This is a genomic window from Brenneria roseae subsp. roseae, assembly GCF_003115845.1.
GTDB classification, from domain to species: Bacteria; Pseudomonadota; Gammaproteobacteria; order Enterobacterales; family Enterobacteriaceae; genus Brenneria; species Brenneria roseae.
In genome coordinates, this window is the sequence record NZ_KZ819024.1 from 346,028 (window position 1) to 403,698 (window position 57,671).

Consider the following 57,671-nt stretch of genomic DNA (forward strand, 5'->3'; position numbering starts at 1 on the left):
AATATTTCTGAATCCAACCTGTATCAGATGGCGTCGGGCCGTTATGACCCGGCGCTGGCAGAACAGTTGGAGATTGGTGAAATATTCGGGGCATTGCCCCCCCTCGTCGGCTCTGCCGATATCGCCGGACGGGTAAGCGCTCCCGCGGCAGACGCCACCGGATTATTACCGGGTACGCCGGTTGTCGGCGGCCTGTTCGACGTGGTTTCCACCGCACTGTGCGCCGGATTGCAGGATGAAACCCGGCTGAATGCGGTAATGGGCACCTGGTCGGTGACCAGCGGTATTACCGATACCATTCAGGACGGCTATGCGCACCCGTTTGTCTATGGCCGACATGCCGAGGCCGGTAAATACATCATCCATGAAGCCAGCCCCACTTCTGCGGCCAACCTGGAATGGTTTTGCCGCCAGTGGGGGCTGAATGACTACGCCCAGCTTAATCAATGGGTTGCCGCGCTGCCCAAGGCCGGCAGCACCCTGCTGTTTGCTCCTTTCCTCTATGGCTCCAATGCGGGATTGGGCCTCAGCGCCAGTTTCTATGGCATGCAGGCTTTCCACCAGCGCGAGCATCTGGTTCAGGCGATTTATGAAGGGGTGGTGTTCTGCCACATGACCCATCTGTATCGCATGCTGCAACGTTTCCCGCAGGTCAACGCGCTGCGGGTGACGGGCGGCCCGGCCAAATCCGCCCCGTGGATGCAGATGTTTGCCGATATCAGCGGCTTGCCCGTCGAGCTGCCGCAAATCGAGGAAACCGGCTGTCTGGGCGCCGCCATGGCAGCGATGGTCGGCAGCGGCGTATTTCATGACTTTACCCACGCCCAGCGCGATCTGGCTCCGCGCATTGAAAGGGTTTTACCCGATGAACAGGCCCGAGCGGCTTATCACACCAAGCATCAGCATTATCAGGCACTGGTTTCGGCGCTAAACACGCTGCAAACCAGCCGGTAAGGAGACGTTATGAACATAAAACCGCGCCTGCAACTGGCGCTCGACCATACCCGGCTGGATGCCGCGCTACAGACGGTGGCACTGCTTCACCCACACGTAGATATCATCGAAGCCGGCACCATCCTGTGCATCAGCGCCGGTATTCAGGCGGTACATACGCTGCGAGAACGCTGCCCGTCACACCTGCTGGTTGCAGATCTGAAAGTGGCCGATGCCGGCGGCACGCTGGCGGAACAAGCGTTTTCTCACGGAGCCAACTGGATGACCGTTATCTGCGCCGCACCCTTGCCAACCATGGCCAGCGCACTGGAGATCGCCGAACGCTATCAGGGAGAAATCCAGATCGAGCTGTTCGGACGCTGGACGCTGGAAGATGCCAAAGCGTGGCACAATCTGGGGATCAAGCAGGCCATTTATCACCGGGGACGTGATGCGCAGGCCAGTGGACAAACCTGGGGCCAGCAGGATCTCGACACCATGAAAGCGTTGTCCGATCTCGGTATCGAACTCTCCATCACCGGCGGTATTACGCCAGCCGATTTACCGCTGTTCAAAGACATTGCCGTTACTGCTTTTATTGCCGGGCGCGCGCTGGCGGAAGCGCCCGATCCCGTAAGCGCCGCACGTCAGTTTCACACCGCCATTGCCGCGATCTGGGGAAATTAACATGCGCCAGCACCCATTAGGAATTTATGAAAAAGCCCTGCCCAAAAATCTGACCTGGCCTGAGCGGCTGGCGCTGGCAAAGGCATGCGGCTTTGACTTTGTCGAAATGTCGGTGGATGAGAGCGACGAACGTCTCGAACGCCTGCAATGGAGTAAAGCGCAACGGCTATCGTTGGTCAGCGCAATGCTGGAAACCGGTATCCGAATTCCGTCCATGTGCCTGTCCGGCCATCGGCGCTTTCCTTTCGGCAGCCATGACGAAACCTTGCGCCAGCGCGCTTTCGACATCATGGAGCAGGCAATTCAACTCGCAAAAGACGTCGGCATCCGCACCATCCAACTTGCCGGTTATGACGTTTATTACGAACCGCAGGATGAGGGAACCCTTGTCCGATTTACCGAAGGGATGCAATGGGCGGTAGAACGTGCCGCGGCCGCACAGGTGATGCTGGCGGTCGAGATCATGGATACCGCATTTATGAATTCCATCAGCAAATGGAAGTCCTGGGATGCCTGTCTGGCCTCGCCGTGGTTTACGGTTTACCCGGACGTCGGCAATCTCAGCGCCTGGGGCAATGACGTTCCGCACGAGTTGAATATTGGCATCGATCGCATCGCGGCCATCCATCTGAAAGATACCTTTCCGGTCACGGCATCTTCACCAGGCCAGTTCCGAGATGTTCCGTTCGGCGAAGGCTGCGTGGATTTCGTTTCCGTTTTCCGCACGTTAAAAAACCTGAATTACCGTGGTGCCTTTCTGATTGAGATGTGGACCGAAAAGGCTGATGAACCGGTTGCCGAAATCGTTCAGGCGCGCCGTTGGATTGAACAGAAAATGCAGCAAGGGGGAATGACATGCTAACGTTGCCACAGCTTAAACAACACGTCCTGGAGGCCAACCTCGATCTGCCGCGCCATAAACTGGTGACCTTTACCTGGGGTAATGTCAGCGCCGTGGATCGCGAGCGTGGCGTAATGGTAATCAAACCTTCGGGCGTTGAATACGACCATATGCATGCGGACGATATGGTCGTCGTGGATTTGACCTCCGGCCAAACCATCGAAGGCAGCAAGAAACCGTCATCCGATACCGCGACCCATCTGGCGCTGTATCGCGAATTCAGCGATGTCGGCGGCATCGTGCATACGCATTCACGCCACGCGACCATCTGGGCGCAAGCCGGGCTGGATCTTCCCGCCTGGGGCACCACCCATGCGGATTATTTCTACGGTTCGATCCCGTGTACCCGACTCATGACGCCAGAAGAAATCGAGCATGACTATGAACTTGAAACCGGTCATGTGATTATCGAAACTTTTCGGCAGCGCAATATCAGCTCGCAGGATATTCCCGCGGTGCTGGTCAACGCGCATGGGCCGTTCGCCTGGGGTAAAGACGCGCACAACGCGGTTCACAATGCCGTGGTGCTGGAAGAGATCGCTTATATGGGAATTTTTTCGCGCCAGCTTACGCCGAACCTTAACCATATGCAGCAGGAATTGCTGGATAAGCACTACCTTCGCAAACACGGCAAGAATGCCTACTACGGGCAATGATGAGATGATAATGAAGGGGCCCGGGCCGGCCCCTTCTATCTATGCTATTCCGGCTGTTTTGCCGCCTGCGGCACATTGTGCAGGTGTACGTCCAGCTGCGGATAAGGGATCCCGATCCGGTGTTCATCCAGTACCCGCTTAAAGCTTTCCAGCAGATCCCAGTACACCGCCTGCGCGTTGCCATTGGTCGTCCACACCCACACCACAAAGTTCAGGGAGGATGCCGCCATTTCATTCAGACGAATGGTTACGCCCTTATCGTGCTGAATACGGGTATCTGCGGCGATGATATCGCCCAGCAGCGTTTTCACCACATCAATATCCGCATCATAAGCCACGCCGACGATAATCTCAGTACGGCGATCCGGCTCACGTGAGCTGTTGATGATATTTCCGGCAATGATTTTGCCATTCGGTACGACGATGATTTTACCGTCAGCCGTACGCAGCGTGGTGGAGAAGATCTGAACCTGCGTCACCGACCCGGCCACGCCACCCAGATCCACCCACTCGCCGGTGCGGAAAGGACGAAAGATCACCAGCAACACACCGGCGGCAAAGTTGGCCAAAGAGCCTTGCAACGCCAGACCAACCGCCAAACCCGCCGCACCCAGAACGGCAATCACCGATGCCGTCTGCACGCCGACCCGGCTCAACACGGCAATTAGCGTAAAAGCGATAATGCCATAACGCACCAGCGCGCAGAGGAAATCCGCGACGGTTGAGTCAATGGAACGGCTCACCATCACTTTATTCAGCGTCCCCGACACCATACGGGCGACAACCATACCGACCACCAGGATCACTAATGCGGCAACGATATTAACGGTATACTGCAACAAGATATCCTGATGGTTAACCAGCCAGCCTGTCGCCTGCTCTACACCAACATTCAACTCTTCCATTCAACTACTCCTGTTTTTTGCTCTCAGAGAGAGCATAACTTTCACACCAAAACCGCAATCTACGGCGAAATCCAGATAAAATTAAGGCTCCCGTGGGAGCCTTAGCGATAACCCTTAAGAATCTTAGTTAAAGAACGTCAACCGCGTTCAGTTCTTTAAAGGCTTTTTCTAAACGAACCACCATAGTGGCTTGTGCCGCACGTAACCAGGCACGCGGATCGTAGTATTTTTTGTTCGGCTTATCAGCGCCTTCCGGGTTACCCAGTTGGGCTTGCAGATAGCCTTCGTTCTTCTGGTAGTAGTGCAGAATACCTTCCCAGGTCGCCCATTGGGTATCGGTATCGATATTCATTTTAACAACACCGTAGCCAACGGCTTCTGCAATTTCTTCAGCAGAAGAACCGGAACCGCCGTGGAATACGAAATCCAGGCTGTTGTGCGGCAGATTGTATTTCTCTGACACATAGTCCTGAGAGTTACGCAGGATTTTCGGCGTCAGCTGCACGTTGCCCGGCTTGTAAACGCCGTGCACATTACCGAAGGAGGCGGCGATAGTGATGCGCGGGCTGATAGCACTTAATTTTTCATAAGCGTAAGCCACGTCTTCCGGCTGAGTATACAGCGCGGAGTTGTCCAGATGGCTGTTGTCCACGCCATCTTCTTCACCACCGGTACAGCCCAGTTCGATTTCCAGCGTCATGTCCAGCTTCGCCATGCGAGCCAGATACTTGCTGCAAATTTCGATATTTTCTTCCAGTGACTCTTCAGACAGATCGATCATGTGTGAAGAAAACAGCGGCTTGCCCGTTGCTGCGAAATGTTTTTCACCGGCATCCAACAGACCGTCCAGCCACGGCAGCAGTTTTTTAGCGCAGTGGTCAGTATGCAGAATAACCGGTACGCCGTAGTGTTCTGCCATTTGATGAACGTGGTGAGCACCAGAAATCGCGCCTAAAATCGCTGCCTGCTGGCCTTCCGCTTTCAGACCTTTACCGGCGATAAATGCCGCACCGCCGTTGGAGAACTGAACGATAACCGGCGCACGCACTTTGGCGGCGGCTTCCAGAACCGCATTGACTGAGTCAGTACCGACGCAGTTTACTGCTGGCAGGGCGAATTTGTTTTCTTTTGCTACTGCGAAAACTTTCTGAACGTCATCACCAGTGATGACACCAGGTTTTACGAAATCAAAAATTTTAGACATGTTACGTGTCCTGTTTCGTTGGCCGTGGAGGGTTAAAGAAATCGATATTTAAATCGACAGGCTACTCCGGCGTGTTATGCCGGAGGGCCGAAGCGGAGTAATAGCCATTACGCTCCGCTTAAAACATTACTGCTTGGCACGTTCTTCCAGCATAACCACCGCAGGCAGTTTTTTCCCTTCAACGAACTCCAGGAAAGCACCGCCACCGGTAGAAATATAGGAGATTTGGTCAGCAATGCCGAACAGATCGATCGCCGCCAGTGTGTCACCACCGCCAGCAATAGAGAAGGCGTCGCTTTCCGCAATGGCTCTGGCAACAATCTCAGTACCTTTGCGGAAGTTCGGGAATTCGAATACGCCGACCGGACCATTCCACAGAATGGTTTTCGCGTTTTTCAGAATTTCAGCCAAACGTTCTGCGGAAACATCGCCCAGATCCAGAATCTGCTCTTCATCTTTGATTGCCGTGACAGACTTCAGCGTCGCGGGAGCAGTTTCAGAGAATTCAGACGCAACGCGAACATCGCTCGGAACCGGAATATCACAGGTTTCCAGCAGTTTCTTCGCTTCAGGGATCAGATCTGCCTCATACAGCGATTTACCCACGTTGTGGCCTTGAGCAGCAACGAAGGTATTGGCAATACCGCCGCCAACGATCAGTTGGTCAGCGATTTTAGACAGGGAATCCAATACGGTCAGTTTGGTTGAAACTTTGGATCCACCGACGATAGCAACCATCGGACGAGCAGGGTTGCCCAGCGCTTTGCCCAAGGCTTCCAGCTCATCAGACAACAGCGGACCCGCACAAGCGATAGGAGCAAACTTGCCTACGCCGTGGGTAGACGCCTGAGCGCGGTGAGCCGTGCCAAATGCATCCATGACATACACATCACACAGCGCGGCATATTTTTTGGATAGCGCTTCGTCGTCTTTCTTCTCGCCTTTGTTAAAGCGAACATTTTCCAGGACGACAAGTTCACCTTCCGCGACATCGACGCCGTCCAGGTAATCCTTGGCCAGACGTACCGGAGAAGAGAGTTTTTCTTTCAGATAGTTAACTACTGGCAGCAGAGAAAATTCTTCGTTGTATTCTCCTTCGGTCGGACGTCCCAGGTGGGAAGTCACCATCACACGCGCCCCTTGTTTGAGGGCCAGTTCGATGGTCGGCAGAGAAGCGCGGATACGCGCATCAGACGTCACTTTACCTTCTTTTACCGGCACGTTCAGATCCGAACGGATCAATACGCGTTTGCCAGCCAGATCCAGATCGGTCATCTTAATTACAGACATGGTGAATCCTCTTGTTGATTCTCTTTTAAAGTTGCTTGAGCGAGGCATTGATCCCTGACCAATACCGTCGTACTAGAAACCGCAGGCCGCCATTGCCCGTGTTGTATCCAACATCCGGTTGGCAAAGCCCCATTCGTTATCGCACCAAACCAGTGTTTTAATCAGATGCTGACCACTGACCCGAGTCTGCGTGCCATCAACAATAGCACTGTGTGGATCATGGTTAAAATCCGCCGAAACTAACGGCAATTCGGTATAGTCAACTATACCACGAAATGCCTCATGCGCTGATTTTTGCAATAGTGCGTTAATTTCATTCACATTTACTGCTTTTTTCACGCTGACGCTTAAATCGATCGCCGTTACGTTAATCGTGGGAACTCGCACCGATATCGCTTCGAAACGATCGAGAAATTGCGGAAAAATTCGGGTTATCCCTGCCGACAGTTTAGTATCCACCGGAATGATGGACTGACTGGCCGCACGGGTACGTCGCAGATCGTGATGGTACGCATCGATCACCGGCTGATCGTTCATTGATGAATGGATCGTCGTTACCGTTCCATTTTCAATGCCGAATGCATCATCCAGCAGCTTAATTATAGGAATAATGCAATTCGTTGTGCAGGAAGCATTGGAAACAATGCGATGTTCGGCTTTTAATTGTTGATGATTGACGCCAAACACAATCGTCGCATCCAACTCCGCGGTTCCCGGATGCGAAAACAACACTTTCTTCGCCCCCGCCGCCAAATGCGCTTCACCGTCGGCACGACTGCCGTATACGCCGCTGCAATCCAGTACGATATCGACACCCAGCTCACGCCAGGGTAACTGTTCGATTCCGGCCTGATGCAACAGACGGATGCAATCATCGCCGACATATAGCTGATCGCACTCCTGACGAATATCCCAGGGGAAACGGCCATGGCTTGAATCGTATTTGAGCAGGTGGGCAATACCTTCCGCACTCGCCAGTTCATTAATGGCTACCACACTAATTTCCGCCCGGCGGCCCGATTCATACAGCGCACGTAAAACACTGCGACCAATACGGCCAAAGCCGTTTATCGCAATACGGATTGTCATGGAGTTCCCTGTGTCGTGGTGATCATGTCATCCTCATAGAATATACCCTTCTTACATGAAGTTGCAGCGTTGTTGCCAGCCGCCCCCATTCCCCGGGTATAGTCAGCGCGTTGCAAGGAGCAAACCATTTCTCAAATGCCCGCTCAAAAAAACGCAATATCAGAGTAAACCAAACACATTCCCTTTAAAATCAAAGCGAAATCGAGCCACGACTGAGCTTGCCAGCTCGGCTTTTCCACCGTTCTTTCCAATGAAAATAATGACAGAAATCCTGGATGAAAATGTAATCGGCATCACAACTGAAACGCTTCAGCTAGCATAAACGAATTAAGGTATAAAAGAAATATTCTCGCCCGGCACGCGTCAGAAGAGTGACCTGCGTCATAAAAAAAATGCCGGAAACGACAGAACGAACCAATAAAAAAACCGCCAGGGAATGCTGGCGGTTTCAGGACGTGATGCTGTAAAGCGGCGAAACACCGTTACTTCAGTAACGCCTGCGCTTTTGCAACCACGTTATCCACGGTGAAGCCGAATTCCTCAAACAGCAGCTCCGCCGGCGCCGACTCGCCGAAGCTCGTCATCCCGACAATCGCGCCGTTCAGGCCCACGTACTTGTACCAGTAATCCGCGATACCCGCCTCAATCGCCACGCGGGCGCTCACGGCTTTCGGCAGCACCGCTTCACGATAGGCCGCATCCTGTTTGTCGAACGCATCGGTGGACGGCATCGAAACGACGCGAACCTGATGCCCTGCCGCCGTCAGTTTGTCATACGCCCCGACCGCCAGTTCGACTTCCGAACCGGTCGCAATCAGGATGACATCCGGCTGGCCGCCGCTGTCTTTCAGCACATACGCGCCTTTCGCCACGTCCGCCAACTGCTGAGCCGTGCGCGCCTGCTGCGCCAGATTCTGACGGGACAGGATTAGCGCCGTCGGGCCGTCCTGACGTTCAATGGCATATTTCCACGCCACCGCCGTCTCGACCTGGTCCGCCGGACGCCAGGCGCTCATGTTCGGCGTCACCCGCAGGCTGGCCAACTGCTCGACCGGCTGGTGCGTCGGGCCGTCTTCGCCCAGACCGATGGAGTCATGGGTATAGACGTAAATGCTGCGGATTTTCATCAGCGCCGCCATGCGCACAGCGTTACGGGCGTATTCCACAAACATCAGGAAGGTCGCGGTGTACGGCAGGAAACCGCCGTGCAGGGCAATCCCGTTGGCGATGGCGGTCATGCCGAATTCGCGTACGCCGTAGTGGATGTAATTCCCCCCTGCGTCCTTATCCAGCGACGTCGAGCCGGACCAGATGGTCAGGTTGCTGGGGGCCAGATCCGCCGAGCCGCCCAGGAATTCCGGCAGCAGTTTGCCATAGGCTTCCAGCGCATTCTGCGAGGCTTTGCGGCTGGCAATTTTCGCCGGATTGGCCTGCAACTGTTCAATGAATTTCTGTGCTTCCGCCTGCCAGTTGGCCGGCAGGTCGCCCGCGGTACGGCGTTTGAACTCGGCAGCCAGTTCCGGATAGGCGCTGGAGTAGGCGGCAAACGCCTCATCCCAGGCAGATTCTTTACGCTGACCCGCCGCTTTGGCATCCCAGGCGGCATAAATTTCCGCCGGAATTTCAAACGCCGGATAGGTCCAGCCCAGTTGCTCGCGGGACGCGGCCACTTCGGCGTCTCCCAGCGGCGCACCGTGAGCGTCGTGCGTGCCCGCCTTGTTCGGCGAACCAAAACCAATCACGGTTTTGCACATCAGCAGCGACGGTTTGTCCGTCACCTGCTGCGCTTCGGCGATGGCGCGACTGATGGCGTCCGCATCGTGACCGTCCACGCCGCGCACCACGTGCCAGCCGTAGGCTTCAAAACGCGCCGCGGTGTCATCGGTAAACCAGCCCTCCACATGGCCGTCAATGGAGATGCCGTTGTCATCATAAAACGCGGTCAGTTTGCCGAGCTTCATGGTGCCGGCCAGCGAGCAGACTTCGTGGGAAATCCCTTCCATCATGCAACCGTCACCCAGGAACGTGTAGGTGTGGTGATTGACAATCTCGTGGCCCGGGCGGTTGAACTGCGCCGCCAGCGTGCGCTCGGCAATCGCCATCCCGACCGCGTTGGCAATCCCCTGCCCCAGCGGTCCGGTGGTGGTTTCGACGCCGGCGGTATAGCCGTACTCCGGGTGCCCAGGGGTTTTGGAATGCAGTTGGCGGAAGTTTTTCAGTTCTTCAATCGGCAGGTCGTAACCCGTCAGGTGCAGCAGGCTGTAAATCAGCATGGAGGCGTGACCGTTGGACAGGACGAAACGGTCGCGATTGGCCCAGTTCGGGTTGGTCGGATTATGGTTGAGGTAATCGCGCCACAGCACTTCAGCGATATCCGCCATACCCATCGGTGCGCCCGGATGACCGGATTTGGCTTTTTGCACGCCATCCATGCTCAGCGCACGGATAGCATTCGCAAGTTCTTTACGAGAGGACATGCTTTACTCCAGATCGGATTGAACAGATGTCTTGCCAGACATTATGGTATATAAATCAAAAGATTAATAAAAAAACTTAACAATGAGATGAGTACAAATGTACATTAAAATCAGGGTGAATGCACATGGAACAGTGAGCAAAAAAGAGGATTTAATGATTCACCGATTCACCACGCTTTTTCAGCGCATGCCATAAGGAATCAACGCCTCGCGGACTATGCTTAACCGCAGGCATGCAAAGGGATACAAATCAGAATTTTTATCTATTTATCTTCACGATTTTCAGCTACGTTTACGCTGATTTTTTAAACGGCATATATTCCACTAATGATTAATGTTGACGTATCACCAATCATCGTAGGGAGATGATGTTATGACAATTCGCACTTCGATTATTCGTACTTCTGCACTCGCAATATGTATCACGACTTTACTGAGCGGCTGTGAGAATCTGAATACCAGCACATTGATGCAATCCGGCGCTCAGGCATTCCAGGCCGCCACGCTGAATGATGAACAGGTAAAAACGCTCAGCAATCAATCCTGTGAGCAGATGGATAAAGAAGCACAAATTGCTCCCGACAGCAGTCCCTATACCCAGCGATTGAATAAAATTGCCGATGCATTGGGTCACGACATTAACGGCACGCCGGCCAACTATAAGGTGTATCTGACAAAAGAAGTGAACGCATGGGCGATGGCGAACGGCTGTATCCGTGTCTACAGCGGTCTGATGGATATGATGACGGATAATGAAGTCGAGGGTGTGCTGGGCCATGAAATGGGCCACGTTGCGCTGGGCCATACCCGCAAAGCCATGCAGGTGGCCTATGCCGCTACCGCAGCACGCACGGCGATCTCTTCCGCCGGAGGTGTCGCGGCTTCTTTATCGCAGTCACAGCTTGCCGATCTGGGGGAAAAACTGGTCAACGCGCAATTCTCACAGACACAGGAACGCGAAGCCGATGATTATTCATTCGATCTGCTGAAAAAACGTGGCGTCGAACCTGAAGGGCTGGCAACCAGCTTCGAAAAATTGGCCAAACTGGATGAAGGACGTCAAAGCAGCATGTTTGATTCGCATCCTTCATCCGTAGAACGGGCAAATCACATCCGTGAACGAATCGCAGCGGAAAAGTAATACCGTTCGGTTTAATCAAAATTAAACCCTTAAGACTTATTACGTCATTACACCGGCACCTTGGCATTCAAATACATTCGGATGCCAAGGTGCTTCTTATCTCATAGAACCATTTTCCAGAAAAGCGATACGACAGCCGAGAACGTCGTTATTCAGGGGAGTGTTTCATTTTACCGAAATTCTTTAATTATGCTTACCAATCCACGGTAAACGCTTTTTCTTTTCCGAAAAGCATCAGGCGTTTTTCGGCAGTAAGTCTTATAAAATATAACGTTATAAAATACCGGGAAAGAATAATGTACCTGCCAAACGTTAACCACCCGGCGGTACTTATTCGTTGCGTCAGGTACACAATTTTATAACTAAATATCCCCTCACGTTCTAATGCAGGGATAATAAATGGGCTTATTGATAGCTTTAATAAATCAATCCCTTGATTTCAATAGATCCGATTGATTAAAATTGAATTTTTCAACCCGCTCTTTTCAAAGACCGAACCTATTGTATTTTAAAGATAGAAATGGTTCTACAAATCAAGCATACTATACTTAATTCGGTGGAAATTATTTTTTCAATATGATCATATGGATATAAATTAAGCATATTGTCGTTACCTGTTATCATCTCCAGATATCTATCTTATAAAAACTTATACGCTCAAGTGCCGAGTAACTCATTTTTAATGACTAGGTAACATTGAGCAACATTGACAACCATTAACGGCTTAAAAATAAACTCATATGTGTTAAAAATCATGGATGTAAGAATTTTCAGTAAATGCAACTTTACGACTGTAGGCTTACGCGAAGTGCTATCCAGCACGCCTATGCTATCCGTAAAGCCGGTTAATAGGTTTACGCTGCAACAAGGAAAGAAAAAGTGCATTTTCATCATAGACGGCAGCAGTGAAGGGTTCGAGGAATACTATGAGTCAATAAGAACCCATTTTTATAATATGGCTGCCTCATTCCTTATCATCAATAATTCCCCCTATCATCTTCCGGTATGTATTGATGAAAAAACTATTCTTATTTCTAAGTCAACGTCGATAGATTACTTTTATACATTTCTGGATGCCGTACACCAGCATGACAAACAACTATTCAGTCCTGTCAGGCTCTCTAAATCCGAGTACGCTGTTTTTCAGTACTGGTGTGCGGGTTACACCGCAGAGTCGATCGCAGAATTGATTGGATTGAATAAAAAATCAGTATTGAATAGCAAATCAAGATTACTGAATAAATATGGTGTTCAGGATAAAAATTCTTTGCTGCTTATTGCAAAGATTCTCTTCAGAGATCACATTATTGCAGAGCCAGAGCATTTCCCTGACTCAGCAAAAAATATCAATACTCAGAGCTCTTTCATCTGATGCCAACGCGTTAAAAAAGGGGATATGGCGTCATATCCCCCTTTTCACCCACCGTAACGAATTATTCGTCTTCCAGGTAAGTATAACCGTAAAGACCGGTTTCAAACTCTTGCAGGAACTGTGCCTGCAATTCCACGTCCAAATCGGTTTCTTTAACCTGATCGCGGAAGCGAGCCATCAGCACTTCAGGGTCGAGCTGAACATATTCCAACATGTCGGCAACCGTATTCCCTTCGTCAGACTCTTCAATCTCGACAGAGCCATCCTGGAACACAAAAACGTCGACGGTAGACGTGTCGCCAAACAGGTTATGCATATTCCCCAAAATTTCCTGATAGGCCCCGACCATGAAAAATCCCAACAACGGCGGATTATCCGGATCGTATGGCGGCATCGGCATGGTGGTCGCGATACCATCGCCATCAATGTAGTGATCGATGGAACCATCGGAATCACAGGTAATATCCAGCAAAACCGCGCGGCGTTCCGGCAGTTTGTCCAACCCTTCCAATGGCATGACCGGGAACAACTGATCGATCCCCCACGCATCCGGCATAGACTGGAACAATGAGAAGTTTACATACAGCTTATCCGCCATCCGCTCCTGCAATTCATCAATCACCGGGCGGTGGGCACGGTTGCTGGGATCCAACTGCTGCTGAATTTTCTGGCAGATGCTCAGATATAGCTGCTCCGCTTTCGCTCGCTGGGTTAAATCCAGCATACCGTGCGTATACTGGGTATGCACATCGTGCAAATCCATCTGGCTGTCATGCAACCACTCTCGCAGCGAACGCCGTTTCCCCGGCTGTTTGATTTCCTGCCAGGTTGACCACAGGCTTTCCAACGCACGCGGTGCATCTTCGTCAGGCTCCGTCGGATCGCTGAATTCGTTCCGTTCAACGCCGATAATGTTGGATACCAGCACGGTATGGTGAGCGGTTACCGCACGCCCCGACTCCGTAATCACGGTCGGATGCGGTAATCCGTGTTCATTACACGCATCGCCAATGCCCCAAATCACATTGTTGGCATATTCGTTCAGACCGTAATTCACGGAGCAATCCGACTGGGAACGGGTTCCTTCGTAGTCCACGCCCAAACCGCCGCCCACATCGAAACACTGAATATTGACGCCCAGCTTATGTAGCTCAACATAGAAACGGGCGGATTCACGCACGCCCGTCGCAATATCACGGATATTCGCCAGTTGAGATCCCAGATGGAAATGCAAAAGTTGCAGGCTTTCCAGTCGTCCTGCGGCACGCAGCATTTCAACCAGTTGCAGAACCTGGACCGCCGCCAGACCAAACTTGGATTTCTCACCGCCGCTGGACTGCCATTTTCCAGAGCCTTGCGAAGCCAGACGCGCACGCACGCCAAGACGCGGGATCACATTCAGACGTTCAGCTTCTTCCAGAACGATCTCTATCTCGGACATTTTTTCAATGACCAGATACACCTTATGCCCGAGTTTTTCGCCAATCAGCGCCAGACGAATATATTCACGATCTTTATAGCCGTTACAGACAATGACCGTGCGCGTCATACCGGCGTGACCCAATACGGCCATCAGTTCAGCCTTGGACCCTGCTTCCAGTCCCAGCGGCTCTCCCGAACTGACCAGAGATTCGATGACGCGGCGGTGCTGGTTCACCTTGATGGGGTAAACCAGAAAGTAACCCCCTTCATACCCAAACGACTCACGCGCCCGTTTAAATGCGGCATTAATGGAGCGCAGACGATGCTGAAGGATTTGCGGAAAGCAGAACAGCGCAGGAAGACGTTGATGATTCTCCTCCTGTAGCTCTTTGACCAATCTGGCCAGATCGACACGGGCCTCCGGAACATCCGGATCGGGACAAACGCTGATATGTCCTAACTCGTTGACATCGTAGTAATTATTACCCCACCAGGCAATATTGTAGGTACGAAGCATTTCGCTGGCATTACGGTCATTCATGGCAACCTCCTGCATGGAGCGCAAATTTTCATGTTTACCCGTCGCTGACGAGCCTTGTTGGATCATGTCGTCAGACATAACGAACCTCTTCTTTTTTTATACCGCTAATCACATCAGTACCTGCATAAGTAGCCCGCATGAGCATGCCTGCGACAGGCAGCATCGGCAGTGAGAACATGGTCAGTAAAAAACCAGCCTGAAAACAGTATGCCGCCGTTTTATTACTCTTATTAGTGTAAAACACGTTGTCAGACTCCGTGGGACGGGTCAAAGAAAACTCGTGGTGAAAACCACAGGAAAGCGCTTACCAGCATCGCGCCATGCGCATCTGGTCCAGCAAAGGATCGCGGATTAACCGGCCCTGGAATCCTGCGTCGAATTTAAAAACAGGCAACTTCGGGCAAATGAAAAGAAGGGGCGAGCAATTGACGCTATAACGTCAAAAGAAAAGCGTTGCGGGCGCAACACACTCAGTAAACAACGGATCATTAATCCTATCACCTCCACATGCGCCGCAAGGTATGCGGTCAGCTATCAATGAAACAGCCACTATGACATAACGGGTAACGAACTGCTCGCCGTTTATACAGATATGACACCGGAAAAGCAAAATGAAAATGACCTCAGGGGCCTATTACAAAAGAAAAAATTGGCGATGACGAAAAACGCTGGCGCACTAATCGTGAAAAACTGCTGGCACTGGGGCCAAAATGTGACCTAGAATAGCCATCCAGATGTTAATCCATCTATACCGATTAACAGATATACTGCTTAACGGCTTTGATTTGAAGGTAAAGAAACTCATGGCTAAACATCTTTTTACGTCTGAGTCCGTCTCTGAAGGACATCCTGACAAAATTGCTGACCAGATTTCTGATGCAGTCCTTGACGCCATTCTGGAGCAAGATCCCAAAGCTCGTGTCGCTTGCGAGACCTACGTAAAGACCGGAATGGTGTTAGTTGGTGGTGAAATTACCACCAGCGCCTGGGTCGACATTGAAGAGATCACACGTCGTACCGTGCGTGATATCGGCTATGTGAATTCCGAGATGGGCTTTGATGCCAACTCTTGCGCGGTACTGAGCGCCATCGGCAAACAGTCTCCTGATATCAATCAGGGCGTTGACCGCAGCGATCCGTTGGAACAGGGAGCGGGCGATCAGGGGCTGATGTTTGGCTATGCAACCAACGAAACCGACGTGCTGATGCCGGCGCCAATCACCTATGCGCATCGTCTGGTTCAACGCCAGTCTGAAGTGCGTAAAAATGGTACGCTGCCGTGGCTGCGCCCGGATGCGAAAAGTCAGGTCACCTTCCTGTATGATGATGGCAAAATTGTCGGTATCGATGCGGTTGTGCTGTCTACTCAGCATTCTGAAGATATCGCTCAGAAAGACCTGCACGAAGCGGTCATGGAAGAAATCATCAAACCGGTGCTGCCTGCTGAATGGTTGTCCGCCGGCACAAAATTCTTCATCAACCCAACCGGACGCTTTGTTATCGGCGGACCAATGGGTGACTGCGGCCTGACCGGGCGTAAAATCATCGTGGATACCTACGGTGGCGCGGCACGGCACGGTGGTGGCGCGTTCTCCGGTAAAGATCCGTCGAAGGTTGACCGTTCAGCCGCTTACGCCGCGCGTTATGTCGCCAAAAACATCGTTGCTGCCGGCCTGGCAGATCGTTGTGAGATCCAGGTTTCCTATGCAATCGGCGTGGCAGAGCCAACCTCGATTATGATCGAAACTTTTGGCACAGAAAAAATCGCCGCCGAGCGGCTCACTCTGCTGGTGCGTGAATTTTTCGACCTGCGCCCATACGGATTAATCCAGATGCTGGATCTGCTGCACCCGATCTATCAGGAAACGGCAGCTTACGGACACTTTGGCCGCGAACATTTCCCATGGGAAAAAACCGACAAGGTTGCGCAGTTACGCGAAGCCGCGGGTTTGTAATTCTCCGGCCCAAACAGTTAATACAAAACGGCGAATGATCATTCGCCGTTTTCGCTACCTTTCCCCTGTCTATTGCATCCCCTTGCCACTCGATTTATTCTCCTTATCAATGAACACATCACGAATTCCCATCGCTCATCATCAGGCGGTCATGCGTTGCCTGCGCAATAAACTACAGCAGGCCAATCTCGCTCTGAACACCCATTACCCGGAACCCGCGATCAGCTATCAGCAGCGCGGTACGACGGCGGGCAGCGCCTGGTTACAGCACTGGGAAATTCGTCTGAATCCCTTACTGTTGCAAGAAAACCAGCAGGCCTTCATTGATGAGGTTGTTCCCCATGAACTCGCGCATCTGCTGGTCTTTGCCCGTTTCGGCAAGGTCCCGCCGCATGGTAAAGAGTGGCGTTGGATGATGGAAGATGTATTACAGGTTCCGGCAAAGCGCACGCATCGCTTTGCGGTGAAATCCGTACAGGGTCAAACCTTCGCTTATCAGTGTGACTGTCGACAACATGAATTAACCGTGCGGCGCCATAATCGGGTACAGCGTGGCGAAACAGAATATCGCTGTCGATATTGCGGAAAAGCATTACGGTTCAACGTAATAAATTCTATTTAAACGAAAAATTTTAGTTTTAAAAACCATTTTTTGCATTTGCCTGCCGCGGTGACATCCGGTAGTCTGCCAGCTTTGTTGTCTGTGGATTATTTGGAATATGCTACGCAAAATTCTCGCTACCGCATCGATTGGAGTCGGTCTCTTTTCCGCTGCGGCCTTTGGTCAGAATATTAATAACTTCACGCAGGCGAAAGCGGTTGCGTCCGAGATCAATCGGGATGCGCCAGGAACATTTTACTGCGGCTGCGCCATTACATGGCAAGGTAAGAAAGGGACGCCCGATCTCAAATCCTGCGGCTATCAGGTCAGAAAAAGCGAGCTGCGAGCTAATCGTATTGAGTGGGAACATGTCGTCCCCGCCTGGCAGTTCGGGCATCAACGCCAGTGCTGGCAGGATGGCGGCAGAAAAAATTGCAGCAAGGACCCGGTGTACCGTGAAATGGAAACCGACCTGCATAACCTGCAACCCGCTATTGGCGAAGTCAACGGCGATCGCGGTAACGCCATGTACGGACAGTGGAACGGGGGCGGTGGCCAATACGGTCAATGCGAAATGAAGGTCGATTTCAAAAATAATCTGGCAGAACCGCCAGCCCGTGCCCGTGGCGCCATTGCCCGTACCTATTTCTACATGCGCGACCGCTACCAATTACGTTTATCCAGCCAGCAAGCCCGGTTGTTTGAAGTCTGGAATAAACAATTCCCGGTGACGCAGTGGGAATGCACGCGCGACCAGCGTATTGCGGCGAAACAAGGGAATCACAACCCTTACGTTCAACAGGCTTGCCAGTGATGGCTCACCTACCTACTATAACGGTTTGTCAGTCAAAACCACCGTCGAGATGACGGTGGTTTGCTTATCACGGACAATACGCTGTCCAACCCGAATTAATCATTCATTAAGGTCTGAACATCAGCATGCGAATACCGCGCATTTTTCATCCGGAAACACTCCCCATCGAAGGGGGTGAAGTCGAACTGAGCGAAGATGCCGCCAACCACGTTGGCCGCGTGCTGCGAATGAACGCCGGCCAGTCACTACAGCTGTTCGATGGCAGTAATCATATTTTTGACGCAGAAATCGTGCTGGCAGGAAAAAAAAGTGTGCGGGTTCGCTTCACTGCGGGTAAGTTGGAAGACAAAGAATCACCGTTGCACCTGCATCTTGGGCAAGTCATGTCGCGCGGCGAAAAAATGGAGTTCACCATTCAGAAATCCATTGAGCTTGGCGTGAATATCATTACCCCGCTGTTTTCCGAACGGTGTGGCGTAAAACTTGATACCGGGCGTCTCGAGAAGAAAGTCGGACAGTGGCAAAAAATCGCGATTGCCGCCTGTGAACAGTGTGGCCGTAACCGTTTGCCCACTATTCGTCCGGCCATAACGCTGGAAGCCTGGTGTTCGGAACAGGATGCCGCGTTAAAACTCAACCTTCACCCACGCGCGACACAGAGTATCAATACATTGCCGTTGCCGGTCAGTCAGGTTCGACTGCTGATTGGCCCCGAAGGAGGACTATCCTCCAGTGAAATTTCGATGACCTCAGAATATGGATTTACCGACATCCTTCTGGGGCCGCGCATCTTGCGTACAGAAACTACCGCACTCACCGCAATTACCGCTTTGCAGGTACGTTTCGGCGATTTGGGGTAAAGGAGAAAATAATAATGATCAAACTCGGTATTGTGATGGACCCTATCGACACCATCAATATCAAGAAAGACACCAGCTTTGCCATGTTGCTGGAAGCACAGCGTCGAGGCTGGGAACTGCATTATATGGAGATGAACGATCTCTATCTGCATGCGGGGGTTGCACGGGCAACGACCCGTCGTCTGAACGTCCAGTATGATTACGATGGCTGGTATGATTTCTCCGGCGAGCAGGATATCGCGCTGGAAGAGCTGGACGTCGTGCTGATGCGTAAAGATCCGCCTTTCGATACGGAATTCATTTACGCGACCTACATTCTGGAGCGTGCAGAAGAGAAAGGTACGCTGATCGTCAATAAGCCTCAAAGCCTGCGCGACTGTAATGAAAAGCTGTTCACTGCCTGGTTCCCGCATCTGACGCCCGATACACTGGTCACCCGCAGCGCGGACAAGCTGCGTCAATTCCACCAGAAACACGGCGACGTTATCCTGAAACCGTTGGATGGCATGGGCGGTGCATCTATTTTCCGGTTGAAACAGGATGACCCCAACGTTTCGGTTATCATTGAAACGCTGACCGAACATGCCAGCCGCTACTGCATGGCGCAAAATTACCTCCCCGCGATTAAAGACGGTGATAAACGCGTTCTGGTGATCGATGGCGAACCCGTCCCTTATTGCCTGGCGCGAATTCCCAAAAGCGGCGAAACACGCGGCAATCTGGCAGCCGGTGGACGTGGCGAGGCTCGCCCGCTCAGCGAAAGCGACTGGAAAATCGCACATGACGTGGCACCGATACTGAAGCAAAAGGGGCTGATTTTTGTTGGTCTGGATATCATTGGCGATCGACTGACAGAAATTAACGTCACCAGTCCCACCTGCGTGCGCGAAATTGAAGCCGCCTATCCGGATGTCTCCATCACGGGCATGCTGATGGACGCCATTAAAAAACGTCTGGCTGCGCGCAACAGTTAATCTATTTTCCCAAACCGGAAACCGGCTTGTGTTTTTAGCGAGCCGATCCCAATACCGACAGAGATCGATAAAACCATACAATGAATTTACAGCATCACTTTCTCATCGCTATGCCAGCACTACAGGACTCGGTATTTAAACGTTCGGTGGTCTATATCTGCGAACATAATGAAGACGGCGCCATGGGATTAATCATCAATAAACCTATGGAACAGTTTACTGTGGAAAATGTGCTGAAAAAGCTGAAAATAAACCCTACACCACGCGATCCCGCCATCCGTTTGGATAAGCCGGTTTTCGCGGGCGGGCCACTGGCGGACGATCGCGGATTTATCCTGCACACCCCGCATGCTGGCTTTGCGTCCAGCATCAGTATCTCTGAAGACACGATGATCACGACCTCAAAAGACGTGCTGGAAACGCTGGGAACCGCAAAACAACCTAAAAATACGCTGGTCGCACTGGGTTATTCTGCCTGGGACAGCGGCCAGCTCGAAAATGAACTGCTGGAAAATGCCTGGCTGACGACGCCTGCGGATAAAGACATTCTGTTCCGCGCCCCGATTGCCGAACGCTGGCGCTTAGCCGCGAAAAAGCTGGGGATAGATATCCATAACATCTCAACTGAAGCAGGACATGCCTGATGGCAAGCCGAACAATTCTTGCCTTTGATTTCGGAACCAAAAGCATTGGCGTGGCGATAGGTCAGGACATTACGCGAACCGCTCGTCCCCTCACCTCATTTAAAGCCCAGGATGGAACGCCTGACTGGCAAAAGGTGGAAAAATTGCTGGCAGAGTGGCAACCCGCCCTCGTTGTTGTCGGTCTACCGCTCAATATGGATGGAACGGAACAGCCGTTGACGGCACGGGCAAGAAAATTCGCCAATCGTCTGCACGGCCGTTTTGGCGTCCAGATAGCATTGCACGATGAACGCCTGAGTACGGTGGAAGCACGGGCCGATCTGTTTGAACGTGGCGGCTTTCGCGCACTGGATAAAGGCAGCGTCGACGCCGAATCGGCGGTCATTATTCTGGAAAGCTGGTTTGAAGCGCAAACGTCGTAGATATGAGAAAAAGCCAACAGGAAGTCCGTATGCAGTGTGCCTAACAGGACAGGCACACTGAAAGAAAAATCGGTACTACTCAGAGCTTACGCGTCCGGGAACTCACGGATAAAGCGCTCCACATCATTCACCATGGATTCCGTACCAACAAAGAAAGGTGAACGCTGGTGCAATTTCTCCGGCGTGATGTCCAGAATACGATTCTTGCCATCGCTGGCCTTGCCGCCGGCCTGCTCCGCTAAAAACGCCATCGGATTACATTCGTATAGCAAACGCAGTTTGCCTTTCGGGTAGCTTGCCGTACTGGGGTAGAGATAAATCCCGCCTTTCAGCAGGTTACGATGGAAGTCCGCCACCAGTGAGCCGATATAGCGTGACGTGTAGGGACGTTGCGTTGCTTCGTCCTGCTCCTGACAGTATTTAATGTATTTCTTCACGCCGGCAGGAAACTTGATGTAGTTCCCTTCGTTAATGGAGTACATAATCCCTTTTTCCGGGAAGCAAACTTTTTCATGCGACAGACAGAACACACCGAGAGACGGATCGTAAGTAAAGGCGTGGACACCGTGGCCTGTCGTGTAGACCAGCATGGTGGATGAGCCGTAAACAATGTAGCCCGCAGCGACCTGTCTGTTACCAGGTTGCAGGAAATCCGCTTCCGTTACCGGCTGACCTAATGGGGTAATACGACGATAAATAGAGAAGATGGTGCCGACGGAGACGTTAACATCAATGTTAGAGGAACCGTCCAGCGGATCCATCAAGACCACATACTTAGCGTTTTCAGCCTTATCACCTTCAAAGATAACAATGTCGTCTTCTTCTTCAGAAGCAATACCGGCCACTTCACCACGCGCTTTTAAAGCCGCTTTCAATTTTTCATTGGCATACAGATCGAGTTTCATCTGTACTTCGCCCTGAATATTGGAAATACCGCTGGTCCCTAAAATATCGACCAACCCCGCTTTATTAATATCGCGGTGGATAATCTTGGCACCCAGTTTAATAGCGGACAGCAGCGCGGTAAGCTCACCGGTGGCGTGAGAGAAATCGTGCTGTTTTTCGACGATAAATTCGCCTAACGTTTTCATAACACTATCCCAAATCTACGAATGAAAAGCGGTTTCATTTATGTACCGCCAACGTTTGCGCATGCAGTGTAGCCCAAAGAGAAAGCGAGTACCTAGTCAAATCCATTTCTTATGGTGGATTCATAGCGTTAGAATGTGAGGTAGATTCACTATCATAGATGGAAAATGTATGCGTATTCATATTTTAGGTATCTGTGGCACCTTTATGGGTGGCCTGGCGCTGCTGGCCCGTTCATTAGGGCATCAGGTGACAGGTTCAGATGCGAACGTTTATCCCCCCATGAGTACCTTACTGGAAGAACAGGGAATTACGCTAATTCAGGGATACGATCCTGCACAGCTCGATCCTGCTCCAGACCTGGTGATTGTGGGCAACGTAATGACACGCGGAAATCCCTGCGTTGAGGCCGTTCTGGAACAGGGGCTAACCTATGTGTCTGGTCCACAGTGGCTGCATGATTATGTTTTACGCGATCGTTGGGTGATTGCGGTTGCGGGTACTCACGGAAAAACGACCACTGCCGGCATGGTGACCTGGATTCTGGAAGATTGCGGCTATAAGCCCGGTTTTGTCATTGGCGGCGTACCCGGTAATTTTACCGTTTCTGCGCGCCTGGGCGACAGCCCGTTTATGGTTATCGAAGCGGATGAGTATGACTGTGCGTTCTTCGATAAACGTTCCAAATTCGTCCACTACAGCCCGCGAACACTGATTCTCAATAATCTCGAATTCGATCACGCCGACATCTTCGACGATCTGAAAGCCATTCAAAAACAGTTTCACCATCTGGTACGCCTGGTGCCCGGTAGCGGCAAAATTATCCTGCCAACCAATGATGCCCATCTCAAGCAAGTTATGGCAATGGGATGCTGGAGTGAGCAGGAACTGGTTGGTGAAGAAGGCGTGTGGAATGCGAAGAAAGTGGCGACCGATGCCAGCCAGTATCAGGTTTATCTGAATGGAGATCTGGTTGGTGAAGTCCACTGGGAACTGGTCGGTGAACACAATATGCATAACGGACTGATGGCTATCGCCGCCGCCCATCATGTCGGTGTACTGCCTGCTGACGCCTGTCGCGCGCTGGGTGGTTTTATCAATGCGCGCCGCCGCCTTGAATTACGTGGCACGGCCCACGGCGTTACCGTCTACGATGATTTCGCTCATCATCCTACGGCAATTCTCGCGACGCTGGCCGCATTACGTGGCAAAGTCGGCGGTACAGCCCGCATTCTGGCCGTGCTTGAACCCCGCTCGAATACCATGAAGATGGGCATGTGCAAAAATGAGCTGGCGCCATCGCTGGGCCGTGCTGATGAAGTCTTTTTATTCCAGCCAGCGCACATTCCCTGGCAGGTTGTCGAAGTCGCCGATGCCTGCGTACAGCCGGCACACTGGAGTGCAGACATCGATACGCTGGTTGATATGATCGTAAAAACCGCTCAGCCGGGCGATCACATTCTGGTGATGAGTAACGGCAGCTTCAATGACATTCACAATAAGCTGCTGGATGCATTGCAGAAAAAAGCGTTAGTCACCATTGAGGACGATGAATAACCACGGCGGATAACGCCATTTGGACAGCAAAAAGGACGGAAATTCCGTCCTTTTTCATTACACTATTTTCATTACACGGCGGCAGGTGATTTCAAAATCGCCTGTTACCCGGCAAATCAGGCGTCAAACGGATCGCGCAGGATCATCGTTTCTCTACGCTCCGGGCCGGTAGAAATAATATCAACCGGAACTCCCGTCACTTCTTCTACACGTTTAATGTAGTTCAGTGCAGCCTGCGGCAATTTGCTGTGATCTTGAACGCCAAAGGTACTTTCAGACCAGCCTGGCAACGTTTCATAGATTGGCTCAATACCTTCCCAACCTTCGGCAGCCAGCGGTGTGGTATCCACTTCTCTGCCATCAGGCATACGGTATCCCACACAGATTTTGACTTCTTTCAGGCCATCCAGCACGTCCAGTTTGGTCATGCAGAACCCCGACAGAGAGTTAATCTGTACCGCACGGCGAACCGCAACGGCATCCAGCCAGCCAGTCCGGCGGCGGCGGCCGGTGGTGGCGCCAAATTCGTTACCCTTCAAAGAAAGGTGTTCGCCAACATCATCAAACAGCTCGGTAGGAAATGGACCGGCGCCTACGCGAGTAGAATAGGCCTTCACAATACCCAGAACATAATCAACGTAACGTGGGCCCAGACCAGAACCGGTCGCCACGCCACCAGCCGTGGTATTGGAGGACGTCACGTATGGATAAGTACCGTGATCGATATCCAACAGCGTACCCTGCGCGCCTTCAAACATGACAAAATCGCCACGCAGATGCGCTTTGTACAGCAGATCGGAAACATCAACCACCATGGCTGTCAGGGTATCAGCAATCGCCAGTACCTCATCCAGCACTTTCTGATAGTCAACTGCTTCAACTTTATAGTAGTTAACCAATTGAAAGTTATGGTACTCAACGATCTCTTTCAACTTGACGGCAAACGTTTCCTTGTTGAAAAGATCGCCCACACGCAGGCCACGACGCGCGACTTTATCTTCATAAGCCGGCCCGATACCACGACCCGTCGTACCGATAGCTTTGGCCCCACGCGCTTTCTCACGAGCATTATCCAACGCAACGTGATAAGGGAGAATTAACGGACAGGCTTCAGAAAGCAGTAAACGTTCGCGTACCGGGACGCCACGCGCTTCAAGTTCCGTCATTTCTTTCATCAGCGCGTCAGGCGCCAGCACAACGCCGTTAGCGATGATGCTGACAACATTTTCACGCAGAATGCCAGAGGGAATTAAATGAAGAACGGTTTTTTCACCGTTGATAACCAGAGTATGGCCAGCATTGTGACCACCTTGGTAGCGCACAACATATTTAGCCCGTTCAGTCAGCAGGTCAACGACCTTGCCTTTACCTTCGTCACCCCATTGGGTGCCCAGTACGACGACGTTCTTACCCATCTCAAAAATCACCAGGTTGCTTAAAAAAAGATTCTAACATCTCATTTGCTCGCTTTCAGTACTTTTAGCACACGTTTGCGCACATTTTTCAGATGAATTTTAACTGCCCATGCGGCTACGCAACATGTAGTAGATCACACAACCGGCAACCACTATTCCACCGCCGAAACGTCGCAATGTGTTATCAGGCAGTTGCGCCATTGCCAGAATCATACGCCGCCAGATGCGGGGAAACAGTAAGGGACCCAGTCCTTCAATAATCAGTACCAGTCCCAGAGCCATCCAAACGGTTGCATTCATAAAAAACTCCGACCAGGGTTGATGGACAGGATAGCCCGCCATAAAAAAGCCCGTACGTAAATACGGGCTTTAACACTATTTAATTCAGGGAATGCTTAACGACGGAGCGTCGAATCCGGTGATTTCATATAACGGAAGAAGTCACTGTCCGGGCTCAGTACCATAACGTCCTGATTAGAACTGAAACTACTTTCATACGCACGCAGACTACGAATGAAAGAGTAGAAGTCAGGATCTTCGCTGAATGCGGTGGCAAACAGTTTCGCCGATTCCGCATCGCCTTCACCACGAGTAATACGTCCCTGACGCTCAGCTTCAGCCAGCGTACGGGTTACTTCATAGTCAGCCGTTGCTTTTAACTTCTCAGCTTCTTCCTGACCTTGTGAACGGTGACGACGAGCGACCGCTTCACGCTCTGCACGCATACGTTGGTAGATGGCATCAGACACTTCGGTCGGCAGGTTAATCTGCTTAATCCGCACGTCAATCACTTCGATACCCAGCGCCGCCATACTGTTCGGGTTAACATGCGGCTGGATGCCGGTCGTTTCCTGTTCAACACGGGCCGCCGCCGAAGCAATCGCGTTATCGGCTTCGGTCGTTTCCCCCGTCCCGGTGTTCAATGCATCACGCACATCGGTCATCAACTGACCACGGGAATCGGTAACGATGCCTTTCAAATCCAGGCGACCGATTTCTGAACGCAGACGGTCGCTGAATTTACGTTTGAGCAGCACCTCGGCCTGAGAGACATCCCCTCCGCCCGTAGCGAGATAGTAACGACTGAAATCGCTGATGCGCCATTTGATATAGGAATCAATGATCAGGTCTTTCTGCTCTTTAGTGATAAAGCGATCGGCCTGATTCTCCATGGTCTGGATACGGGCATCCAGCATTTTCACGGAATCAATGAACGGCACTTTAAACTGCAATCCCGGTGCATAAATCAGGGGCTTGTTTTCATCATCGCGCAACACTTTGCCAAAACGCATCACGATGCCACGCTGGCCTTCCTGCACCACAAACAGTGACGCATAGACCACCATCAGTACCAGGATCAGGATAAATAGTAAGGGCTTACGCATTGATTATTCTCTCCCTACTCGAGTGATGTCATCACGCTGCGCATTCGCTCTGCGTTGATCCATGATATTTCCATTGTTGCTGCTTCGCGTCTGGCTGGTACTCGCCCCGCTGCTGCCCGATGTTGCAGGCAAACGTAACGGATTAGCGCTGTTGCTTTGCGTATTATCGTCGCTGCCTGATCCGCGTAGCATCTGATCCAGCGGCAATACCATCAGGTTGCCGCCTTTGTCATTGACCAGAACCTTACGGGTATGACTCAGGACACGCTCCATGGTTTCGATATACAGACGCTCGCGAGTAATTTCCGGTGCCGCTTTATACTCTGGCAACACTCTGGCGAAACGGGCAACCTCACCCTGCGCTTCCAGAACGGTACGCGTTTTATAAGCTCGGGCCTCTTCCAGAATACGTTGCGCCTGACCGTTGGCACGCGGCTGAACCTCATTCGCATACGCTTCAGCTTCACGAATGTATTGCTGTTCGTTCTCACGTGCGGCAATCGCATCGTCAAACGCCGCTTTCACTTCTTCTGGCGGACGTGCCGCCTGGAAGTTGACGTCCAGCAGGGTTATCCCCATGTTGTACGGACGCACGGTTTCTTCGAGTACGCGTTGGGTATCGGTACGGACAATGGTACGACCTTCGGTCAGGATCTTGTCCATCGTGTATTTACCGATAACGCCACGCAGTGCGCTGTCGGTTGCCTGACGCAGGCTGTCATCCGCATTCGTCACGCTGAACAGATAACGTTCCGGCTCCATTACACGATACTGAACGTTCATTTCCACGCGAACGACGTTTTCGTCCGACGTCAGCATCACGCCTGCCGTAGCCAATTCACGTACCGATTCGACGTTCACCGCTCTGACCGAATCAATGAACGTGGGTTTCCAGTTCAGACCAGGCTCAACCTGATGGCTGAATTTACCAAAACGCATCACAACACCGCGTTCGGCTTCTTTAATGGTATAAAAGCCACTGGCCGCCCAGATGACAACGGCAGCAACGGCCACAATACCGACAACCCGGCCACCAAGGCCGGAACCACCGGACGTACCGCCGTTAGACCCCGAACTTCTTCCGCCTCCCAGCTCGCTGAGCTTTTTACTCAGTTTGCGGAAGATATCGTCCAGATCCGGTGGCCCTTGATCCCGACCACCTTTATTGTTATTACCGCCAGAGTTGCCGCTATTATTATTGCTGCTCCCCCACGGGTCGCGGTCCTGTCCGTTATTACCGGGCTGATTCCACGCCATGTTTTAGCTCCATTCTTTATGATAGATGTTCTTCAGGTTCAATATCCCAGAGTCCGTCAGACTATTTCGCCATTCAGACAGTTTCTGCCAGTCAGACAATATAATCCGTCATTTCCTGCTCTTGTTTACAGAGGCGACGCCAGTCGGCAATCGGCATACGAATCGCCAGACCGATTTGCCCATCCTCTTCGATCCACTCTTCTTCTATTGCCTGAAGCTGGTAAAAACGACTGCGCAAACGTCCTGCCTGCGGGGGAAGACGCAGCGTATATTGCGCGATTTCCCCGGATAGCCGCTCAGTCAACGCTTGAAATAGCAACGGAATACCTTCACCGGTCTGCGCAGAAAGCCAGACTCTGATCGGTAAATTTTCTTCGTTGCGATCGATACGCGGTGCGAAACCTTCCAGCATATCAATCTTGTTCATTACCAACAGTGCAGGTATTTCATCCGCTTCGATCTCTGCCAACACGGTATCCACCGCATCAATATTCTCGTCAAGACGAGGATCGGCGGCATCGACAACGTGCAGTAACAGAGAAGCCTGACGCGTTTCCTGTAATGTGGCTTTAAACGCAGCCACCAAATCATGTGGCAGCTGACGGATAAAACCTACGGTATCCGCCAGCACCGTATCCCCAACATCATCGACTTCAATACGGCGTAATGTCGGGTCCAGTGTGGCAAATAACTGATCGGCGGCATACACGTCCGCCGATGTAATGCGGTTAAACAACGTCGATTTACCGGCGTTGGTATATCCCACCAGCGAAACTGTCGGCACGTCCGCACGCACGCGTGCCCGGCGTCCCTGTTCACGTTGTTTTTCCACCCGCTCAAGGCGGGATAAAATCTGGCTGATGCGATTACGCAGCAACCGACGGTCCGTTTCGAGCTGAGTCTCCCCCGGGCCACGTAAACCGATACCGCCTTTTTGTCGCTCAAGGTGCGTCCAGCCACGAACCAGGCGGGTCGCAAGGTGACGCAATTGCGCCAGCTCTACCTGTAATTTGCCTTCGTGGGTACGTGCGCGCTGGGCAAAAATATCCAGAATCAATCCGGTACGGTCAATGACCCGACACTCACACACCCGTTCAAGATTACGTTCCTGAGCTGGCGTCAGCGCATGATCAAACAGTACCACAAAAGCATCTGTCTCTTTTACTGCCTGAGCAATTTCTTCGGCCTTGCCTTCGCCAACAAAATACTTGGGGTGAGGTGCTTTACGACTGCCGGTAATAACCTGCAACGACTCAATGCCAGCAGAAGACACCAGAGACTCGAACTCCAGCAGATCTTCCGTATCTTTGTCTTGCGAGAAGTAAATATGAACTAGTATGGCCCGTTCACCGGCTTCATAACGGTCAAACAAGCGAGTAACCTCTCAAACGAACAAAAAACACCAAAGCGAGGGAAACTGGCGATGCATTCAGCGCCCCCGCCATGGTGAATTGATAGCACGCTTTATTCAGCGTCATCACTTTCCTGTGGCTGTTGCTGACCAGCCGGGCTGCTACCATGATAGTTACTGGTGCCTGGATTATTGCTATGGTGAGACACCGGACGGGATGGAACAACAGTCGAAATGGCGTGCTTATACACCATCTGACTCACCGTATTCTTTAACAAAATGACAAACTGATCGAAAGACTCAATCTGACCTTGCAACTTGATACCATTCACCAAATAAATCGAAACCGGAACACGTTCGCGACGCAATGCGTTCAGGAACGGATCTTGCAAAGATTGCCCCTTAGCCATTCTATATTTTCCTTATTTTGTTGTTTGTAACAAAGAACCCTATGGCTCTAAAATAACGATGTCAAAAATTTGTGCGCTGAGACTCGCCAATTGTACACAATCACTCAACCTATGCACTAACAACCTGTATTACCTTGTCCAGTGCTTCTTTTGGCTTTTCACTGTCTAACCAGCAGACATCATCCCAACCACGCAACCAGGTCATTTGTCTTTTGGCAAGCTGCCTTGTCGCACAAACGCCCCGGTAAACCATTTCATCGTAATCAATTTCACCGGATAAATATGACCACATCTGGCGATAACCAACACAACGAATGGAAGGCAACTCCATATGCAAATCGCTTCGGGCGAAAAGCGTCCGGGCCTCCGCCTCAAAACCCGCCGCCAACATCTGGTGAAAACGCCGTTCAATACGCTGATGCAACAACTCGCGTGTCGCCGGGGCGATAGCAAACTGATGAACCTTATACGGCAACGCTTCCCCAGACATTTTTGTCAGTTCAGTTAAAGTGTTACCTGAAACGAAAAAAACTTCCAGTGCCCGCGAGAGTCTCTGTGGATCATTTGGATGAATCCGAGTCGCGGCAACCGGATCTATCTCACATAACTGTCGATGCATGGCTTCCCAGCCGATGTCTTTCGCCTGCGCTTCAATACGTTGCCGCACAGCCGCGTCGGCAGAAGGCAAGGGAGAAAGTCCTTCAAGCAAGGCTTTAAAGTAAAGCATCGTGCCCCCGACTAACAGGGGAATACGCCCGGACGCGCTGATTTGCGCCATTTCCCGCAGCGCATCACACCGAAAATCCGCCGCCGAATACGATTCCGCCGGATCGAGAATATCAATCAGGCGGTGCGGTGCCTGAGCCAGTTCCTCTGCACTCGGTTTCGCCGTTCCGATATCCATCCCTTGGTAGATGAGGGCTGAATCAACACTAATCAACTCTACGGGTAAATATTGACGCAACGCCATCGCCAGCGCTGTTTTACCGGATGCCGTCGGCCCCATAATAAAAATGGCAGGGGGAAGCGACGCCTGTTCAAAATCACTCATGCTGCAACGCCTTGATGGCGGTCTGGATATCCATCATCTGTAAAAGTTCGGGCGGCGGCGCCTTTACCAACTGAGGACAAAGCCGCTCGACATCCGTCAAGAGTTGTATGGCCTGAGAATGTCCCCAGACGTCCTGTTCGCTCTTCAACCAGGACGCCAGCCAGCCGGCCAGAACTTCCGGCGCTACCGTTTGATAACCGGCCAGATAGCCTAACAGTTCAGAGATCAAGTTTTGTAAATTTTGTTGGCGTAATGGTAAAGGTACCGCTCTTAGCGTAGCGCGCTGCGCTTCAACCAGAACATCAATGCCAAAGGTTTTCAGCAACGGCTGATGCGTTGCCAGCACCGCAAGTTCGGATTTGCCCAGCGTCAGACGTTGCGGAATTAAAAGCGGCTGCGGTCGCAACCCTTCGTCGGTCGGCGTCAACTGCACGATTTTCAGATAACGCTCTGCGGTCGGTAAAGAAAGTAAGGCTAATCCTTTGCGGTATTCCAACAAAGCATAACAAGGTGGATAAACCGTTAGCACGCGTCCAAACCCGGCAGCGTTGCTTTCGAGCGGCGGTTCAATAGAGGAACGCGTTTTTTCGGCTTGCGCAGAAGTCGTATCCGTTATCGGCGCCGTTCCGTGGACTCGCGCTTCAGCACCGTCCCCGGAGCGAGATTGCGCCGGGGAGACAACCGGCGCTGACGCAACCTGTCGCGATGAACGTTCGCCGCCATCCTCGGCTTGCAGCAGCTTCCTGTAAAGATCGCCTTGTTTCTTCTGGTACGAAGAACCCGCGGGATAATGGGGTTCACGGGCCTTACCCGCCCGGCCGTCGGATTTCTCAGCCGGCGTGGACGTCGGCTGGGCAAAATGGTTTTCGCCGGCGGCCGTGCGATTTTCCTGCCGCCATGATATCGGCTGCTCCGTTCCCGGCTCGGAGATGGCAAGCGTAGGTGCGGATGCCTGCTGTAATACCGTCATCACCGCCTGATAAATAAAATCATGCACCAGCCGGGCCTGATGAAACCGGACTTCATGCTTGGCCGGATGCACATTGACATCCACCTGATGGGGGTCAATCTCCAGATACAGAACGTAAGCGGGTTGCTGATCGTCGTTAAGTCGATCCTGATAAGCCTGTCGAATCGCATGGTTGATTAACCGATCGCGCATCATGCGCCGGTTGACATAACAATATTGCATTTCAGGTAACTGTCTGGCGCCTGCGGGGTCGGCCACCCAGCCATGGATGGTCAAATCGTCATGCTGCCATGACACGGCTAACGCATGCTGCAAAAACGCGCTGCCGCAGATACTCCCCAGCCGACGCTCATGCTGAGAGGGATCGGTTACAGCTCGATATTGCCGGATAAGTTTACCGTTATGATGTAGCGTGATGGCGACATCGAAATGAGCCAGCGCAATCCGACGAACAATCTCATCAATATGGGTGAATTCGGTTTTCTCCGTACGCATGAATTTGCGGCGGGCAGGCGTATTGTAAAACAGATCCAGCACTTCCAGCGTCGTGCCCACCGGATGCGCCGCAGGTTTGACGGTAACCGCCATGTCCCGACCTTCTGCGTAAGCCTGCCACGCTTCAGACTGCTCTGCGGTACGTGACGTCAGCGTCAAACGAGAAACCGAACTGATACTGGCCAGCGCTTCGCCGCGAAACCCCATACTGACGATGGCTTCCAAATCGTCGAGCGTGGCAATCTTGCTGGTCGCGTGACGGGCCAGCGCCAGCGTCAGTTCATCCTTTCCGATACCGGCGCCGTTGTCACGGATGCGTATCAACTTGGCGCCGCCGCGTTCGATATCAATGTCAATACGGGTCGCGCCGGCATCCAGACTGTTTTCCACCAGTTCCTTAACCACGGAAGCAGGACGCTCCACCACCTCCCCGGCAGCAATCTGATTAGCCAATTGCGGTGGCAAAACCTGAATCGGCATGGCGTTTCCCTCTTACCTGTCTGAATGAAAAATCTGCGTAAAATATGGGTTTAGTAAAACATGAATTTAATAAAACATCGGCTTATGCAGACGGAATAATCAACGTCTGCCCCAGTTGCACGGTGCCTGAGGTCATCGCATTTGCCTGCTGAATCTCTTTCATGCTGACGCCATAGCGGGCGGCAATCGCACTCAGGCTATCACCACGCACCACTTTATGCTTCACGGGCGCGGCTTTTTTCGTACTTGCCGCCGAAGTCGCCGTTTTGGCTCCTGAAGCCGGGATCGTTAAACGTTGGCCAATCCAAACGATGTCTTTATTCAGCTTATTCAACTCGCGGATCGCTGCCATACTCACGCCATAGCGAGTTGCAATGGCAGACAGCGTCTCGCCACGAACAACGGTGTGACGGATGGTGCTGGTACTCGTATTGCCGCTGCTTTTTTCCACCGGCGTCGTGACAGCCCCAGACGTTTTATTTGCCGCCGACTGAACCGGACGGCTTTCCTGCTTTGGGGCAGATTGCAGCGGATGCGTCTGGAAATAGCCTCTCAGTCCCTGATAAATCGCATTGGCGATTTTCTCCTGATAAGCGCTGCTACCCAATAGACGTTCTTCTTCTACGTTGCTGATAAACCCGGTTTCAACCAATAACGACGGGATATCAGGGGAACGTAACACGCCCAGACTGGCGTGTTCCGGCCGGCGCTTATGCAACCCGCCAACGCGTTGCAGCTCACTCAGAACCTTGGTCGCAACGTCATAACCGACACGTTGCGAATGCCCGAACTGCAAATCCAATACGGCCTGACTTAAATAAGGATCGGCGCTGTTGTTGGCGAGCAAATCGCCGGCCCCGCCCAGCAATTCAGACTGTTTCTCATGCTGTTCCAGCCAGTTCGCCATTTCACTGTTCGCCCGGCGATTCGACAGAACCCATACCGACGCTCCGCTCGCGCTACGATTCGGCGCCGCATCGGCGTGAATAGAAACCAGAATATTGGCCCCTTGCTTACGCGCGACGTCTGAACGCCCCATCACCGAAACAAAATAGTCGCCATCGCGGGTGAGTACCGGCCTGAAGGCGGGATCGTTGTTCAGAAGCGCGTGCAACTTACGGGCTATCGCAATGGTGACATTCTTTTCCCGTAATCCGTTCAAACCTATCGCACCGGGATCCTGTCCGCCGTGACCGGCATCGATGGCCACCACAACGCGTTCGTGGCTCCCCGTCGCGGTCGTGCGCGCAGGCGTTCGGGCGGAGGCGTTGCTGTTCACCACCACGGTTGGCTTATTGGTAAACGGATTTTTAACCGGTTCAGACGTTACCGGACGTTGCTGACCAGACGCCGCCGCCGGAGCGGTTCTCGCTACCGTTTTAGGTTTATCCCCCGTCACGGTGAAGACCACGGTATAACCTGAACCTGTTTTCTGCGTCACGGCGCGGGTTTTGGCCGCCTGCGTCAAATCCAGCACCAGCCGCAGACTCTGCGCATCCTGCGCATTGCTGGTTCGGATACGTTTAATCAGGTTTTGTCCGCTGAATTCCAGGGGGAGCCCCTGAATCAATCCGGTCTGGCGAATATCAATCACCACTCGCGCAGGATTACTGAGCGGAAAGAACGCATAGATAGGCTGACCGCTAAAACTCAGGCTGACCGTTGCCTGACCCGAAGCGTTATCGACCTTAAGATCGGACAGATTAGCCGCCCAGGCCGATCCGGCGAGCGATAGCCATATACATAGCAATAGCTTAATCATACGACTCATCATGACACGTTTATCCTTGTCTGCCCGGCCAGCCGTTGCAGGATAGCCTCCCCCAGCGCCGATACGGCAGCGACGTCAGCCCGTCGGCCTTGTTCCTGGTAATGCAGATGCAGCTCAATATCCGCGTCGGGTAATACTCCCGCGCCTTGCTGAGGCCACTCAATCAGACAAATAGCGTCCTGTTCCAGATAATCGCGAATCCCCATAAACTCAAGCTCTTCCGGGTCGGCAAGGCGATAGAGATCAAAATGGTAGACCGCCAGCGGTGTAAGATCATAAGGTTCGACAAGCGTATAGGTCGGGCTTTTTACGTTCCCCTGATGGCCAAGCGCCTGCAAAAAACCGCGGCTGAACGTGGTTTTCCCCGCGCCAAGATCGCCATACAGATGGATAACGCTGGCCCTCTCGCAGGCTTTAGCCAGCGCAGCGCCTAACGCGATGGTTGCTGCCTCATCCGGCAGAGATAATACGATTTTTTTCATTCTGTCTTTTCTAAGGGCATCCGCTCAGGATTTACATATTGGGACAACACCGGCATCAGGTCGGTTGCCAACATACCACGGGTTCCGCGCTGCGCCGCCAGCCAGTCGGCAGCCGCGCCATGCACGACGCAACCTGCACAGGCGGCATCATACAGCGATAACTTTTGCGCCAGCAAACCACCGATGATCCCCGCCAGCACATCGCCCATACCGCCGGTCGCCATACCCGGATTACCCACATCAGCAATGGCAAGCTGCTCTTGCTCACCGGCAATCACCGTTCCCGCACCTTTTAATACCACGATACCACCATAGCGTTTTACCAGTTTTTGAACTGCAAGTAAGCGATTACTTTCAATATCAGACACACGGCAATTCAACAAACGGGCCGCTTCTCCAGGGTGCGGTGTCAGCACGCGATTCTGCCGTTTATGCGGATTGATTGCCAGCAGGTTAAGCGCATCAGCATCCCATAACATGGGTTTGTTACAATTTTCCGCCAAACGCAGCGCATTTTTCCCCCATTCGTCCTGTCCCAGACCAGGGCCAATCACCACGACATCCGCCCACTCCAGCCCTTGCCGCAGCGTATCCGACGTCAGTTCCTGCACCATAAGTTCAGGACGAGCCGTTAACAATGCCGACAGGTATTGTTTGTGAGTGAGTACTCGCACTAACCCCGCGCCGGTTCGCAGTGATGCTTCTCCCACCATCAACACCGCTCCCCCCGTGCCGTCGTTGCCTCCGACTATCAATAGCCGGCCATTGTCGCCTTTATGTGATGTTGGACGCCGTGGCGTTAACCATTCCACCAGCGATGATGCAACAAGCCGCCGGATAGGCGCGTATTGTTCCGCCAGCCAGGCCGATAACCCCAATGCACTATAGTGCAGTTTCCCTACACGATCGCGGGCATTTCCCGTCAGTAAGCCTGGTTTTAGTGCAATAAACGTAACCGTATGCGCCGCGCGAATGGCTTCGCCCGCACACGCCCCTGTTTCAGCATTTAATCCAGAAGGCATATCAAGCGAAATAATCGGTGCGGAATGGGCGTTTGCCTGAACGATTAGCGTGTCATAGGGTGAGCGCGGCGCAGCAGCAAGGCCCGTTCCCAGCAGTCCATCAACGATCAGATCGACGGCTTCAGGCCATGACTCGTCAGCTTCATGAATTTCTCCCCCCAGATCCAGCCACGCCTGACGCGCAGCCCGCGCTTCCTCAGGTAGTGGACGTTGCCCGGAACAGGCAATCACATGCGGCGTTATCCCGGCGGCAAGCGCCAGCGTGGCGACGACGTAACCATCGCCGCCGTTGTTGCCGTGTCCAACAAGGATCAGCCAGTGCCGGGCTGAGGGATAATATCGGCAAGCAACCTGAAATGCCTTTTCACCCGCACGCTGCATCAGCGTGCTTAACGAAACGCCCGACTCGCTAGCCGCCCTCGCCTCTTCATTACGCAGCCACTCCGCGCCAAATACCACGCACGGCAAAACGTCTGCGCCCCGCTGTTGCTGGTCAGCCATCGCTCCCCCTGAAGCTTCTATCGAATGACTTCAACTTAGCAAGCAACTGACGTAATCGCCAGACTTACACTACGCGTCAACAAAGTCGGACGGCAAAAGGTAATGTGGTAAAATAGACAGGTGTTTCTTCTTCTTACCGGTTGGCCATGTCATACCCCTACGATCTCAGTGAATTAGCACAACTTATCAGGCAATGGGGTCAGGAGCTGGGATTCCAGCAGATTGGTATTTGTGACACGGATTTATCTCATGAAGAGCCTAAATTACAGGCCTGGCTGGATAAGCAATACCACGGTGAGATGGAATGGATGGCTCGTCACGGTATGCTGCGCGCCCGCCCGCATGAGCTGTTGCCGGGAACGCTGCGGGTTATCAGCGTTCGCATGAACTATCTCCCTGCCAAAGCGGCATTTGCCAGTACGCTGAACAATCCCCTGTCGGGCTACGTCAGTCGCTATGCCCTTGGCCGTGATTATCACAAACTGCTGCGCCAGCGCCTGAAGAAGCTCGGCGATCGGATTCAGCATTATTGCGGAGAGCTTAATTTTCGTCCATTCGTCGATTCCGCGCCGATCATGGAACGTCCGCTGGCGGCCAAAGCCGGCATTGGCTGGGTTGGTAAACACTCACTTATATTAAACAGAGAATCGGGTTCCTGGTTCTTTCTCGGCGAATTGCTGATCGACTTACCTCTGCCGGTGGATCAACCACAGGATGAACAATGCGGACGTTGCGTCGCCTGCATGACGACCTGCCCTACCGGAGCGATTGTCGCGCCTTATACCGTGGATGCCCGGCGTTGTATTTCTTACCTGACAATCGAACTCGAAGGCCCGATTCCTGAGGAATTTCGCCCACTGATGGGTAATCGTATCTACGGATGTGATGACTGCCAGCTGATTTGCCCCTGGAACCGTTTTTCACAATTAACCAATGAAGCAGATTTCAGCCCGCGCGCGGCGCTGCATGCACCGGAACTCGTGACGCTGTTTGCATGGAACGAAGAGAAATTTTTACGCATAACGGAAGGATCGGCAATTCGCCGCATTGGTCATGTTCGTTGGCTACGTAACATTGCCGTCGCACTTGGCAATGCGCCCTATCAGGACTATATCGTGCTGGCATTGCAGAATCGACTGGGTGAAAGCGATCTATTGGATGAACATATCCACTGGGCCATTGAACAGCAACTGGCTCGCCGCGCCGAACAACAAATTGACGTTCAATCTTCACAGAAAAAAAGGCTGATTCGGGCAATAGAAAAAGGCTTACCCCGCGATGCGTGAGTCGTACACGCTAATGTCATCAATTTTTATCCCAGCCTGTGTATAAATATAAAAAGCCTTTGACAATCAACTGTCACAAAAAGTACAAGTGATCGCCACAACGTTTTATAAGTAAATTTTATCTATAAATATCAATAAAATAAAAAATGCACTTTTGTCAGTAGGATAGGGCGGCGGATAAAGCATTCACAGGCAACCTGTGGATAAGTCTGTTCAAAAAATTATGATTTTTTATACGGATTAATAAAAAGAGAGTAATAACAAGATGAAAAGATAACCACGAAAACAATACAGCGGAGATCCGATAAACATGACATGTGAATACTTTGACTAAGATTATTTTCCCCGCATCCTGCGAAGAGTGGGCGGTATTATGAAGTTGTTATTGCCCCTTGGCAAGCCCCATCCCCATTTTGCCAATGAAAAAACGTCACAAACGTTTTTTCACATCGCTTGCGACGGCCTGAAAGGTAGCGAACAGCGATAACCCGCCATAAAACCAAAAAAGCCCATTGAACAATGCTCAATGGGCGGACACAGAAAGACAAACATCCCTTACAGGAAAAACATGGCAACGCCTGACTCTGCGATTGCCTGAAATATAACAATGATGGGGGGGTTACCCGCCCCAGCGGCGATTTAACGCCGCTGGGATTAATATCACACGGCGGACTGAGTCCTGATCAGATAGTCAAACGCGCTCAGCGAGGCTTTTGCCCCTTCGCCGGTGGCAATGATGATCTGCTTGTACGGCACCGTGGTGCAGTCGCCGGCGGCAAATACGCCTTTGACGCTGGTTTCGCACTTGGCATCAATTTCAATTTCGCCAATCCGGTTTCTGGCAACCGTGCCTTCCAGCCAGTTGGTATTAGGCAGCAAACCGATCTGGACGAAGATCCCTTCCAGCGGCAGCTCGTGTTGCGTATCGTTAACGCGATCCTTATAGGCCAGGCCGGTTACTTTCTGGCCGTCGCCCTTCACTTCCGTGGTCTGCGCGTTGAGAATGATATCGACATTCGGCAGGCTACGCAGTTTGTCCTGCAATACGGAGTCCGCTTTCAGTTCCGGCGCGAATTCCAGCAGCGTCACGTGCTTCACTACACCCGCCAGATCGATGGCCGCTTCCACGCCGGAGTTACCGCCGCCAATCACCGCCACATGCTTGCCTTTGAACAGCGGGCCGTCACAGTGCGGGCAGTAGGTCACGCCGCGGGTACGGTACTGATCTTCACCCGGTACATTCATGTTTCTCCAGCGAGCGCCGGTCGCAATGATCACGCTGCGGGATTTCAACACCGCGCCGGAAACGGTCACCACCTGATGCGGCGCACCCGGCTCACTGCCGGGGATCAACGCTTCAATGCTCTGCGCGTCAATCACATCGACATCATAGTCATCAACGTGGCTTTTCAGCGCGGTCGCCAGCTTCGCCCCTTCCGTTTTCGGCACGGAAATGTAGTTTTCGATATCCACGGTATCCAATATCTGACCGCCGAAACGTTCACCGATCAGACCGGTACGAATACCTTTACGCGCGGAATAGACCGCCGCCGCCGCGCCTGCCGGGCCGCTACCGACGATCAGTACATCGTACATCGGGCGCTGATTCAGTTTCTCAACCTGTTTGACGCCCGCGCCGGTATCAATTTTGGTGACGATTTCGACAAGGCTCATGCGCCCCTGACTGAAGTGCTCGCCGTTCAGGAATACGGTCGGCACGCCCATGACATTACGATTCTGGATCTCATCCTGGAACACGCCGCCGTCAATCGCGGTATGGGTAATATTCGGATTCAGGACGGCCATTAAATTCAGCGCCTGCACCACGTCCGGGCAGTTGTGGCAGGACAGCGAGTAATAGGTTTCAAAATGGAATTTACCGTCAAGATTACGGATTTGATCGAGTAATTCTTTCGCTTCTTTTGACGGATGCCCCCCCACCTGTAACAGCGCGAGAATCAGCGAGGTAAACTCGTGGCCCATTGGCGCGCCGGCAAAACGCGGGCCGCTCTCGGAGCCTGGATTGGTGATCAGAAAAGAAGGCTTACGCACCGCCAGACTGTTGTTTTCAATGAAATTCACCTGTTCGGATAACCCAGCGATCTCGGTCAGGAGCTCTCTTACTTCAGACGATTTAGCGGATTCATCCAGAGTCGCAATCAACTCAACAGGCTTGGTTAATTTTTCCAGATAGGCTTTCAACTGGACTTTCATGGTATTGTCGAGCATGGGGTTATCCTCAGAGCAAAAAATCGGGTGCCAGGCACCCGATCAAAACATCAATATCTCAGCGGGGTCAGGTCAGGCTTAGATTTTACCAACCAGATCCAGAGACGGCGCCAGCGTTGCTTCACCTTCTTTCCATTTGGCTGGGCAAACTTCACCCGGGTGAGTAGCGACATACTGAGCCGCTTTCACTTTGCGCAGCAGGTCTGACGCATCGCGGCCGATGCCTTCGGCAGTGATTTCCACCGCCTGGATGATGCCCTGAGGATCAACGATGAAAGTACCACGGTCGGCCAGGCCTTCAGCTTCACGCAGGTTTTCGAAGTTGCGGGTCAGCTGTCCGGTCGGGTCGCCGATCATGGTGTATTTGATTTTAGCGATAGTTTCAGAGCTGCTGTGCCATGCTTTGTGCGTGAAATGGGTGTCGGTGGAAACAGAGTAGATTTCCACGCCGCGCTGTTGGAATTCGTCATAGTAATCAGCAACGTCACCCAGTTCGGTCGGGCAAACGAAAGTAAAGTCGGCAGGATAGAAGAAGAACACGCTCCACTTACCTTCGATATCGTTCTCAGTTACTTCAATGAACTTACCGTCTTTGAACGCCATGTTTTTGAACGGTTTAACTTTGGTGTTAATTACTGACATCACTGTATCCTCATGTGTGTTGGTATAGGAGTAAGGTACAGAAATGTGATCGATATCACCAATGCGTTCTCATTATCGAATCGATAAGTAATACCTTACTTGGCAATAGGCAATAACATCCGTTGCTGCGATGCAAAACGCACGCAGACCAGACGCACCTTACGAATGGAAAGCGGATATAGCCAGTGAGAATGGCGACAAAGCCGGATTTAATCACGCTGTAGCGCGCCGATTTCCTCCGGCTGGCGCTTACTGCGAACCGTCATCGGGGCGCATGGTTGATAAACCGCCGGGGACTTGTAACGTTGGCGTGATTTCGATATGTCCGAAATTGACGGCAACGGGGGCGGCCAGCACGAAAGCGACGGTATCGGCAATATCTTTTGCCTGCGGCAGTTCAAATCCATCAATAAAACGACGGCGCGCTTCTTCTTTATCGCCCATGACGTTGCCAAAAATATCCGTTGCCACGCGTCCCGGGCAAATCTCGGTGACCCGAACCCGCTTGCCGTAGCAATCTACCCGCAACTGACGCGACAGCGCATGTACGCCGGCTTTCGTGGCGTGATAAATCGAGTTGCCGTTAAAATTATAAATGGCGGCAATGGAGGTAATATTAATCACATGACCACAGTCACGTGCCATCATTCCCGGAACCAACAGTCGGCAGAGATGCAGCACGGCACGCAAATTGACATCGACCTGGGTATCAACCGCCTCTTCATCCGCATTCAGAATCGATCCCGGTCGTGAAACGCCGGCGTTGTTAACCAGAATATCGACCTGGATTTCATGGCATAAGCGGGTTAAGGCATCCAAATCGCCGACGTCAAGCACATGCGGAATACAGCCGGTACGCTCGGCCAGCGCCGCCAGCGGTTCCGCGCGACGGGCAACGGCATGGACGGTAATGCCTTCCTGACACAGGCGCTCGACGATCGCCTCCCCCATCCCGGCGGAAGCGCCGGTCACTAAAGCCGTTTTATAATCTGAAAATGGCATTTGCCTCTCCTGTAAATGCTTCGGCATCCGCCTATGCTGGGCCGAAAATAGTGTGTGATACGACTTTATCCACTAAATATCGACGGGGATAAGACATAAATGGTTTGAGGCAATAAGGGGGACTTATTACTTACATTGCCCTTATCACGGCAATTTCGCTGTCATATTCAACGCTGTCGCCATGGTTCACCGTCAGCGACGCCACGATGCCCGCTGTCGGGCTGCGCAGCGGCAAATAAATCAGGCCGACTTTAATCAGCGCCAGTACGGCGCCTTTCTGCACCGCAGCCCCTACCTCAGCAAATGGCGTGCCGTTCAGCGGATGAAACAACAATACGTGGCCCGGCATCGTTGAACGTGCGCTCTGCTGAACGGGAGCCGATGCCATCATCGCATCCGGCCGCAGGCTGGCCGGTTCTGATACGGAGGCTATCCGCTGTCCCGGCTCGTATCTCAAGCGCACTTTGTAGTGGCGACTACTGATCTCAATATCAGACAAGCCAGCCTGACGCATTTTTTGCGCGACCTGACGAATATCTTTCATCGCTAATGAACTGTGTTGCATAGAGCCCCTGTCAACTACCTTGAAAATAAACCGGTTTACAGCCGCCTCAACGACCGGATAAGAGGTTTTCCCTTGCCAGCCCCCGGCGTGCGTATCATCCAACCAATGTCAGCGGGCGGTTATCCACCGTGCGATTGGCCAACAGTGACAGCAAAATGGTTTTCACCGCTTCAGCAGGTTGCGACAGCGGCAAATGATCTGACATACAGAACGAAAGCGGGGCCAGTACTTCCGGGTTATCAATTTTCGCCATCCAGGCATTGGCGGATTTCAACATGACGCGCGCCGCCGATTCCGGCAGCACGGTACAGCCTAAGCCGGCGGCCACCGCATTGGTCAGCGTCGTGATGGATTCAATTTCACATTTCACCCGGTAAGACAGGTGTTGCTGGACAAAAGCCTCATCCAGCAGCTTACGCATAATATTGTAGATTCGCGGCAGGAACAGCTCATAATCCACGACGTCGGCCAGCGAAATTTTTTTCTGCGGCGCGCCCAGCCCCATAGGACAAATGAAATAAAGTTCTTCTTTCATCAGCGGCAGAAAACGTAAGCCGTGGATCTCACGATTGCCATAGATCACCGCCATATCCATACGGCCATTCATAATCAGTTCGCTGAGCGTGGTACCGAAATTCTCATTGAAATAGAGCAAAATCCCCGGATGCTGGCGATGAACTTCTTCCATTAAAGGAATAGCCAACTGTTGCGCCGCCGTGCCGGGCGCCAACCCGACGGAGACTTCGCCAGAGAGAGATAGCCCTGAACCATCAATCGCATTTTGCGCCTGACTGCACTGCCGTAAAATCACCTGGGCATGGGTGTAGAGAATTTTCCCCGCTTCCGTCGGCGTCACGCCACGCTTCGTGCGTATCAGCAGTTGCTGATTCACTTCGCCTTCCAACGTCGCCAGTTGCTGACTTAGCGCCGGTTGCGCAATATGGAGAACATCAGCGGCCTGCGTCAGACTGCCGACATCAACGATCTTAATAAAATATTTAAGTCGACGGAGATTCATGACTGATTCCTCAAAGCGATGTACCGGGAATTAAATGAAGCAATATTGATACCACTTTCACCTCACCCGTCGTCTTCTCAGTCAAAATCAATATAAACATAATAAAATCATAAGAATAGGGCGTCATCGCCGTTAGGTTTTTCGCCATGCCCGCCTCTGCATCACGGCCGGTACGGCACTGCCACAAGGCAAACCGCGATGGCGAGAGGCAATCACCGGTTCAGGCGGCAATCACATGATTACTCTCGGTGTGCCAGTCTAAACGCACCTTCGTGCCAACAGGATAGATTCCTCCCGCGTTCTCACCCTGGGTTTGCCGCCAGGCGATCATCTCCTCGCCCCCTTCCAGCCGCAGCGTGTAATGCAACATATAACCGCGATAAACCACCTGTGTTACCTCGGCCTTCGCGCAGTTCACACCGGAGACATGCGCCTCGTCCGACAAGGGCCGAATAGAAATGGCTTCCGGACGGACGGTAACCATCACCTGTTCCGCCGGCATCTCGCACTGCGTCACATCGAGCGCCAGCCCCGATGGCGTAACCAGCCGGGTGCCGCTCTGATGACGCTGTTCAATACGCGCAGGCAGAAAGTTTGAGGCGCCGATAAAGCCCGCCACAAAGTGGTTGACCGGCCGCTGATAAATCTCTGCCGCCGGAGCAATCTGCTCCAGCCGCCCGTTATGCATCACCGCGATCTTATCGGCCATGGTCAGCGCCTCGTCCTGATCGTGCGTTACCATAATGGTGGTCAGCCCCAATCGGCGTTGGAGATTGCGGATCTCAAGCTGCATGCTTTCCCGCAGACTTTTATCCAACGCGCCCAGCGGTTCATCCAGCAATAGCATATCCGGCTCAATCACCAGCGCGCGCGCCAGAGAAACGCGCTGCTGTTGACCACCGGAAAGCTGCGACGGCAGGCGATCGCTGAATGTTTTCAACTGAACCATATCCAGCGCCCGGGTCACTTTCTCACCGTACTCATACTTCGACATGCCGCGCATTTTCAGGCCGAAGGCGACGTTTTCCGCCACGGTCATATGCGGAAATAACGCATAGTTCTGAAACAGCATGCCGACATTGCGTCGGTGCACCGCCGTCTCAACGATCGAGCGGCCCCCGACCAGAATGTCGCCGGAGGTCGGCGAAACCAAACCGGCAATCATACGCAGGCAGGTGGTTTTTCCGCAGCCGCTGGGGCCGAGCAACGCCAGGATCTCGCCGGCGTTTACCACCAGCGAGACGTCATCCACCGCGACCGTTTTGCCATAGTGTTTACACAGGTTATCTAAACGAACTTCAAAAGATCTCAACATAGAACGGCCTCAACCTGAAAACGTCTGGTTATATTTTTCCAACAACTCGGCGCGACGCGGAATAATGTAGGTCCAGTCTGGCGTAAACAGATTCAGCTCATTCATTTTGCTTTCCGGATAAGCCAGATATTTCAACGTCTCGGCATCGAACTCAATGTCGCGAACCGTTGGCGCGCTCAGCGTCGCTTCCGCCAGCATTTTCTGCACGGATGGCTCCAGCAGCCGGTTTATCCAGGCCAGCCCGAGTTCACGCTGCGGCGCGCCTTTCACCAGCACCAACCCATTTATTCCGGTAAAAGCGCCTTCCTGCGGATAGGTCATATCCAGCGGAATGCCTTTTTTGGTGTGCGGGTAGATGGCCTTCGAATATTCAATGCCGCCGATCATCGCCTGCCCTTGCGCCACCATCATGACCTGAGATTCGCCATCGTAAACCGTCATGACATTAGGCTTCAGCTGCGCCAGTTTTTCCCAGCCTTGATCGATAAGATACTGCGCTTCTTGCAGCGGCTTGCCTGTCGCCAGCGCGGCCGCGACAATCAGCATCAAAATGCTTTGGGTGTTTTTCGGCGTATTGAGGATCATTTGATGCGCATATTTGGGATCGAAGATCTCGGCATAGCTTTTGATGGGTTGCATCATACTGGTATTAATAAACAGCCCGGCCATCGAAACCGAAAAGCCGACGCCATAGTTGTCATTGAATAAATAGCGGTCGAACACATTTTTCAGGTTCGGGATTTCATCAATCGGCAACTGCTCAATCAATCCCTCTTCTTTCGCCTGCGGCACGCCGATATCATCCATCGACATCACGCTATAAATAGGTTTGTTTTTCGTCGCCCGCAGCGAGGCAATGTTAGCCAGCGTTGCGCCCTCCGTCGTTAATACCCGACAGGTGTAGTCTTTCTCAAACGCCGGGATCACCTCTTTTTTGATCAGCGCGCCCTGTGCCGAGTTATAAACACCAACCTGTAATATGCGATCTGCCGCATTTACCTTGGTATTCAGATAAGGAAGCAGCGCGGTGCCCGCCATCGCTTTCAAAAAGGTACGTCGCTTCATGGTCATATCAATTCCTCTTCTGGTGTTTTTAAAGTGCTATGCAGCCATGGCGCGACGCAGACCGACCAGCCGCTCAAGCGCCAGGACGACAATCGTTGCCAGGACGATAATCAAGGTGGACATTGTTGCCACCGAGGGATCAAACACGGTGCCTATCTGGCGATACAACACCACCGGTACGGGGGTGTTGACCGAGTCAGCCAACCACATGGAAACCGGATAGTTGTCGAAAGAAACCATGAAACAGAAGATGGCGCCTGACATCACGCCAGGGGCAATCTGTGGGAAAATCACATGACGAAACGTGGCGGCGCGGCTGGCCCCCAGGGTTCTGGCCGCTTCTTCCAGACTGGGATTCACCAGTTCCAGACTGGTCAGCACCGTGCGCACCACGTAGGGCGAGGTAACCACGGTGTGGGCCAGCAGCAGATTAAGTTTGACGTTACCCCAGCCATAGCTGGAAAACAGTTGCAGCAATGCCAGACCAGTGATCAATACCGGGAAAATCAGCGGCGACATCAGCAGACCTTTACACAGCGAGGAAAAAGGCAGCTTGCCGCGCACCAACGCAAAGGCGGCGGGTACGCCGAGCAGCAGCGACAGTAGCGTCGAACCTATCGCCAACAGGGTGCTAAACAGCAGCGCGCCGGTAAACTCACGATTGGTCAGCACATTACGATACCAGTCGAGGGTAAAACCGGTCGGCGGAAAACTGACGAAGTAACCGTCGGAAAACGAAATCACCACGATGAGCAGGATAGGCGTCAGAATGAAAATCAGCATAACGGCGGCCATAATGTAAAGCAGCAGGCCGGAGAAACCACTCAGACTGTTATTCATTTCGTTTCTCCGTGCAGGCGGCGCCCGCTAAGCAGTTTCATAGACAGGGTATTCACGGCAATGACGATAAACACCAGAATGGTGGCGATGGCGGCGCCAAACGGCCAGTCATAAACCGCGACGATTTGCTGTTCAGCGAGGTTGCCAAGCATTTGCGCCTGTGGGCCGCCGATCAACGAGGGGATCACATAAGAGCCCGCCGCCAGCGAAAAGACCAGCGTCATACCGGCGACCAGACCGGGAAGACTCAACGGCAGGGTCACGCGCAGGAATACGCTCCAGGGCGGCGCGCCTAATGTGCGGGCCGCAGATTGCAGATTGGGATCGATCTTTCCCAGCGCCGACGCGAGCGGTAACACCATCATCGGAAAGAAAATATGCAACGAACCGATAATGACCGCCCATTCGGTAAACATCAGCGCGTTAGGGCGTTCAATGATCCCCAGATGCAGTAACACATAGTTAATAAGCCCGCTGGGACCGTTATTTAAAATCAACTGCCAGCCATAGGCGCGAACCACCACGCTCACCGCCAGAGGGGCGATAATGATTAGCGTCAACACGCGGGAGAACCAGGCATTTCCGCGCACCAGCACGATGGCGATCGGATAGGCCAACACCGCCGCTATCAGCGCCGTGATCACACTGATACGCAGCGTGGTCCAGAGGACTTTGCTATATAACGCCACTTCGAAAAAATGAATATAATGAGAAAAGGTATAAGGAGAACCAATATCACCGGTAGACGATTGCGTCATTACGCTAAAAGACATCAGACGAATAGCGGGAACAAAAAAGAAAAAAATCTGAAACACCAGTAAGGGTACAATCAATAACGAAGGTGATTGCCAGCGTATTAATTTTCGTGAGCGATTAACGGACTCTGAAATATCTGTCATTGAATTTCCTGTGAGTAAACTCATTTCAATCTATGGCGAAAGTCATTATTACCATGCCGGCATATCAAAAACAGGATACAGAAAATCGGAAAAGTGATGATAATTAATTGAAATAAAATGATCTTTATTAGCCATTCATTTCCAAAACGGTAATATAATTGACAAGATAAACAATAATACTTTTTTAGTATGCTTATATTCTCTCTTGTTATGGATGGTTAATAACAAATTTCCTTTCTCTATCACCTTGGAAATTAAAGACAAAAAAAGATATTCCTCACTAGCCCTTACTATTTCCCCTTCTATTTTCACCAGCCCCTTACTCACTATCGTTTTATGTTATGTCACCACAACAAAGTGCTATTTGATTAATAAATCTTTTCTCCCGTACTCTTTTCACGACCCTATGTCATCACCCTTATTCGACTGCCGCGGAGAAAAATATCCGATGGATGTTTTCGTAACGGGCCGTCCTTCCCTGACTTTTTGGATCTCTGCACCATGCCTGAAATAGCCGATCGCTTAAAGAATGTTACTGTATCTGCCTCCGTCGCAATGACGCAGAAAGCACGGGATCTTGCCGCTCAGGGCGTGCATGTTATCGGCCTGTCTACCGGCGAACCCGATTTCCCCACGCCGGAACATGCCACAGAAGCCGCCTACGCCGCCGCCCGCGCGGGGGATACGCGCTATCCGCCGACCGATGGCACGCCGGCGTTGCGGGCGGCGATCCAACGCAAGTTCAAACGGGATAACCATCTCAATTATGAGGTCAGCCAGATCCTGACCGCCGGCGGAGCAAAACAGATCATTTTTAATGCCATCATGGCAACCTGTAACCCGGGCGATGAAGTGCTGATCCCGTCGCCGTCATGGATCAGCTATGCCGATATTGTGAAATTCGCCGGCGCCACCCCCGTGCCGGTCAACTGCCCGCAGGACAATGGTTTTAAGCCACGGCCCGCTGACCTGGAGGCGGCCATTACCCCCAAAACGAAATGGCTGCTGCTGAATTATCCCGGCAATCCGACCGGCGCCGTTTGTACCCGCGAAGAGATGCAGGCGATTGCCGAGGTGATGCTGCGCCATCCGCACGTCTGGATCATGACTGACGATATCTACGAACACCTGATCTATGACGACGTCACCTTCTACACCATCGCTGAAGTGGAACCGCGCCTGTTCGACCGTGTTCTGACGGTGAACGGCGTCTCCAAAGCCTATTCGATGACCGGCTGGCGGCTGGGTTTTTGCGGCGGTCCCAGCGATCTGATCAAGGCGATGAGTAATGTCAATACGCAGAACGGCGGCGGCGTATGCACGCTGACCCAGGCAGCGGCGGTAGCCGCGCTGGATGGGCCACAGACCTTACTCAGAGAACGTGCGGAAATTTACCGCCAGCGCCGGGATTATGTTTTGGAACGACTGAGCGCCATTGAAGGCCTGCGCTGCCATAAACCGCAGGGTGCGTTTTACCTGTTCGTGAATATTTCCTCACTGATTGGCAAAACCACGCAGGGCGGACGCAAAATCACCAGCGACACCGACTTCGTGATGGCGCTGATTGAAGAACAGCATGTCGTTACCGTACAAGGGGCGGCTTACGGTATGAGTCCCTTTTTCCGGCTCTCTTATGCCACCAGCATGGAAATACTGACGGAGGGCTGCGATCGTCTGGCGGCTTTTTGCGCAGGCATGCACGGAGGAGAACATGATGCTTGAAGCACATCCGCGTGTAGTAATGGTTTCCGGGGCCTCTCGCGGCCTTGGTTTCCATATTGTGCAGCGTCTGCTGCAATCCGGCTTTACCGTCTCCGCCGGGGTGCGTAACCCTGCGGCGCTGACCGCAACGGCGCGGTTGCACGTTTTTCACTACGATGCGCTGGAGGCGGGATCGGGCGAAATCTGGGTTGAACAGACCGCGGCCAAGCTGGGTCGCATTGATGCATTGATCAACTGCGCCGGTATCAACCCTCGCGTGCGCGTGCTGGACGACGGAGAAGAGGCCCTCGACAACATGTGGCGCATCAATGTGAAAGGGCCGTTACGCCTGAGCCGCGCCGCTCTGCCCTTTTTATTTACCGCCGGCAACGGCAGAGTGATTAATGTCGCATCGCTTGCCGGCCGACGGGTGGGCAGCAATGTCGGCTATGCCATGACCAAGTTCGCCGTGGTGGCGCTGACGCACGGTATTCGCCAGGAATGCTGGGATAACGGCGTGCGGGCAACGGCGCTCTGTCCCGGCTATATCGCCACCGACATGACCGCAGGAGAAACCGAAGTAACGCGCGAAGAGATGACGCAACCGGAAGATCTCGCCGAGATGGTCGATTTACTGTTACGGCTGCCCAATAATCTGTCCATCGCGGAACTGCTGGTGAACTGCCGCAAGGAAGCGATGCTGTAAATCAGACGGCTTACAGCGACGACGTTAACTCCATAAGCAGATCGCGTACCGCCGTTGCGGGCTCAGATAACGGCGAGAGATCGGAAACACACAGCGACAGCGTCTCTTCGATCACGGGTGAAGCAATGGAGCGAATGATCACATCCGGCGACTCCGACTGGATCCGATCGGCAATGGCGCGCGGCATAATGGTCACCCCCAAACCGGCGCCGACCGCTTTAGAGATACTCTTTACCGCCTCCAGTTCACCGATAATATTCATGCTGAGCTGATTTTGACTGAATGCCTTATCCACGGCGCGCCGGACGAAGTTATATTCCGGCGGCAGCAGCATCGGCAGCGAGCTGAGCTGCCCGACCGCCAACGGGCCGCCATCATCGTCGATATCGAAATTCTCATGGGCCACCAGGAAGAACTCCTCCACCAGCTGCGGCTCGTAATGCAGCCCTTTGATGCCGCCGGTGCCATGGATCAGCGCCATTTCCAGACGGCCATTCACAATCAGTTCGCTATAGGCCTGCCCGACGCTTTCCACAAGATGCAGAAGAATGCCCGGATGACGCTTACGCATCTCGGCAAACAGCGTCATGGATAAGGTGGCGGCCACGCTGAACGGCGCCAGACCAACGGATACCCGGCCAACCAGCATCTGACCGGCATTCAGCACCTCCATCTCCGCCTGCCGCATCTGACGCAGGATCGTATTGGCATGGCTATACAATACCTTGCCGGCTTCCGTCGGGATCACGCCCTGCTGGCTGCGGATCAGCAATTTGCGTTTAAAATGATCCTCCAGCGAGACAAGCTGCTGGCTTAATGCGGGCTGAGCAATGTGCAGAGCATCGGCTGCGCGAGTGATACTTCCTATATCAACGATGGTGATAAATGATTTTAACCGTCTGATATTCATACTCACCCCGATAAAATAAAGGTTATTGCGCCAATACTGCCGCCGCCGGTGCCACGGTGCCGCCGTTGGCTTCAATTTCACTCCTCACGATACGTGCCAGTTCGAGCGAACCCGGCGTATCGCTATGGATCAGAATCGAACGGGCTCTCACCGCGATGACTGCGCCGTCAAACGTGGTGACCGTGCCATCAAGTAAAAATTGACGCACTCTGGCGCGCACGGCGGTTTCGTCATTAATCACCGAACCGGCAATGCCGCGCGGCACCAGTTGGCCTTTATTATCATAAGCGCGATCGGCCAGAAATAAGGTCAACGTCTTGAGCCCGCACTGCTTCGCAGCCTGCTCTACGTAAGTATCCGGCTGCGAGAAAATAATCAGCGCCGGATCAACGCTTTTTATCGCTTCCATCACCATCAACGCCAGAGGGAAATCGCGGTTAATCATATTGCCCATCGCCGCATGAAAGCTCACGTGCGCCACTTTCGTACCTTCCGCTTTAGCTATCGCGTAAAGCGCCCCCAACTGATACAGCACCTGCTGGCGGATCTCTTCCGCACTAAACGGCAGCTCTTTACGACCGAACCCTTTGCGGTCCGGAAATCCGGGATGCGCGCCGATTCCGACCCCCTGCGCTTTTGCCAGACGCACCATACGCGTCATAATGTCCGGATCGCCGGCATGAAAGCCACAGGCGATGTTGGCAGAAGAGACCGCCTGCATGAGCTTGTCGTCGTCACAAAGCCGGTAGACGCCAAAGCCTTCTCCCATGTCGGAATTAATATCTATTTTCATGATATCGCTACCTTTTCATAAAACATCATAGAAAATCGTTATCTGTCGACGGCCTGTACCAGCGCGCGAACGCCGTGTTGGATCGTCGTCAGATAGTTCTCAATCGCCTGCTCCAGCGCGATGGCCTCCGAGGCGTCACTCTCGACCAGTTGCAGCTTGTTGCCCGGCGGCACCTGAGCCAGCCGCCACAGGTCATGCTCAATGATGCCGGCAATTTTCGGATAGCCGCCGGCAGTGTTGGCATCGCTCAGTTGAATAATCGGTTCCCCGGCCGGCGGTACCTGAACAATGCCGGGGATCAGACCGTAAGAACGCATCTCCACCACCTTTTCCGGCCTGAGCGGCTCGCCTGACAAACGATAGCCCGTGCGGTTACTCTGCATGGAAATCGTCCACTGTTGCGACCAGAAACGGCGGGCATCGGCAGCGAACAAATCGTATTCGCCGGCAGGAATCGCACGCAGTTGCAGCACACCCTCCGGCGTATGAGGAAAAAACGCGTTCAATGCCACGGAAGGAGGCTCAACGCCGATGCCCCCGTCAGGCAACGACCGGCCGTCAACCCGCCCGACAGGCAACGTGTCGCCCGATTGCAACGGCCGCCCCTGCCATCCCCCGAATCCCCCGCGTAATGCGGTGCTGCGCGATCCCATCACCAGCGGCACATCAATGCCGCCGGCGACGCAGAGATAGCCTCTTACGCCCTGAGCGGGATAACGCATTTCAAGCTGTTGGCCCGCGTGAACCCGATGCATCCACCACGGCGGCAGGGCGACATCATCTAACCGAGCGCGACAGTCGGCGCCGGTCAACGCAATCGTGGCATCGGCCAAAAAACGCACCCGAAAAGGAAAAAACTGGATTTCCAACCCCGCCGCGCCCTCGTCATTCCCCAGCATACGATTGCCCGCGCGCAGGGCCAGACTATCCATCGCGCCGCTTACCGATACCCCGAGATGACGAAACCCGGTGCGCCCTAAATCCTGCACCGTATTCAGCGGCCCGGTTTTTAGTACTTCAATCACAGTTCAATCCTTTCAGGCAGAAAACGTACCCTGTCGCCGGGCGCCATCAGTGCCGGCACCTCAGCCGCGGGATCAAACAGGGGAATATCCGCATAACCGATAGCGTTCCAGCCATTCGGGCCGGTGAGCACGGAAACCCCGGTTTGCATACCGCCGATGGTGACCGTGCCCTTAAGCATGTGCAAAGACGGTACTTTTTTACGCGGCGTCGCCAGAATGGGATCCAGCCCGTGCAAATAGCCAAACCCCGGCGCGCTGCCCAATGCAAAGACGGTGTAACTGCCCTGATAATGACGGCGAATCACCTCATGCTCGGATAATCCGGCATGCAGACAGACGCTGGCGAGATCCGTTGCGTGTTCGCCGCCGTAGCAAACGGGTATTTCGATCAGCTTGCCAACATGGCCGATAGCCTGAGCCTGTTCCCAATGCTCAAGGAGAAGGACGCAGACGCTATCGCTATCCGTCGGCGTGTGTTTGAACAGCACCAGCAGATTAGTGACGCCCGGAATCAATGCTTCGACGTCATCACGATGTTCAAGCGCCGCCGCCAGCGCCCAAATTCTCCGCTGAGCGGGCAGATCAAACTCGCCGGGCGCTTCAACTAAATAGGCGCGGCTGCCAATGGTGGAGATCTTTACCTTTTCACCTTGACCGGTGAGCATGAACGAGGGACGCGTGCGAGCCTCTCCAGACAGAATGGTCATTTATAATTCCAAAGGATCAGATTAAATAGGCATTATCTTCTGTTAAAACAGGTCATTCCTTTCCGAATAATACCGTTATGGTCATGACGCTTCGAATATATAAGCAACACCGGGACTTGTATAAGAGGGAAACTTTTTGTGGCAATACTAAATTTGTATGACGCGACCAAAATAAAAAACACTATCCGCAGGATGCGATCCCCAATGAATTTCATTAAAGGAAGCCAATACAGCGGCAGCCTGAAAGATAAAGGGCATATAAGAAAAAACTATTCGGACAGAATAAAATTATCTTAACGGTGTTGCACCGGAAGACTCTATGGTAGAAGCCGCTTTTCCCGCCGGCAGGAAAGCGGCTCCAGTTTTATCAAACCAAAAGAGAAGGCAGCATGAATCCTAAAATGGGCGTATTACTTAAAATAATGTCGGCCCTCTGTGCAACATTGATGCTTGCCTGCGTAAAAGGACTTAATGGTGAAATACCCACCGGTGAAGTGATCTTCTTTCGTTCTTTTATTGCGCTGTTCCCGCTGCTGATCTGGCTGAAATATCAGGGGAATATTCTGGATATGATTAAAACCAGAAATATTTTTGGTCATCTTATTCGTGGTTTTTCCGGCACGGGCGGGATGTATTTCAACTATATCGCGCTGATCTATATTTCCCTGGCCGATGTGACCGCCATCAGCTATGCCGCCCCACTGTTTACCGTGATCATGGCGGCGATTTTATTAAAGGAGAGCGTGCGCCTTTATCGCTGGCTGTCGGTTATTATCGGTTTTTCCGGCATCATCATCATGCTGGCCGCACATTTGAGTACCAGCAGCGTTTTTTCCTCAGTCGGTTCAACCGCGGCGACGCCTTCTCTCGGCGTCATTTTTGCCCTGTTGGCCGCACTGTGCTCGGCAACCTCATCCGTACAGATTCGTTTCCTCAACGGTAGAGAAAAACCTGGCGCGATCGTTTTCTATTTCTCGCTGATGACCATGTGCATCGGCCTGGTCACCGTATTCTTTGGCTGGAACATGCCTGACGCCACTCAGCTTCTACTGCTGATTGGCTGCGGTTTTTTTGGCGGCATGGCGCAAATTCTGATGACGCTCGGCCTGCGTTACGCCGATGCGTCTTTACTGGCGCCTTTCGATTACACCACGCTGGTCTGGTCGATGCTGATTGGCTACCTCTTTCTCGACAGCATCCCCAGTTCCGCAACGATTGTTGGCGCCGCGATTGTTGCCGGCGCGGGGATATTTACCGTTTGGTGCGAACAACGACAGTATAAAGCACAAATAACGCGTTCATTAACTTCCCGCTGAGTTTCCTTAAATAGCTCGCCTATGCCGCGCAACGCGCGGTTAATATCGTCATTTGAGCGATAAAGACGGGTATATCAGGGTAATAAAAAGGCCAGAGGTGGCACCGGAAGTACCCCACCGGGGAACCGAATTCCCCGGCAGGCTACCGATCCTGTACGCTGAAGCGCACCGGCGCGGTAATGGTGTGCGGCATGCCGGCGGGCGGCGCGGGTACCGGCGAGGCGCGGCGCACCAGCGCCAGCACTTCCCGATCCAGTTCGGCGAAGCCCGAAGATCGCGCCAGCTGCGCGTCCAGCACGTTACCGGCGTCATCAATACTGAAACGAACCAACACCGTGCCGGCCTCGCGCCGCGAACGCGCGCCCGGCGGATACTTTTTGCGCCGTTCCAGATGGGCCATCAGGCGCGCCTGCCATTTAGCCGAAGCGGCGGAAGAGACGGAAGCGCCAGCGGTAGATTGCCGTGCCGCGGTGCGGTGCGATGGGTCGGCCTGTGCCTGGGCTCGAACAGCCTGACGCGAAGCCGCCTGCTCCTGCTGGCGCGGCCGTGGCGCATCCTCGGGACGTTTGGCGCGCTCGGTTTGCGTCTTCGGCTTCGGCGGCGGTTTGCGCGCCGCCGGCACCTTGATCGCGGCCTTGTCATGCCGCTCAAGGCGCGGCGCTTTGACCGGTTCGGGCGTCTGCGGTTCCGGCGGCCTATCCTCCTGCGGTTCGGGCAAAAGTTCCTGCGGCGATTCAACTTTCTTCACCGCCTGACTCGCCTGGGAATTCTGCAATTCGGGAGAAATATCGTTGTGTTCGATGGCAACGGCCTGTGGTATATCGGCCAGTTCGATCATGATGGCGGCGGGCGGCATGCTGTCAGCCGCCGCCATCAGCGGTTCATGCAGCATCCACAGGATGCCGCCGATATGAAACGCCAGCGCCAGCAGGCTGGCGCAGCTCCAGCGCGCGGCGCCGCCCAGCCCACCGTCTTTTTTCAAAACTGTATTCATATCAGAACTTAACTGTCACGCCGCCGCGCACCGTGCGGCCCGGTCCAGGCATGAGCGAACTGCCCAGCGCGTCCATGTAGTAACGATCGGTGAGGTTATCAATTGTCAGGTCAACGGTGGCGTTATTGTTGATCTTGTAGCTCGCATAGAGATCGATCAACGTATAGGGATTCCAGCGAGATGGCTGTATCTCACCAGTTCCTATGACTGAGCCATCTCCGATACCATCGGCCATTCGACTACCGGTGTAAGTCAGGCGTCCGCCAACCGTCAGCTTTTCGTCCAGCAGCCGAGCGCCTAGATTGAGCGTCACGGTATCCTGTGGCGGTACTTGCAAAAGAGAGTAACTGTTTTGGATGCCGCCGGAGGCGCACCGTGAATAGCCTGAAATAAGTTCAGTCCCCTCTGCTACGCAGAACATCGTGTCCGTGTAGTGGTTCCACGCTAGCCCGCCAAAGTAATTTCCTGTGTCATAATCAGCGGAAACCTCGAAGCCACGCATCCTTGCGTAATCGAGATTTATTCGGTTAAGTCTATATCCGGTACTACCGTCTTCGCGCGTATAGAGAACATTCGCCCTGGTTATGTAATCATCAATCTTGTTGTCGAAATACGCAGCATGCAAACGAACCTTGTCCCCAGCGCGAAACACTTCTTCTTGCAGGTGATTGATACCAAATTCGATGCTTCTCGCACGTTCTGGATTGACAAAATTTTGAGTGCCGGCGTCGAAAGATTCAGACTTCAAAGTTTCAAAAATACTTGGTGACCGTAAAACGCTGCCATACTTGCCATAGACCTGAAATCCTTGCAGAGGCTCGATCGTCGCACTGAAGACCGGAGACCATCCATCGGCGGAATGCCTGGAAGAATCCGTATCGTCCAAGGTTTCGAAGCGTGAATAACGTAGGCTTTCGTTGAAGGTCAACCAATCAAGCGGTTTCCATTCCAACGATGTAAAGCCACTGGTTTCGTTACGCCGTCCCTCGCGCGTTGCCCAACCGACATAAGTGTCTCTGTCGACATCATCCGGCAAGCCAATATCCTCTCGCGTCCATGCGCCTCCATACTCAAGTTTGAAATCACCGATATCTGTCGAAAAACGGGAAGTATTGGAAATCGTGGTACCATATCGCTGTGAGGCAATGTAAACACGGCTGGGCATCCATATATCCCAACCAAGGCTTGGAATGTAATTCCGAACCGCCGCATTGACTCTGAGATCAACATCCGACCGGAATGCATCGACCTTCAGGTCGATCAAGTCATGGTCTTCTGGACTCCAGCGATAGCGAGCCGTATAGGTATCCAATTCAATTGTATTCAGCCACCCTTGGTAAGCGTATGCATTTACTGCAAGCTGGGTAGGGAGTATTTCACCATACTCACTCTGATATCGATTCCATCCTAATTCGAGGGAATGACCACCCTCCGCCCGAACAGTCCCCTTCAGCAACCAGGATTCATTGTCATATGAGGTATTGAGAACTTCCTCACCAGCTCGGAACGCACTCAACCCACCGTTAGTAACTTGCAAGTTTCCGTATTGATTTGGTGCAATGATAGCATGGGCCGAATCGCCGCCATTACTGCCCGCGTGGTAATTACCGTTTTTGCGGCGCGCGTAGGCCGCGAGGATATCGACATATTCAGTCGTTCCCGCCACAGCAATACTTCCAGAGCCGCCGGTTGGTTCAAGAACGGCGGGACGGTTCATCCCATTTGAAGAGAACAATGAACCTTGGTCAGGCATTGTCCCGGTGTAAGACTGCGCACCAGTGAAACCGCCAAACGTACCAGTAGCAGGCGCGGACGAACTGTTGGTATTGAATCCACCTTTAAGGCGCACGCCAAAGCTTTTGCCCGGCAACAGAATATCGTCGACGCCGATGGTGCTCATGCGTACCACGCCGCCCGTAGCGCCGGTGGCATCAGCCTCCATGCTCGGTCCCTTCTCAATTGACACCGCGCCGATAAAATCTGGATCAACGTAGCTGCGCGAAGCGGTGCCATTGTAGCCGCGATAGACTGAAGACTCCTGCGAAGCCCCATCGACGATGACCGGCACCCGTCCCTGCCCCTGCATGCCGCGAATATTAACATCCAGCGCGCCCGAGTTGCGGTTATCGCCATTGATGACCCCCGGCACGCCGGACAGGAAATCCCCCACCGAAGTGCCGCGAAAGCGTTCCACCTGCTCACCCGAAATATAAGCGCGCGAACCAGCGCCGCGATAGGGTTCGTCCGCCGGGCTAACGCCGCTTACCCCGGTGACGGTGATCGTGTCGAGCAGCAGGGAATCATCGCCGGCGTTCTGCGCATAAGCGGCGGCGACATCCGGCTCAATCGCATAGGTATCGGCGCCGATCGGGCGGTAAGAGAGACCCGATCCCTGGAGAAGGCGGGCCAGCGCCGCGTCAGGCGCGATAGCTCCCGCAATGCCCGGCGAGCGCTTACCGGCGGCGATGCCGGGATCATAGGTCACCTGCCGCCCCGACTGGCGTCCGAACTCGGCGAGCGCGCCGGCCAGCGGC

The 57,671-nt window shown here is 52.9% G+C and carries 52 protein-coding genes (2 of these 52 running past the window's edge); 18 read left to right on the forward strand and 34 right to left on the reverse strand.

Features of this window, described 5'->3' with window-relative positions:
• The 4 genes in view from DDT52_RS05830 to araD are tightly spaced (at most 9 nt apart) and all read left to right on the forward strand, a layout consistent with a single transcriptional unit that may run on beyond the window.
• Positions 1 to 954, forward strand: the 3' portion of a protein-coding gene (locus DDT52_RS05830; RefSeq protein WP_136155579.1) for an FGGY-family carbohydrate kinase. Its footprint begins 525 nt before the window's first position; only the last 954 of its 1,479 coding nucleotides appear in the window; the start codon falls outside the window, past its left edge; it ends in the stop codon at positions 952 to 954.
• Positions 955 to 963: 9 nt separating this feature from the next.
• Positions 964 to 1,620: a 3-keto-L-gulonate-6-phosphate decarboxylase UlaD gene (gene ulaD / locus DDT52_RS05835; RefSeq protein WP_136155523.1), complete on the forward strand. Its 657-nt coding sequence runs from the start codon at positions 964 to 966 to the stop codon at positions 1,618 to 1,620.
• Position 1,621: 1 nt separating this feature from the next.
• Complete coding sequence (locus tag DDT52_RS05840) at positions 1,622 to 2,482, forward strand: L-ribulose-5-phosphate 3-epimerase (protein ID WP_136155524.1); 861 nt, start codon at positions 1,622 to 1,624, stop codon at positions 2,480 to 2,482.
• Positions 2,476 to 3,177: an L-ribulose-5-phosphate 4-epimerase gene (araD, locus tag DDT52_RS05845; RefSeq protein WP_136155525.1), complete on the forward strand. Its 702-nt coding sequence runs from the start codon at positions 2,476 to 2,478 to the stop codon at positions 3,175 to 3,177. Before DDT52_RS05840 ends, araD begins: the two co-directional genes overlap by 7 nt.
• A 44-nt stretch (positions 3,178 to 3,221) precedes the next feature.
• On the opposite strand, the gene mscS is transcribed toward araD, so the two are convergent.
• From mscS to tkt, 5 genes are all read right to left on the reverse strand, one after another.
• Positions 3,222 to 4,082 carry a small-conductance mechanosensitive channel MscS gene (gene mscS / locus DDT52_RS05850; protein WP_136155526.1) on the reverse strand — a complete coding sequence of 287 codons (861 nt, stop codon included), beginning with the start codon at positions 4,080 to 4,082 and terminating at the stop codon, positions 3,222 to 3,224.
• A 127-nt stretch (positions 4,083 to 4,209) separates the two neighbouring features.
• Positions 4,210 to 5,286, reverse strand: coding sequence for a class II fructose-bisphosphate aldolase (fbaA, locus tag DDT52_RS05855; protein ID WP_136155527.1), 1,077 nt, complete (start codon positions 5,284 to 5,286; stop codon positions 4,210 to 4,212).
• A gap of 126 nt (positions 5,287 to 5,412) precedes the next feature.
• Positions 5,413 to 6,576 (reverse strand): phosphoglycerate kinase, encoded by a 1,164-nt coding sequence (gene pgk / locus DDT52_RS05860; protein WP_109052378.1) that lies wholly within the window; start codon positions 6,574 to 6,576, stop codon positions 5,413 to 5,415.
• Between the two features lie 72 nt (positions 6,577 to 6,648).
• Positions 6,649 to 7,665, reverse strand: a complete 1,017-nt coding sequence (epd, locus tag DDT52_RS05865) for an erythrose-4-phosphate dehydrogenase (RefSeq protein WP_109052377.1) — start codon at positions 7,663 to 7,665, stop codon at positions 6,649 to 6,651.
• Between the two features lie 482 nt (positions 7,666 to 8,147).
• The gene (gene tkt / locus DDT52_RS05870) at positions 8,148 to 10,142 is read right to left on the reverse strand and encodes a transketolase (RefSeq protein WP_136155528.1); all 1,995 of its coding nucleotides are present in this window, start codon (positions 10,140 to 10,142) and stop codon (positions 8,148 to 8,150) included.
• 373 nt (positions 10,143 to 10,515) lie between these two features.
• Between tkt and loiP the strand changes: the two genes are divergently transcribed.
• A complete protein-coding gene (loiP, locus tag DDT52_RS05875) occupies positions 10,516 to 11,283 on the forward strand; it encodes a metalloprotease LoiP (protein WP_109052375.1) in 768 nt (255 codons plus the stop codon).
• A gap of 826 nt (positions 11,284 to 12,109) precedes the next feature.
• The gene (locus tag DDT52_RS05880) at positions 12,110 to 12,655 is read left to right on the forward strand and encodes a helix-turn-helix transcriptional regulator (RefSeq protein WP_136155580.1); all 546 of its coding nucleotides are present in this window, start codon (positions 12,110 to 12,112) and stop codon (positions 12,653 to 12,655) included.
• A 61-nt stretch (positions 12,656 to 12,716) separates the two neighbouring features.
• Here DDT52_RS05880 and speA read toward each other — a convergent pair whose 3' ends face one another.
• The gene (speA, locus tag DDT52_RS05885) at positions 12,717 to 14,696 is read right to left on the reverse strand and encodes a biosynthetic arginine decarboxylase (protein ID WP_136155529.1); all 1,980 of its coding nucleotides are present in this window, start codon (positions 14,694 to 14,696) and stop codon (positions 12,717 to 12,719) included.
• Entirely contained in the window at positions 14,689 to 14,862 is a 174-nt protein-coding gene (locus DDT52_RS20895) for a hypothetical protein (RefSeq protein WP_168709739.1), read from the reverse strand. Before DDT52_RS20895 ends, speA begins: the two co-directional genes overlap by 8 nt.
• Positions 14,863 to 15,421: 559 nt before the next feature.
• Here DDT52_RS20895 and metK point away from each other — a divergent pair.
• The 7 genes from metK (at position 15,422) to ruvX (ending at position 20,888) form a co-directional block, all read left to right on the forward strand.
• Positions 15,422 to 16,573 carry a methionine adenosyltransferase gene (gene metK, locus DDT52_RS05890; protein WP_136155530.1) on the forward strand — a complete coding sequence of 384 codons (1,152 nt, stop codon included), beginning with the start codon at positions 15,422 to 15,424 and terminating at the stop codon, positions 16,571 to 16,573.
• Positions 16,574 to 16,682: 109 nt separating this feature from the next.
• Positions 16,683 to 17,195, forward strand: a complete 513-nt coding sequence (locus DDT52_RS05895) for a SprT family zinc-dependent metalloprotease (protein ID WP_109052370.1) — start codon at positions 16,683 to 16,685, stop codon at positions 17,193 to 17,195.
• A 97-nt stretch (positions 17,196 to 17,292) separates the two neighbouring features.
• Positions 17,293 to 17,988, forward strand: coding sequence for a deoxyribonuclease I (gene endA, locus DDT52_RS05900; RefSeq protein ID WP_136155531.1), 696 nt, complete (start codon positions 17,293 to 17,295; stop codon positions 17,986 to 17,988).
• A gap of 125 nt (positions 17,989 to 18,113) precedes the next feature.
• Entirely contained in the window at positions 18,114 to 18,848 is a 735-nt protein-coding gene (gene rsmE, locus DDT52_RS05905) for a 16S rRNA (uracil(1498)-N(3))-methyltransferase (RefSeq protein WP_136155532.1), read from the forward strand.
• A gap of 14 nt (positions 18,849 to 18,862) precedes the next feature.
• On the forward strand, positions 18,863 to 19,822 hold the full coding sequence (gene gshB, locus DDT52_RS05910; RefSeq protein ID WP_136155533.1) for a glutathione synthase: 960 nt from the start codon (positions 18,863 to 18,865) through the stop codon (positions 19,820 to 19,822).
• 80 nt (positions 19,823 to 19,902) lie between these two features.
• On the forward strand, positions 19,903 to 20,466 hold the full coding sequence (locus DDT52_RS05915; protein WP_136155534.1) for a YqgE/AlgH family protein: 564 nt from the start codon (positions 19,903 to 19,905) through the stop codon (positions 20,464 to 20,466).
• Positions 20,466 to 20,888: a Holliday junction resolvase RuvX gene (ruvX, locus tag DDT52_RS05920; protein WP_136155535.1), complete on the forward strand. Its 423-nt coding sequence runs from the start codon at positions 20,466 to 20,468 to the stop codon at positions 20,886 to 20,888. Before DDT52_RS05915 ends, ruvX begins: the two co-directional genes overlap by 1 nt.
• Positions 20,889 to 20,974: 86 nt before the next feature.
• On the opposite strand, the gene fbp is transcribed toward ruvX, so the two are convergent.
• Complete coding sequence (gene fbp, locus DDT52_RS05925; protein WP_109052364.1) at positions 20,975 to 21,979, reverse strand: class 1 fructose-bisphosphatase; 1,005 nt, start codon at positions 21,977 to 21,979, stop codon at positions 20,975 to 20,977.
• 169 nt (positions 21,980 to 22,148) lie between these two features.
• Here fbp and mpl point away from each other — a divergent pair, with 169 nt between their 5' ends.
• Complete coding sequence (mpl, locus tag DDT52_RS05930) at positions 22,149 to 23,534, forward strand: UDP-N-acetylmuramate:L-alanyl-gamma-D-glutamyl-meso-diaminopimelate ligase (protein ID WP_136155536.1); 1,386 nt, start codon at positions 22,149 to 22,151, stop codon at positions 23,532 to 23,534.
• Positions 23,535 to 23,650: 116 nt separating this feature from the next.
• On the opposite strand, the gene DDT52_RS05935 is transcribed toward mpl, so the two are convergent.
• From DDT52_RS05935 to nnr, 11 genes are all read right to left on the reverse strand, one after another.
• Positions 23,651 to 24,949, reverse strand: a complete 1,299-nt coding sequence (locus DDT52_RS05935; RefSeq protein ID WP_136155537.1) for an adenylosuccinate synthase — start codon at positions 24,947 to 24,949, stop codon at positions 23,651 to 23,653.
• Between the two features lie 99 nt (positions 24,950 to 25,048).
• Entirely contained in the window at positions 25,049 to 25,249 is a 201-nt protein-coding gene (locus DDT52_RS05940; protein WP_109052663.1) for a DUF2065 domain-containing protein, read from the reverse strand.
• A 95-nt stretch (positions 25,250 to 25,344) separates the two neighbouring features.
• The gene (hflC, locus tag DDT52_RS05945) at positions 25,345 to 26,334 is read right to left on the reverse strand and encodes a protease modulator HflC (RefSeq protein ID WP_136155538.1); all 990 of its coding nucleotides are present in this window, start codon (positions 26,332 to 26,334) and stop codon (positions 25,345 to 25,347) included.
• A gap of 3 nt (positions 26,335 to 26,337) precedes the next feature.
• Positions 26,338 to 27,591, reverse strand: a complete 1,254-nt coding sequence (gene hflK / locus DDT52_RS05950; protein WP_136155539.1) for an FtsH protease activity modulator HflK — start codon at positions 27,589 to 27,591, stop codon at positions 26,338 to 26,340.
• A 91-nt stretch (positions 27,592 to 27,682) separates the two neighbouring features.
• On the reverse strand, positions 27,683 to 28,963 hold the full coding sequence (hflX, locus tag DDT52_RS05955) for a ribosome rescue GTPase HflX (RefSeq protein ID WP_136155540.1): 1,281 nt from the start codon (positions 28,961 to 28,963) through the stop codon (positions 27,683 to 27,685).
• 92 nt (positions 28,964 to 29,055) lie between these two features.
• Positions 29,056 to 29,352, reverse strand: a complete 297-nt coding sequence (gene hfq, locus DDT52_RS05960) for an RNA chaperone Hfq (RefSeq protein ID WP_136155541.1) — start codon at positions 29,350 to 29,352, stop codon at positions 29,056 to 29,058.
• 109 nt (positions 29,353 to 29,461) lie between these two features.
• On the reverse strand, positions 29,462 to 30,403 hold the full coding sequence (gene miaA, locus DDT52_RS05965; RefSeq protein ID WP_136155542.1) for a tRNA (adenosine(37)-N6)-dimethylallyltransferase MiaA: 942 nt from the start codon (positions 30,401 to 30,403) through the stop codon (positions 29,462 to 29,464).
• Positions 30,396 to 32,348: a DNA mismatch repair endonuclease MutL gene (gene mutL, locus DDT52_RS05970; RefSeq protein WP_136155543.1), complete on the reverse strand. Its 1,953-nt coding sequence runs from the start codon at positions 32,346 to 32,348 to the stop codon at positions 30,396 to 30,398. The genes miaA and mutL overlap by 8 nt, the downstream gene beginning before the upstream one ends.
• Positions 32,349 to 32,430: 82 nt before the next feature.
• Positions 32,431 to 34,122 (reverse strand): N-acetylmuramoyl-L-alanine amidase AmiB, encoded by a 1,692-nt coding sequence (gene amiB, locus DDT52_RS05975; RefSeq protein ID WP_136155544.1) that lies wholly within the window; start codon positions 34,120 to 34,122, stop codon positions 32,431 to 32,433.
• The gene (gene tsaE, locus DDT52_RS05980; protein ID WP_136155545.1) at positions 34,119 to 34,601 is read right to left on the reverse strand and encodes a tRNA (adenosine(37)-N6)-threonylcarbamoyltransferase complex ATPase subunit type 1 TsaE; all 483 of its coding nucleotides are present in this window, start codon (positions 34,599 to 34,601) and stop codon (positions 34,119 to 34,121) included. The genes amiB and tsaE overlap by 4 nt, the downstream gene beginning before the upstream one ends.
• The gene (gene nnr / locus DDT52_RS05985; RefSeq protein WP_136155546.1) at positions 34,598 to 36,124 is read right to left on the reverse strand and encodes a bifunctional ADP-dependent NAD(P)H-hydrate dehydratase/NAD(P)H-hydrate epimerase; all 1,527 of its coding nucleotides are present in this window, start codon (positions 36,122 to 36,124) and stop codon (positions 34,598 to 34,600) included. The genes tsaE and nnr overlap by 4 nt, the downstream gene beginning before the upstream one ends.
• Positions 36,125 to 36,270: 146 nt before the next feature.
• Between nnr and queG the strand changes: the two genes are divergently transcribed.
• Entirely contained in the window at positions 36,271 to 37,410 is a 1,140-nt protein-coding gene (queG, locus tag DDT52_RS05990) for a tRNA epoxyqueuosine(34) reductase QueG (RefSeq protein WP_136155547.1), read from the forward strand.
• 660 nt (positions 37,411 to 38,070) lie between these two features.
• Here queG and ahpF read toward each other — a convergent pair.
• The 9 genes from ahpF to DDT52_RS06035 all read right to left on the reverse strand — a co-directional run bounded on the left by ahpF (position 38,071) and on the right by DDT52_RS06035 (position 46,985).
• Positions 38,071 to 39,639, reverse strand: a complete 1,569-nt coding sequence (gene ahpF, locus DDT52_RS05995) for an alkyl hydroperoxide reductase subunit F (protein ID WP_136155548.1) — start codon at positions 39,637 to 39,639, stop codon at positions 38,071 to 38,073.
• Between the two features lie 78 nt (positions 39,640 to 39,717).
• Positions 39,718 to 40,281, reverse strand: coding sequence for an alkyl hydroperoxide reductase subunit C (gene ahpC / locus DDT52_RS06000; protein WP_136155549.1), 564 nt, complete (start codon positions 40,279 to 40,281; stop codon positions 39,718 to 39,720).
• A 249-nt stretch (positions 40,282 to 40,530) separates the two neighbouring features.
• Positions 40,531 to 41,283, reverse strand: coding sequence for an SDR family oxidoreductase (locus DDT52_RS06005; RefSeq protein ID WP_136155550.1), 753 nt, complete (start codon positions 41,281 to 41,283; stop codon positions 40,531 to 40,533).
• Positions 41,284 to 41,413: 130 nt separating this feature from the next.
• Complete coding sequence (locus tag DDT52_RS06010; RefSeq protein WP_136155551.1) at positions 41,414 to 41,848, reverse strand: acetyl-CoA carboxylase biotin carboxyl carrier protein; 435 nt, start codon at positions 41,846 to 41,848, stop codon at positions 41,414 to 41,416.
• A 94-nt stretch (positions 41,849 to 41,942) separates the two neighbouring features.
• Positions 41,943 to 42,866: a nitrogen assimilation transcriptional regulator NAC gene (nac, locus tag DDT52_RS06015; protein ID WP_109052347.1), complete on the reverse strand. Its 924-nt coding sequence runs from the start codon at positions 42,864 to 42,866 to the stop codon at positions 41,943 to 41,945.
• 220 nt (positions 42,867 to 43,086) lie between these two features.
• Entirely contained in the window at positions 43,087 to 44,181 is a 1,095-nt protein-coding gene (locus DDT52_RS06020) for an ABC transporter ATP-binding protein (RefSeq protein ID WP_136155552.1), read from the reverse strand.
• Positions 44,182 to 44,190: 9 nt separating this feature from the next.
• Positions 44,191 to 45,252, reverse strand: coding sequence for an extracellular solute-binding protein (locus DDT52_RS06025; protein WP_168709740.1), 1,062 nt, complete (start codon positions 45,250 to 45,252; stop codon positions 44,191 to 44,193).
• 30 nt (positions 45,253 to 45,282) lie between these two features.
• Entirely contained in the window at positions 45,283 to 46,086 is an 804-nt protein-coding gene (locus DDT52_RS06030) for an ABC transporter permease (RefSeq protein WP_109052345.1), read from the reverse strand.
• On the reverse strand, positions 46,083 to 46,985 hold the full coding sequence (locus DDT52_RS06035) for an ABC transporter permease (RefSeq protein WP_109052344.1): 903 nt from the start codon (positions 46,983 to 46,985) through the stop codon (positions 46,083 to 46,085). The genes DDT52_RS06030 and DDT52_RS06035 overlap by 4 nt, the downstream gene beginning before the upstream one ends.
• Positions 46,986 to 47,486: 501 nt before the next feature.
• Here DDT52_RS06035 and DDT52_RS06040 point away from each other — a divergent pair.
• Together DDT52_RS06040 and DDT52_RS06045 are read left to right on the forward strand one after the other, a co-directional pair.
• Positions 47,487 to 48,707 (forward strand): pyridoxal phosphate-dependent aminotransferase, encoded by a 1,221-nt coding sequence (locus DDT52_RS06040; protein WP_136155553.1) that lies wholly within the window; start codon positions 47,487 to 47,489, stop codon positions 48,705 to 48,707.
• On the forward strand, positions 48,697 to 49,392 hold the full coding sequence (locus tag DDT52_RS06045; protein WP_210732678.1) for an SDR family NAD(P)-dependent oxidoreductase: 696 nt from the start codon (positions 48,697 to 48,699) through the stop codon (positions 49,390 to 49,392). The genes DDT52_RS06040 and DDT52_RS06045 overlap by 11 nt, the downstream gene beginning before the upstream one ends.
• A gap of 10 nt (positions 49,393 to 49,402) precedes the next feature.
• Here DDT52_RS06045 and nac (DDT52_RS06050) read toward each other — a convergent pair whose 3' ends face one another.
• The 4 genes from nac (DDT52_RS06050) to pxpB are packed head-to-tail and all read right to left on the reverse strand — an operon-like array spanning position 49,403 to position 52,785.
• Positions 49,403 to 50,302, reverse strand: a complete 900-nt coding sequence (nac, locus tag DDT52_RS06050) for a nitrogen assimilation transcriptional regulator NAC (protein WP_136155554.1) — start codon at positions 50,300 to 50,302, stop codon at positions 49,403 to 49,405.
• A gap of 22 nt (positions 50,303 to 50,324) precedes the next feature.
• Positions 50,325 to 51,095 carry a 5-oxoprolinase subunit PxpA gene (locus DDT52_RS06055; protein WP_136155555.1) on the reverse strand — a complete coding sequence of 257 codons (771 nt, stop codon included), beginning with the start codon at positions 51,093 to 51,095 and terminating at the stop codon, positions 50,325 to 50,327.
• Between the two features lie 38 nt (positions 51,096 to 51,133).
• A complete protein-coding gene (locus DDT52_RS06060; RefSeq protein WP_136155556.1) occupies positions 51,134 to 52,120 on the reverse strand; it encodes a 5-oxoprolinase subunit C family protein in 987 nt (328 codons plus the stop codon).
• Positions 52,117 to 52,785 (reverse strand): 5-oxoprolinase subunit PxpB, encoded by a 669-nt coding sequence (pxpB, locus tag DDT52_RS06065; protein ID WP_247595491.1) that lies wholly within the window; start codon positions 52,783 to 52,785, stop codon positions 52,117 to 52,119. The genes DDT52_RS06060 and pxpB overlap by 4 nt, the downstream gene beginning before the upstream one ends.
• A gap of 431 nt (positions 52,786 to 53,216) precedes the next feature.
• Here pxpB and DDT52_RS06070 point away from each other — a divergent pair, with 431 nt between their 5' ends.
• Positions 53,217 to 54,143: a DMT family transporter gene (locus DDT52_RS06070; protein ID WP_136155558.1), complete on the forward strand. Its 927-nt coding sequence runs from the start codon at positions 53,217 to 53,219 to the stop codon at positions 54,141 to 54,143.
• 142 nt (positions 54,144 to 54,285) lie between these two features.
• On the opposite strand, the gene DDT52_RS06075 is transcribed toward DDT52_RS06070, so the two are convergent.
• Together DDT52_RS06075 and DDT52_RS06080 are read right to left on the reverse strand one after the other, a co-directional pair.
• Positions 54,286 to 55,137 (reverse strand): energy transducer TonB family protein, encoded by an 852-nt coding sequence (locus tag DDT52_RS06075; protein ID WP_136155559.1) that lies wholly within the window; start codon positions 55,135 to 55,137, stop codon positions 54,286 to 54,288.
• 1 nt (position 55,138) lies between these two features.
• Positions 55,139 to 57,671, reverse strand: partial view of a TonB-dependent receptor gene (locus tag DDT52_RS06080; protein WP_231604106.1) — the 3' portion only. 149 nt of this gene lie beyond the right edge of the window; 2,533 of the gene's 2,682 nt are visible here — the last part of the coding sequence; the start codon falls outside the window, past its right edge — the gene reads right to left on this strand; its stop codon occupies positions 55,139 to 55,141.

Excerpts from the sequence above, each read along its gene's own strand:
- ulaD (WP_136155523.1), top strand. The coding sequence starts at position 964 with ATGAACATAAAACCGCGCCTGCAACTGGCGCTCGACCATACCCGGCTG.
- DDT52_RS05840 (WP_136155524.1), top strand. The coding sequence starts at position 1,622 with ATGCGCCAGCACCCATTAGGAATTTATGAAAAAGCCCTGCCCAAAAAT.
- araD (WP_136155525.1), top strand. The coding sequence starts at position 2,476 with ATGCTAACGTTGCCACAGCTTAAACAACACGTCCTGGAGGCCAACCTC.
- mscS (WP_136155526.1), bottom strand. The coding sequence starts at position 4,082 with ATGGAAGAGTTGAATGTTGGTGTAGAGCAGGCGACAGGCTGGCTGGTT.
- fbaA (WP_136155527.1), bottom strand. The coding sequence starts at position 5,286 with ATGTCTAAAATTTTTGATTTCGTAAAACCTGGTGTCATCACTGGTGAT.
- pgk (WP_109052378.1), bottom strand. The coding sequence starts at position 6,576 with ATGTCTGTAATTAAGATGACCGATCTGGATCTGGCTGGCAAACGCGTA.
- epd (WP_109052377.1), bottom strand. The coding sequence starts at position 7,665 with ATGACAATCCGTATTGCGATAAACGGCTTTGGCCGTATTGGTCGCAGT.
- tkt (WP_136155528.1), bottom strand. The coding sequence starts at position 10,142 with ATGTCCTCTCGTAAAGAACTTGCGAATGCTATCCGTGCGCTGAGCATG.
- loiP (WP_109052375.1), top strand. The coding sequence starts at position 10,516 with ATGACAATTCGCACTTCGATTATTCGTACTTCTGCACTCGCAATATGT.
- DDT52_RS05880 (WP_136155580.1), top strand. The coding sequence starts at position 12,110 with ATGCTATCCGTAAAGCCGGTTAATAGGTTTACGCTGCAACAAGGAAAG.
- speA (WP_136155529.1), bottom strand. The coding sequence starts at position 14,696 with ATGTCTGACGACATGATCCAACAAGGCTCGTCAGCGACGGGTAAACAT.
- metK (WP_136155530.1), top strand. The coding sequence starts at position 15,422 with ATGGCTAAACATCTTTTTACGTCTGAGTCCGTCTCTGAAGGACATCCT.
- DDT52_RS05895 (WP_109052370.1), top strand. The coding sequence starts at position 16,683 with ATGAACACATCACGAATTCCCATCGCTCATCATCAGGCGGTCATGCGT.
- endA (WP_136155531.1), top strand. The coding sequence starts at position 17,293 with ATGCTACGCAAAATTCTCGCTACCGCATCGATTGGAGTCGGTCTCTTT.
- rsmE (WP_136155532.1), top strand. The coding sequence starts at position 18,114 with ATGCGAATACCGCGCATTTTTCATCCGGAAACACTCCCCATCGAAGGG.
- gshB (WP_136155533.1), top strand. The coding sequence starts at position 18,863 with ATGATCAAACTCGGTATTGTGATGGACCCTATCGACACCATCAATATC.
- DDT52_RS05915 (WP_136155534.1), top strand. The coding sequence starts at position 19,903 with ATGAATTTACAGCATCACTTTCTCATCGCTATGCCAGCACTACAGGAC.
- ruvX (WP_136155535.1), top strand. The coding sequence starts at position 20,466 with ATGGCAAGCCGAACAATTCTTGCCTTTGATTTCGGAACCAAAAGCATT.
- fbp (WP_109052364.1), bottom strand. The coding sequence starts at position 21,979 with ATGAAAACGTTAGGCGAATTTATCGTCGAAAAACAGCACGATTTCTCT.
- mpl (WP_136155536.1), top strand. The coding sequence starts at position 22,149 with ATGCGTATTCATATTTTAGGTATCTGTGGCACCTTTATGGGTGGCCTG.
- DDT52_RS05935 (WP_136155537.1), bottom strand. The coding sequence starts at position 24,949 with ATGGGTAAGAACGTCGTCGTACTGGGCACCCAATGGGGTGACGAAGGT.
- DDT52_RS05940 (WP_109052663.1), bottom strand. The coding sequence starts at position 25,249 with ATGAATGCAACCGTTTGGATGGCTCTGGGACTGGTACTGATTATTGAA.
- hflC (WP_136155538.1), bottom strand. The coding sequence starts at position 26,334 with ATGCGTAAGCCCTTACTATTTATCCTGATCCTGGTACTGATGGTGGTC.
- hflK (WP_136155539.1), bottom strand. The coding sequence starts at position 27,591 with ATGGCGTGGAATCAGCCCGGTAATAACGGACAGGACCGCGACCCGTGG.
- hfq (WP_136155541.1), bottom strand. The coding sequence starts at position 29,352 with ATGGCTAAGGGGCAATCTTTGCAAGATCCGTTCCTGAACGCATTGCGT.
- miaA (WP_136155542.1), bottom strand. The coding sequence starts at position 30,403 with ATGAGTGATTTTGAACAGGCGTCGCTTCCCCCTGCCATTTTTATTATG.
- mutL (WP_136155543.1), bottom strand. The coding sequence starts at position 32,348 with ATGCCGATTCAGGTTTTGCCACCGCAATTGGCTAATCAGATTGCTGCC.
- amiB (WP_136155544.1), bottom strand. The coding sequence starts at position 34,122 with ATGATGAGTCGTATGATTAAGCTATTGCTATGTATATGGCTATCGCTC.
- tsaE (WP_136155545.1), bottom strand. The coding sequence starts at position 34,601 with ATGAAAAAAATCGTATTATCTCTGCCGGATGAGGCAGCAACCATCGCG.
- nnr (WP_136155546.1), bottom strand. The coding sequence starts at position 36,124 with ATGGCTGACCAGCAACAGCGGGGCGCAGACGTTTTGCCGTGCGTGGTA.
- queG (WP_136155547.1), top strand. The coding sequence starts at position 36,271 with ATGTCATACCCCTACGATCTCAGTGAATTAGCACAACTTATCAGGCAA.
- ahpF (WP_136155548.1), bottom strand. The coding sequence starts at position 39,639 with ATGCTCGACAATACCATGAAAGTCCAGTTGAAAGCCTATCTGGAAAAA.
- ahpC (WP_136155549.1), bottom strand. The coding sequence starts at position 40,281 with ATGTCAGTAATTAACACCAAAGTTAAACCGTTCAAAAACATGGCGTTC.
- DDT52_RS06005 (WP_136155550.1), bottom strand. The coding sequence starts at position 41,283 with ATGCCATTTTCAGATTATAAAACGGCTTTAGTGACCGGCGCTTCCGCC.
- DDT52_RS06010 (WP_136155551.1), bottom strand. The coding sequence starts at position 41,848 with ATGCAACACAGTTCATTAGCGATGAAAGATATTCGTCAGGTCGCGCAA.
- nac (WP_109052347.1), bottom strand. The coding sequence starts at position 42,866 with ATGAATCTCCGTCGACTTAAATATTTTATTAAGATCGTTGATGTCGGC.
- DDT52_RS06020 (WP_136155552.1), bottom strand. The coding sequence starts at position 44,181 with ATGTTGAGATCTTTTGAAGTTCGTTTAGATAACCTGTGTAAACACTAT.
- DDT52_RS06025 (WP_168709740.1), bottom strand. The coding sequence starts at position 45,252 with ATGACCATGAAGCGACGTACCTTTTTGAAAGCGATGGCGGGCACCGCG.
- DDT52_RS06030 (WP_109052345.1), bottom strand. The coding sequence starts at position 46,086 with ATGAATAACAGTCTGAGTGGTTTCTCCGGCCTGCTGCTTTACATTATG.
- DDT52_RS06035 (WP_109052344.1), bottom strand. The coding sequence starts at position 46,985 with ATGACAGATATTTCAGAGTCCGTTAATCGCTCACGAAAATTAATACGC.
- DDT52_RS06040 (WP_136155553.1), top strand. The coding sequence starts at position 47,487 with ATGCCTGAAATAGCCGATCGCTTAAAGAATGTTACTGTATCTGCCTCC.
- DDT52_RS06045 (WP_210732678.1), top strand. The coding sequence starts at position 48,697 with ATGATGCTTGAAGCACATCCGCGTGTAGTAATGGTTTCCGGGGCCTCT.
- nac (WP_136155554.1), bottom strand. The coding sequence starts at position 50,302 with ATGAATATCAGACGGTTAAAATCATTTATCACCATCGTTGATATAGGA.
- DDT52_RS06055 (WP_136155555.1), bottom strand. The coding sequence starts at position 51,095 with ATGAAAATAGATATTAATTCCGACATGGGAGAAGGCTTTGGCGTCTAC.
- pxpB (WP_247595491.1), bottom strand. The coding sequence starts at position 52,785 with ATGCTCACCGGTCAAGGTGAAAAGGTAAAGATCTCCACCATTGGCAGC.
- DDT52_RS06070 (WP_136155558.1), top strand. The coding sequence starts at position 53,217 with ATGAATCCTAAAATGGGCGTATTACTTAAAATAATGTCGGCCCTCTGT.
- DDT52_RS06075 (WP_136155559.1), bottom strand. The coding sequence starts at position 55,137 with ATGAATACAGTTTTGAAAAAAGACGGTGGGCTGGGCGGCGCCGCGCGC.